Source organism: Amphibacillus marinus, from assembly GCF_900110345.1.
GTDB lineage: Bacteria > Bacillota > Bacilli > Bacillales > Amphibacillaceae > Amphibacillus_D > Amphibacillus_D marinus.
The window spans coordinates 1-57671 of sequence record NZ_FODJ01000012.1; the positions used below are offsets into that span (position 1 = coordinate 1).

The 57671-nt window shown below is 40.9% G+C and carries 55 protein-coding genes (1 of these 55 running past the window's edge); 16 read left to right on the forward strand and 39 right to left on the reverse strand.

From position 1 onward, the window contains the following. Positions 1 to 284: 284 nt before the first annotated feature. Positions 285 to 503 carry a hypothetical protein gene (locus tag BM000_RS13805; RefSeq protein WP_091499570.1) on the reverse strand — a complete coding sequence of 73 codons (219 nt, stop codon included), beginning with the start codon at positions 501 to 503 and terminating at the stop codon, positions 285 to 287. A 159-nt stretch (positions 504 to 662) separates the two neighbouring features. On the opposite strand from BM000_RS13805, the gene pdaB reads away from it, so the two are divergent. Next, complete coding sequence (gene pdaB, locus BM000_RS13810) at positions 663 to 1424, forward strand: polysaccharide deacetylase family sporulation protein PdaB (RefSeq protein ID WP_091499804.1); 762 nt, start codon at positions 663 to 665, stop codon at positions 1422 to 1424. Between the two features lie 75 nt (positions 1425 to 1499). Further along, positions 1500 to 2111 carry a spore germination lipoprotein GerD gene (gene gerD / locus BM000_RS13815; RefSeq protein WP_091499572.1) on the forward strand — a complete coding sequence of 204 codons (612 nt, stop codon included), beginning with the start codon at positions 1500 to 1502 and terminating at the stop codon, positions 2109 to 2111. A 33-nt stretch (positions 2112 to 2144) separates the two neighbouring features. Here gerD and BM000_RS13820 read toward each other — a convergent pair whose 3' ends face one another. The 19 genes from BM000_RS13820 to BM000_RS13910 all read right to left on the reverse strand — a co-directional run bounded on the left by BM000_RS13820 (position 2145) and on the right by BM000_RS13910 (position 22665). Next, positions 2145 to 3188, reverse strand: coding sequence for an Mrp/NBP35 family ATP-binding protein (locus tag BM000_RS13820; protein ID WP_091499573.1), 1044 nt, complete (start codon positions 3186 to 3188; stop codon positions 2145 to 2147). Between the two features lie 68 nt (positions 3189 to 3256). After that, positions 3257 to 3967, reverse strand: coding sequence for an N-acetylmuramoyl-L-alanine amidase CwlD (cwlD, locus tag BM000_RS13825; protein WP_091499575.1), 711 nt, complete (start codon positions 3965 to 3967; stop codon positions 3257 to 3259). A 209-nt stretch (positions 3968 to 4176) separates the two neighbouring features. After that, the gene (locus tag BM000_RS13830) at positions 4177 to 4980 is read right to left on the reverse strand and encodes an HAD family hydrolase (protein ID WP_091499577.1); all 804 of its coding nucleotides are present in this window, start codon (positions 4978 to 4980) and stop codon (positions 4177 to 4179) included. Between the two features lie 14 nt (positions 4981 to 4994). Further along, on the reverse strand, positions 4995 to 5798 hold the full coding sequence (locus BM000_RS13835) for an inositol monophosphatase family protein (protein ID WP_091499805.1): 804 nt from the start codon (positions 5796 to 5798) through the stop codon (positions 4995 to 4997). Positions 5799 to 5880: 82 nt separating this feature from the next. Continuing rightward, positions 5881 to 6684, reverse strand: a complete 804-nt coding sequence (gene phnE, locus BM000_RS13840; RefSeq protein ID WP_091499578.1) for a phosphonate ABC transporter, permease protein PhnE — start codon at positions 6682 to 6684, stop codon at positions 5881 to 5883. Continuing rightward, positions 6684 to 7502, reverse strand: a complete 819-nt coding sequence (gene phnE, locus BM000_RS13845; RefSeq protein WP_091499580.1) for a phosphonate ABC transporter, permease protein PhnE — start codon at positions 7500 to 7502, stop codon at positions 6684 to 6686. Before phnE (BM000_RS13845) ends, phnE (BM000_RS13840) begins: the two co-directional genes overlap by 1 nt. Further along, positions 7502 to 8275, reverse strand: coding sequence for a phosphonate ABC transporter ATP-binding protein (gene phnC / locus BM000_RS13850; RefSeq protein WP_091499581.1), 774 nt, complete (start codon positions 8273 to 8275; stop codon positions 7502 to 7504). The genes phnE (BM000_RS13845) and phnC overlap by 1 nt, the downstream gene beginning before the upstream one ends. Positions 8276 to 8449: 174 nt before the next feature. Continuing rightward, a complete protein-coding gene (locus tag BM000_RS13855) occupies positions 8450 to 9358 on the reverse strand; it encodes a phosphate/phosphite/phosphonate ABC transporter substrate-binding protein (RefSeq protein ID WP_091499583.1) in 909 nt (302 codons plus the stop codon). A 376-nt stretch (positions 9359 to 9734) separates the two neighbouring features. Then, a complete protein-coding gene (locus tag BM000_RS13860; RefSeq protein ID WP_177178308.1) occupies positions 9735 to 11024 on the reverse strand; it encodes a DUF4179 domain-containing protein in 1290 nt (429 codons plus the stop codon). Continuing rightward, positions 11017 to 11538 carry a sigma-70 family RNA polymerase sigma factor gene (locus BM000_RS13865; protein WP_091499634.1) on the reverse strand — a complete coding sequence of 174 codons (522 nt, stop codon included), beginning with the start codon at positions 11536 to 11538 and terminating at the stop codon, positions 11017 to 11019. Before BM000_RS13865 ends, BM000_RS13860 begins: the two co-directional genes overlap by 8 nt. 134 nt (positions 11539 to 11672) lie before the next feature. Continuing rightward, positions 11673 to 12854, reverse strand: coding sequence for a metal-dependent hydrolase family protein (locus BM000_RS13870; RefSeq protein WP_091499636.1), 1182 nt, complete (start codon positions 12852 to 12854; stop codon positions 11673 to 11675). A 20-nt stretch (positions 12855 to 12874) separates the two neighbouring features. Beyond that, positions 12875 to 14494 (reverse strand): ammonium transporter, encoded by a 1620-nt coding sequence (locus BM000_RS13875; protein ID WP_091499638.1) that lies wholly within the window; start codon positions 14492 to 14494, stop codon positions 12875 to 12877. 33 nt (positions 14495 to 14527) lie between these two features. Continuing rightward, positions 14528 to 15490 carry an ABC transporter ATP-binding protein gene (locus BM000_RS13880; protein WP_091499639.1) on the reverse strand — a complete coding sequence of 321 codons (963 nt, stop codon included), beginning with the start codon at positions 15488 to 15490 and terminating at the stop codon, positions 14528 to 14530. Beyond that, on the reverse strand, positions 15483 to 16544 hold the full coding sequence (locus tag BM000_RS13885) for an ABC transporter ATP-binding protein (protein ID WP_281246008.1): 1062 nt from the start codon (positions 16542 to 16544) through the stop codon (positions 15483 to 15485). The genes BM000_RS13880 and BM000_RS13885 overlap by 8 nt, the downstream gene beginning before the upstream one ends. 124 nt (positions 16545 to 16668) lie before the next feature. Then, on the reverse strand, positions 16669 to 18321 hold the full coding sequence (locus BM000_RS13890) for an ABC transporter substrate-binding protein (protein WP_091499642.1): 1653 nt from the start codon (positions 18319 to 18321) through the stop codon (positions 16669 to 16671). A 26-nt stretch (positions 18322 to 18347) separates the two neighbouring features. Then, positions 18348 to 19280 (reverse strand): ABC transporter permease, encoded by a 933-nt coding sequence (locus BM000_RS13895; RefSeq protein WP_091499644.1) that lies wholly within the window; start codon positions 19278 to 19280, stop codon positions 18348 to 18350. Positions 19281 to 19291: 11 nt separating this feature from the next. Then, complete coding sequence (locus BM000_RS13900) at positions 19292 to 20239, reverse strand: ABC transporter permease (RefSeq protein ID WP_091499646.1); 948 nt, start codon at positions 20237 to 20239, stop codon at positions 19292 to 19294. A 39-nt stretch (positions 20240 to 20278) separates the two neighbouring features. Next, positions 20279 to 21463, reverse strand: coding sequence for an amidohydrolase (locus BM000_RS13905; RefSeq protein ID WP_091499647.1), 1185 nt, complete (start codon positions 21461 to 21463; stop codon positions 20279 to 20281). Continuing rightward, a complete protein-coding gene (locus BM000_RS13910) occupies positions 21460 to 22665 on the reverse strand; it encodes a M20 metallopeptidase family protein (protein ID WP_091499649.1) in 1206 nt (401 codons plus the stop codon). Before BM000_RS13910 ends, BM000_RS13905 begins: the two co-directional genes overlap by 4 nt. A gap of 352 nt (positions 22666 to 23017) precedes the next feature. On the opposite strand from BM000_RS13910, the gene BM000_RS13915 reads away from it, so the two are divergent. Then, a complete protein-coding gene (locus BM000_RS13915) occupies positions 23018 to 24448 on the forward strand; it encodes a M20 family metallopeptidase (RefSeq protein WP_091499651.1) in 1431 nt (476 codons plus the stop codon). Positions 24449 to 24515: 67 nt separating this feature from the next. Here the strand turns inward: BM000_RS13915 and BM000_RS13920 are convergent, their stop codons facing one another. The 8 genes from BM000_RS13920 to BM000_RS13955 all read right to left on the reverse strand — a co-directional run bounded on the left by BM000_RS13920 (position 24516) and on the right by BM000_RS13955 (position 35697). Beyond that, complete coding sequence (locus BM000_RS13920; protein WP_091499653.1) at positions 24516 to 25472, reverse strand: glutathione S-transferase family protein; 957 nt, start codon at positions 25470 to 25472, stop codon at positions 24516 to 24518. 372 nt (positions 25473 to 25844) lie between these two features. Beyond that, complete coding sequence (locus BM000_RS13925) at positions 25845 to 27578, reverse strand: ABC transporter ATP-binding protein (RefSeq protein WP_091499654.1); 1734 nt, start codon at positions 27576 to 27578, stop codon at positions 25845 to 25847. Between the two features lie 289 nt (positions 27579 to 27867). After that, positions 27868 to 28545 (reverse strand): hypothetical protein, encoded by a 678-nt coding sequence (locus BM000_RS13930; protein ID WP_091499656.1) that lies wholly within the window; start codon positions 28543 to 28545, stop codon positions 27868 to 27870. Next, positions 28520 to 30649, reverse strand: a complete 2130-nt coding sequence (locus BM000_RS13935; protein ID WP_091499657.1) for a hydantoinase/oxoprolinase family protein — start codon at positions 30647 to 30649, stop codon at positions 28520 to 28522. The genes BM000_RS13930 and BM000_RS13935 overlap by 26 nt, the downstream gene beginning before the upstream one ends. Before the next feature lie 80 nt (positions 30650 to 30729). Then, the gene (locus tag BM000_RS13940; RefSeq protein ID WP_091499659.1) at positions 30730 to 32082 is read right to left on the reverse strand and encodes a citrate transporter; all 1353 of its coding nucleotides are present in this window, start codon (positions 32080 to 32082) and stop codon (positions 30730 to 30732) included. Between the two features lie 375 nt (positions 32083 to 32457). Then, positions 32458 to 33132, reverse strand: coding sequence for a GntR family transcriptional regulator (locus tag BM000_RS13945; protein WP_091499660.1), 675 nt, complete (start codon positions 33130 to 33132; stop codon positions 32458 to 32460). 205 nt (positions 33133 to 33337) lie between these two features. Further along, positions 33338 to 34009: an AroM family protein gene (locus BM000_RS13950; RefSeq protein ID WP_091499662.1), complete on the reverse strand. Its 672-nt coding sequence runs from the start codon at positions 34007 to 34009 to the stop codon at positions 33338 to 33340. Between the two features lie 86 nt (positions 34010 to 34095). Beyond that, entirely contained in the window at positions 34096 to 35697 is a 1602-nt protein-coding gene (locus tag BM000_RS13955) for an ABC transporter substrate-binding protein (protein WP_091499663.1), read from the reverse strand. Between the two features lie 238 nt (positions 35698 to 35935). Here BM000_RS13955 and BM000_RS13960 point away from each other — a divergent pair, with 238 nt between their 5' ends. The 8 genes from BM000_RS13960 to BM000_RS13995 all read left to right on the forward strand — a co-directional run bounded on the left by BM000_RS13960 (position 35936) and on the right by BM000_RS13995 (position 43943). Further along, positions 35936 to 36901, forward strand: a complete 966-nt coding sequence (locus BM000_RS13960; RefSeq protein WP_091499665.1) for an ABC transporter permease — start codon at positions 35936 to 35938, stop codon at positions 36899 to 36901. Then, positions 36901 to 37797, forward strand: coding sequence for an ABC transporter permease (locus tag BM000_RS13965; RefSeq protein WP_091499666.1), 897 nt, complete (start codon positions 36901 to 36903; stop codon positions 37795 to 37797). Before BM000_RS13960 ends, BM000_RS13965 begins: the two co-directional genes overlap by 1 nt. Before the next feature lie 15 nt (positions 37798 to 37812). After that, positions 37813 to 38844: an ABC transporter ATP-binding protein gene (locus tag BM000_RS13970; RefSeq protein WP_091499668.1), complete on the forward strand. Its 1032-nt coding sequence runs from the start codon at positions 37813 to 37815 to the stop codon at positions 38842 to 38844. Then, on the forward strand, positions 38819 to 39790 hold the full coding sequence (locus BM000_RS13975; protein WP_091499669.1) for an ABC transporter ATP-binding protein: 972 nt from the start codon (positions 38819 to 38821) through the stop codon (positions 39788 to 39790). The genes BM000_RS13970 and BM000_RS13975 overlap by 26 nt, the downstream gene beginning before the upstream one ends. A 19-nt stretch (positions 39791 to 39809) precedes the next feature. Further along, a complete protein-coding gene (locus tag BM000_RS13980) occupies positions 39810 to 40745 on the forward strand; it encodes a DUF1177 domain-containing protein (protein ID WP_091499671.1) in 936 nt (311 codons plus the stop codon). Further along, on the forward strand, positions 40745 to 42013 hold the full coding sequence (locus BM000_RS13985) for a M20 family metallopeptidase (RefSeq protein WP_091499673.1): 1269 nt from the start codon (positions 40745 to 40747) through the stop codon (positions 42011 to 42013). The genes BM000_RS13980 and BM000_RS13985 overlap by 1 nt, the downstream gene beginning before the upstream one ends. An 87-nt stretch (positions 42014 to 42100) precedes the next feature. After that, positions 42101 to 42874 (forward strand): IclR family transcriptional regulator, encoded by a 774-nt coding sequence (locus BM000_RS13990; RefSeq protein ID WP_091499674.1) that lies wholly within the window; start codon positions 42101 to 42103, stop codon positions 42872 to 42874. 148 nt (positions 42875 to 43022) lie between these two features. After that, complete coding sequence (locus BM000_RS13995) at positions 43023 to 43943, forward strand: aminopeptidase (protein ID WP_177178309.1); 921 nt, start codon at positions 43023 to 43025, stop codon at positions 43941 to 43943. A 153-nt stretch (positions 43944 to 44096) separates the two neighbouring features. Here the strand turns inward: BM000_RS13995 and BM000_RS14000 are convergent, their stop codons facing one another. Further along, entirely contained in the window at positions 44097 to 45140 is a 1044-nt protein-coding gene (locus BM000_RS14000; RefSeq protein ID WP_091499678.1) for a hypothetical protein, read from the reverse strand. Positions 45141 to 45366: 226 nt separating this feature from the next. Between BM000_RS14000 and BM000_RS14005 the strand changes: the two genes are divergently transcribed. Then, positions 45367 to 45912, forward strand: coding sequence for a TetR/AcrR family transcriptional regulator (locus BM000_RS14005; protein WP_091499679.1), 546 nt, complete (start codon positions 45367 to 45369; stop codon positions 45910 to 45912). Between the two features lie 86 nt (positions 45913 to 45998). Beyond that, positions 45999 to 47120 (forward strand): MFS transporter, encoded by a 1122-nt coding sequence (locus BM000_RS14010; RefSeq protein ID WP_091499681.1) that lies wholly within the window; start codon positions 45999 to 46001, stop codon positions 47118 to 47120. 47 nt (positions 47121 to 47167) lie between these two features. Here BM000_RS14010 and BM000_RS14015 read toward each other — a convergent pair whose 3' ends face one another. Both BM000_RS14015 and BM000_RS14020 read right to left on the reverse strand, forming a co-directional pair. After that, a complete protein-coding gene (locus BM000_RS14015; protein ID WP_091499683.1) occupies positions 47168 to 47644 on the reverse strand; it encodes a GNAT family N-acetyltransferase in 477 nt (158 codons plus the stop codon). A 226-nt stretch (positions 47645 to 47870) separates the two neighbouring features. Continuing rightward, positions 47871 to 48740, reverse strand: a complete 870-nt coding sequence (locus BM000_RS14020) for an SDR family oxidoreductase (protein WP_091499685.1) — start codon at positions 48738 to 48740, stop codon at positions 47871 to 47873. Positions 48741 to 49112: 372 nt separating this feature from the next. Between BM000_RS14020 and BM000_RS14025 the strand changes: the two genes are divergently transcribed. Continuing rightward, entirely contained in the window at positions 49113 to 49889 is a 777-nt protein-coding gene (locus tag BM000_RS14025; RefSeq protein WP_091499686.1) for a hypothetical protein, read from the forward strand. Between the two features lie 65 nt (positions 49890 to 49954). Then, positions 49955 to 50761, forward strand: coding sequence for a hypothetical protein (locus BM000_RS14030; protein WP_091499687.1), 807 nt, complete (start codon positions 49955 to 49957; stop codon positions 50759 to 50761). Positions 50762 to 50868: 107 nt separating this feature from the next. Here BM000_RS14030 and BM000_RS14035 read toward each other — a convergent pair whose 3' ends face one another. Next, positions 50869 to 51831, reverse strand: coding sequence for a tRNA dihydrouridine synthase (locus BM000_RS14035; protein WP_091499689.1), 963 nt, complete (start codon positions 51829 to 51831; stop codon positions 50869 to 50871). Positions 51832 to 51956: 125 nt separating this feature from the next. After that, positions 51957 to 52646: a Crp/Fnr family transcriptional regulator gene (locus BM000_RS14040; protein ID WP_091499690.1), complete on the reverse strand. Its 690-nt coding sequence runs from the start codon at positions 52644 to 52646 to the stop codon at positions 51957 to 51959. Positions 52647 to 52868: 222 nt separating this feature from the next. Here BM000_RS14040 and ric point away from each other — a divergent pair, with 222 nt between their 5' ends. Further along, the gene (gene ric, locus BM000_RS14045; RefSeq protein WP_091499692.1) at positions 52869 to 53573 is read left to right on the forward strand and encodes an iron-sulfur cluster repair di-iron protein; all 705 of its coding nucleotides are present in this window, start codon (positions 52869 to 52871) and stop codon (positions 53571 to 53573) included. Between the two features lie 443 nt (positions 53574 to 54016). Here ric and BM000_RS14050 read toward each other — a convergent pair whose 3' ends face one another. The 6 genes from BM000_RS14050 to BM000_RS14075 all read right to left on the reverse strand — a co-directional run. Continuing rightward, on the reverse strand, positions 54017 to 54352 hold the full coding sequence (locus tag BM000_RS14050) for a hypothetical protein (RefSeq protein ID WP_091499693.1): 336 nt from the start codon (positions 54350 to 54352) through the stop codon (positions 54017 to 54019). 117 nt (positions 54353 to 54469) lie between these two features. Next, positions 54470 to 54916 carry a hypothetical protein gene (locus BM000_RS14055; protein ID WP_091499695.1) on the reverse strand — a complete coding sequence of 149 codons (447 nt, stop codon included), beginning with the start codon at positions 54914 to 54916 and terminating at the stop codon, positions 54470 to 54472. Between the two features lie 247 nt (positions 54917 to 55163). Beyond that, the gene (rpsI, locus tag BM000_RS14060; protein WP_091499697.1) at positions 55164 to 55556 is read right to left on the reverse strand and encodes a 30S ribosomal protein S9; all 393 of its coding nucleotides are present in this window, start codon (positions 55554 to 55556) and stop codon (positions 55164 to 55166) included. 20 nt (positions 55557 to 55576) lie between these two features. Next, positions 55577 to 56014: a 50S ribosomal protein L13 gene (gene rplM, locus BM000_RS14065; protein ID WP_091499699.1), complete on the reverse strand. Its 438-nt coding sequence runs from the start codon at positions 56012 to 56014 to the stop codon at positions 55577 to 55579. Positions 56015 to 56207: 193 nt separating this feature from the next. Continuing rightward, entirely contained in the window at positions 56208 to 56960 is a 753-nt protein-coding gene (truA, locus tag BM000_RS14070) for a tRNA pseudouridine(38-40) synthase TruA (protein ID WP_091499700.1), read from the reverse strand. 23 nt (positions 56961 to 56983) lie between these two features. Beyond that, positions 56984 to 57671, reverse strand: the 3' portion of a protein-coding gene (locus BM000_RS14075) for an energy-coupling factor transporter transmembrane component T family protein (RefSeq protein ID WP_091499702.1). Its footprint extends 107 nt past the window's final position; the window shows 688 of its 795 coding nt (coding positions 108–795); its start codon lies off the right edge, out of view — the gene reads right to left on this strand; its stop codon occupies positions 56984 to 56986.

The following is a 57671-nucleotide window of genomic DNA, read 5'->3' on the forward strand; positions in this document are numbered from 1 at the left end:
TTGAATGCTCTTTGCTCGCTTAAAAGCACTAGCTTTTGTCTTACTTCTTTTCTTAACATACTGGTTGTTTTGTTCAGTTTTCAATGATCAATATTCCGTTGTCGCATTTTAGCGACGAGATATAATATATCATGTGACTTCATTCTCGTCAATACTTTTTTAAAAACAAATCTTTTTTTATTTAAAATCGACTCACTTTTAAAAGCATAGCAAATCTGACAACAAAAAATAATATAGCATATCCAATAGGTTCGTGCAAGACTTTTTTTCAAAAAAAGGTTGGATTAGTATAATTTATCACGAGGTAAATACCTTAGCACATCTTGATGTGACGCGATTCTCCGAAATAACTGATAGAGCACCCGGTAGCGCTGTTGCATGGTATCCTTAACCACAGAATCTATGCGACTATCCTCAATATCAAATAATATTTCTTCTAACTCCCTTTTAATTAAATACTCAATTTCTTTTACCTCTCTCTCACTCACAAGCAAACCTAGCATCCAGCATCCCTCATCTTTCGTGAATTCTTTCAAGATAGCAGTTATAGTCATTTCCGAGATTTGCTAAAGACAAACCTATATTTTTTAGTTAATCACTCATAATTCTCTTAAACCATTGCATAGACTAGATTAATTCATAAAGAAGGTAGGTTGATCCCATTGCTCTTGTTTTACACGATTAAGCTTAAGCAATTGAAAAAATATGCCGTCATTGGTCTTCTTTCTATTATCGCTCTAGTATTTATTACCACTCAAAGTAAACAGTACTTACAAGTCTTCTCTTCCGATGCTGCACCGTTAGCCATATCAAAAGGTGACCAAGAATCAAGTAATGTTAGTCTAACCTTCAATATTACTTGGGGTGACCAGATTGTCGAACCGATTCTTAAGCAGTTAGATGAGCACGATGTTCGCGCAACTTTTTTCTTATTAGGGGAATGGGCTGAGCACCACCCTCATTTAGTTGATAAAATATCCGAAGCCGGTCATGAAATCGGCATGCTTGGCTACCGCTACACAAGCTACCTAGAGATGGATGCAAATGAAGTGACAAGAGACCTTAATTTAGCAAAGACTATATTTGAAAAATTAGGCTATAAAGATTTGAAATTAATTAGAACACCGAGCGGTCACCTAAACGAAGAAGTACTTGCTCTAGTATCTGATCAGGGCTACGACGTGATTCAATGGCGAATTAATACGAATGATTGGAAAGCACCAGGCGTTGAACAAATTATTGATACCGTCTTATCAGAAACGGAAAATGGTGATATTATCCTCATGCACGCATCAGACTCTGCAACGCAAACAGAGGATGCACTAGCTACTGTCTTACCCGGTCTGCAACAAAAAGGCTACCAATTTGTCACTGTATCTGAGCTTATCACTCAGGCCGAGATTGAGACTAAACCAGTAGAATAATGACCTTGTACATAATTCTGCTCAATTCTTCTCATATTATAATTATTCATTTATTAGAGAAGGAGTAGAGTCGAAATGGTCAAACATACGCTATGGTTTTATCTAGCAATCCTCGTCTTTCTAACAGCCTGTACAAATAACAGTAGTAGCGGAAATGGACAAGAGGGTAATTATGATTCAACAAAGAAGATGGTAACAGATATCTTAAAAAGTGAAGACGGAAAGAAAGCAATTGTTGAAGTACTTGGCGACGAATCCACACAACAAATGTATGTCATTAATGATCAGCTTGTACGACAAGCTGTCGAGCAATCCTTAACCGCTGAAGAGGGCAAAGGTTTCTGGAGCAATATGTTCACCGATACCGAGTTTGTCACAGCATTCTCTGAAGCAATGATTGCGCAACATGAAGATGTCTTAACTCGGCTTATGAGTGACTCGGCCTATCAGGAGAAAATGCTTGAGCTTTTTAACAATCCTGAGGTCCATGATCAAATAAGGGGGCAACTAAAAAGCCAACAATTCAAGACACATTTAGAAGAAACGATTCAAGAAACGCTAGCTTCTCCACTTTTTGAAGCGAAGGTATCGGAGATCATTATAAGAAATGCACAAACACTACTGGAGGAGAAAGATACCCAATCTGAGCAAACCGATGGCGGGACTGATGATGAAGAAAATGAATAAACCCTTTCTACCTACAGAAAGGGTTTACTCTTGTTACGTATACTTGATGACATGATCAGCTATTTGTTGATAAATCAAACCAGCTGGCTCTTCTGCTGAATAAATGGAACCTCGCTGCCCTTCGCTACCCTGTGGTTGCCCGAGTGGAAGTTGGCCAATAAGTGGTGCTGAAAGCTCTTCAGCTAGCTTCTCACCACCACCTCGGCCAAAGACATATTCTTTCTCATCAGTGGCTAGGCTCTGGTAGTATGACATATTCTCAACAACACCAATAATTTCGTGGTTGGTATTAATAGCCATTTTCCCAGCACGCGAGGCAACGAATGCTGCTGTTGGGTGTGGCGTTGTGACAATGAGTTCTTTAGATGATGGAATCGTATTATGAACCGCTAATGCCATATCTCCAGTACCTGGTGGTAGATCAAGTAAAAGATAGTCAAGCTCCGCCCAATCCACTTCAACAAAGAAACTTTTTAGCATTTTTCCTAATCTAGGACCCCTCCAAATAACGGGTTCGTTATACTCAACGAAAAAGCCCATCGACATTAACTGAACACCATGTGCCTCAACCGGAATAATTCGATTACCCTTTAAAGTTGGTCGGTTTGTAATGCCCATCATATCCGGAATACTAAAGCCATAAATATCCGCATCAATTATGCCAACTTTTTTTCCAAGACGGGCAAGTGCAACAGCGATATTTACAGTTACAGTTGACTTGCCAACTCCGCCTTTCCCGCTTGCAATAGCAAGAAATTTCGTCTTTATATTCCCATTTAATAGCGATGGCTTTTCATCTTTATTTATTTGAAATTGCCCAAGCACTTCATCTGGTAGCGTTTCAAAGCGCAAGCCAACACTGGTAGCACCCGAGCGTTTAAGCTTGGCTACTAGAGTTTGCTGTAATTCCATTTGTTCCGGCGTATTCATCTTAGCTATCCCAATCTTGACACTCACATGACCTGTTTCGGGCTTAATCATCACCTCACGAATAGCGTCAGTTTCAGCAAATGATTTATTCAAAAATGGATCTTTAACTGGTTTTAGTAAAGCAATTACCTGCTGTTCTGTTAACACACATATTCAACCTCTCTCATTTATCAGCTTCCACTGCCAGTATAGCATAGCTTTTTTAAGAAAAAAATTTACTCGCTCACTTCGGATAGATAACGGAGTATGCCATAATACACACTTGCGGCCATTTGATCCTGGTATGCCGTGTCCTTTAACAACTCACGTTCTTCTGGGTGCGAGAGAAATCCTATTTCAACTAAAGCAGCTGGTCGATTTGCATGCTTGAGCACATAGACACTATTAATTGCTAACGCTTCTCGATTGGTATTATTAAGACTCGTTTTTATTTCAGCCTGAATACTCTCGGCGAGTTGCTTCGAATCTGGACGATTAGGGTGATAGAAAGTCTGAGCACCACGCCATTGGTTAGATGGCAAAGCATTTAAATGAATGGTCAAAAATAAATCTGGATCAATTTCTTCCATAAAGACAACTCGATTTTTAATATCCTCCACTTTACGTTGTGATACCCCTGATGTCCCTTCGGTAGCTAAATCCCTATCCGACTCTCTCGTTAAATAAACCGTTGCCCCCGCCTGCTGTAAATAATCCCGCAAGTAAAAACTAACCGTTAATGCAATGTCCTTCTCCAAGGTGTCATCTGCACCTACCGCCCCACCATCCATTCCACCATGTCCTGGATCGAGCACAATCACTTGATTGGCAAGCGGCAGATTCAACCATTCTGTCGAACGAATTGTTCCTTCATATGGGAAAGTAATGAGGTAGATAAGTAAGCCGAGACCTATTAGCCAAAGCACATATTTAAAAAGCTTCATCATGACTCGTCCCCCATTTCATAGATACTTTACTATATGGAAGAGCTTAGCTAATTAGAACGCCTTAAAGCGACCACGTTTCAACCCACCCCTCCTCTTTCCAGAAGGAATTAATAGCTTCGCTTGTTACAACTATTCATAATCAGCTATCTCAGCACTAAAAAAAGCTACTTAAGAATAATACCCTCCTTAAGTAGCTTGTGTACACTAGCTCATTTATACAGATCTCGAATGCTTGCATATTGTGTTAAATTCTTGTGTCCACCCACTTGGTCATGCCTTGACAAGTATATCCCTTCCATCCCAAGCATAAGCGCAGGGGCGATCTCATTAATAAAATTATCACCAATCGAAATCATTTTTTCAAAAGGTACTTGATAGAAATTCTGAAGGTGATTGAAATACCACATTGTCTTTTCCGGCTTGCGTGCTGATGTGATGATATGATCAAATACACCAACAAGATTCAACTCAGTTAACAGTCGTTCAACATCAGCACGGTCACTATTGGTCATTAGCACAATTCGATCTGTTATTTTTAACGTAAGTAGAAATTGCCGCAGCCCTGCAATTTCATTAAGCTGAAACCGATCGGTAACCATATAAGCCTTGGTCTGATGATAGCTCGGTTGAGTATCGTCAACACCATAGTGTTTGGCGCAGGCAAACGGTAACCACCAGCCATCACCAATTGCAACGAGCGCATTAAAATCAAAGCTCAAGGGTTGTCCCCCGTATAAATCACCTACCTGCTCTACCGCCTTGCCGTCCCAGGTATGAGCAGCAGTTGCTGTTAGGGTAAGTGGGTCAATCGTAACAGTAAGATCGCGTTTTACATCATAGACCTTCCCGATTGAAACAACATGCTCACCTTGTTTCATCGCCAAGTAATCCTCCCAGTAGCACTGTTGATCTTGCTCAGGTACAAGTGCCATTAGTAATTTAGCATAGTAATCAAAGTGATCTGTTTCTTCATAAAGCGTTCCGTCCAAATCAAAGATATATAGTTTAGTCATCCGTTCGTCCTCTCTTAATGCTTCAGTTCAATATAGTTAGCCAGCACCTGTTGATGGAGTTTTTTACTAGCTGTGATCAGCGTTGCGTGACCAAAAGGATAAACCTCTTCTCCTTTAAGGGTTGTACAAGCTATTCCTTGCTCTTTTAGCATCACGTAGGCCGCCCCAAAGTCCCACGCACCTAATCCATTGTAGATTGCACCATCCATTCTTCCCGTTGCCACGTAGGCAAGCTCTAACGCAGCTGAGCCAATACAGCGAAATCCTCTAATCTCCCTGACCATCTGCTGGAGTGGTTGTTCATTTAAATCATCGTTAGGTGCTAACCATAGATGATTTAGGCAGAATAACGCCTCCTCCATTTGCTTATTGGTAGCGACAGCTGGCACTTTTTCTTCGTCAACGTAAAGGCCTTGTCCAGCTAGTACATGGAACATTTCATCCTTGATTGGATCATAGATGACGCCAACAGTCGGCTTGCCCTTTATGTACACAGCGACTGAGATAGAAAAATTACTTTTGGTATGCACAAAGTTAGTCGTTCCATCAATTGGATCGACCAACCAGACAATCTCGTCTTCCGGCTGATAGGTCTGCTGCTGTTGGACACCCTCTTCACCGAGCAAAAAATGCTCTGGATAGTGTGTATTTATTTTATCAAGAAAAAACTGTTCTATTTCTTTATCTTTTTCTGTTACCAAATCTGCTGCTGATGTTTTGTATTCGACAGTTAGCTCACCTTTAACGGCCTGACGTAAAATTTCACCGGCCTCGAAAGCCCATTGCTTAGCATGCTGATAAATCGCTTGCTCTACCATCACTTTATTATCCCCCTTAGCTTTTCAGATATAAAGAGAGAGCGTCTATTTGACAGACCCTCACCCTTTTTTAACCTATTAATTAAACTAGTTTTTTTCTAATCTTACCACTTAAGATATCAATTAAGCTCACAAAGACAATAACAACAATTAGAATAAGCCCAACATCTTCCCAACTTCTCTGATAAGTTGCTAAGATAAGCGGCGCACCAATACCGCCAGCCCCAACAATTCCAAGCACGGTAGAAGACCGAACATCAATCTCAAACCGATAAATCGAGTATGACGAGAACTCTGGTAACACTTGTGGAAGCACACCATACCAAATAGCTTGTAGCCTATTCCCACCACTTGCCCGAATTGCATCAATGGTACTCATATCAATCGACTCAATCACTTCAGCATATAACTTGCCTAGCATACCAACGGAATTAATACTAATTGCTAGCACCCCTGCATAAGGCCCAATTCCGACTGCCGCCACAAAGATAATTGCAAAGATTAATTCTGGAATAGCACGGATCGCATTTAAAATAACCTTGCCAATATAAGAAAATTCTTTCGATATATTACGAGCTGCTAAAAAGGCGATTGGGATGGCTATGAGCGTTGCCACTAGACCACCTGCAAAAGCAATCGCAATTGTCTCCATCATATAGCCAATGTACTCTGGGAATTGAGAAATATAATCCATACTCGTAAACGGTGAAATGAAAATTCGTCTAAGTGTCGTGAATGGCGAAGCTTGCGAGCTCGATATTTTGAATTCCGTTTCTAAAATGGCTACTAAATATAATGCACTCAAGACAAGCAGCGTCAAATAAAATCTAACTTTCCCTTTTTTTGTCTGCGCTTTTCGTAATGCAACTTTGGTTGGTTGACTCATTATTCGAGGTGCCCCCTTAAACGATTACTAATGAAATCAATTAACGAAACCGTTAAGAATGTTAAAAACACAATCGTGGCGACATTATCATAGCGGAACATACGCAATTGTTGCTGCATAATAACTCCAATTCCACCTGCGCCAACAAATCCTAGAATAACAGACGCTTTAACATTGATCTCTAAGACATATAATGCATATGAAGCATACTGTGGTAGAATTTGCGGCATCACCCCGTAGGCAATTACCTGTAGCTTATTGCCCCCCGAAGCACGTATGGCATCTAACGGGCCCGGATCAACAGCTTCAATTGTTTCACTAATTAATTTTGCTAGTATACCTGCCGAAAAAACACTTAATGCTAAAATACCAGATACTGAACCAATCCCAACGGTTGCCACGAATAAGACCGCCAAAATGACCTCGGGAATCGTCCGCATAATATTTAAAAAGTTACGCATGAACTGATAGGCTGTCCGACTTTTAACAATATTCCCTGATGCTAAAAAACTAAGGGGTAGCGCTAAAACAGCGGCAATTGTTGTACTGAATAGTGCCATGTTCCAAGTCTCCAATAAGCGGCGCGCTACTGTATTTAGATAGCTCCAATTAGGTGGAAACAAATCGTCGATAACAAATTTAAAGATAATTTCCATACCATCAATAATTCGATTAGGAAATGCCTCAGTTTGAAAAACAGCTGCAATATATAAACCGATGACAATGACAATGGTGACAACAAGAAAAAGCTTGAATTTCTTCGGCGTGAGGTGATAGCGCTCAAGCTGGTTAAGTGTGGTTGATTTTTCTTGAGCCATTACGCTTCCTCACTTCCAATGAGGTCATCATCTTTGATTGGTCGACCGTAAATTTCTTCAAAGGTTGCTTCAGTTACCTCACTAATCGGCCCATCAAAAACGACCTCACCGTCCCGTAAGCCAATGATCCGATCGGCATATTCCATCGCCATGTCGATAAAATGCAGGTTAACGATTGTGGTTAAGTTGTCCTCTTTACTAACACGACGCAAGTCCTTCATAACCCGGTGGGAAGTAGGCGGATCTAAGCTCGCCACTGGCTCATCAGCTAGAATAACCTTGGGCTGTTGCGTCAACACACGCGCAATACTAACACGTTGCTGCTGACCACCACTTAGCTGATCTGCTCGCACGTATGCTTTTTCTGCAATCCCAACTCGCTTGAGATTATTCATTGCCAGTTGTAAATCCTCCTGAGGAAACAAACCTAACAAGCTGCGAAAGGTATTGGTATGACCCAATCGCCCTGACATCACATTACGCAAAACCGACATTCGTTTCACAAGGTTATAGTTTTGAAAGACCATCCCAACATTTGTGCGGAGCTGACGCAATTTTTTTTCTCTAAAGGCTAACACATTTTCATTGTCAATAAGTAGTTCACCTTCCGTTGGCGTTACCATGCGATTAATACTTCTAATTAATGAAGACTTACCTGCACCTGACATCCCAACAATAACAACAAATTCACCGTCATTAATTTTCAAATTAATATTCTTTAAGCCTTGATGACCATTGGGATACACTAAGGACATGTCCTTTATTTCGATCAAAATCTTTCACCTTCCCGACTTTTCGCATTTTGTGTAAATTCTTATAAATAAGCATAGCATACTTACTTGCTGTTCTATAGTCCGAATACAGAAAACGAGCGCCCGCTTCACCCTTTATCTCAATAAAAGGTGATGACAGACACTCTTTTATAATCTTTTCTTTTTACCTAACAATTATTGTGCTAAATCATCTTCAAACGCAGCAAATACTTCACGAACGATGTCGTAATCAGCAGACTCAGCTACAGCTACACCATCCCAAGTATATATCTCGTGCATAATTTCAAGCATTTCTTCATTTTCATTTAAGCTCATGAATGCATCGGTAATCTGTTGTTTTAGATCATCTGACATCCCACTTCTTACAGAAATTGTATCGTTAGGAATTGCGTCAGTAACACCTAGAACACGAAGGTCATCCATAACAGTTGGAAAATCACTTTCAATTGTTACCCGAGCATCTTGGAATGTAGTAACAAAATCAGCTTGACCATCAATTAGTTGCAGCATCGCATTATCATGAGACCCTACAGTAATCCGTTGGAAGTGCTCATCTAAATCTTCCACACCCATATCCATTAATTGCTTAGCAGGGAATAGGAAACCTGATGTTGATAGATCATCTGCATATGCCCAAACTAACCCTTCAGTTGCTATTAAATCCTCAATTGATTGAAGTGGTGAATCAGCCGGAACTGTGTATTGCGCAACATAATAATCATCGCCATTACGAATTGATTTTAAGATTACTTCCACATCAGCACGATTTTCAGCTTGGACAAAGCCAAACGGATTTAAGAAACCAATGTCTACCTTTTGTGTACGCATTGCTTCTACTAGACCACTGAAATCACTCATAACCTCAGCACGCACCGGAATACCTAATTCTTCTGATAAAAACGCTTCTAAAGGCTCAGCTGTTGTAGCTATATTTGCAGCATCCTGAGATGGTACAAAGCCCATTGTAAGTTCAGTTGGCTCTTCTGTTTCTTCCGAATCTGAATCTGTTCCATTAGTTCCACAAGCAGCAAGCACGAGCATGCTTATAATTGCTAAAGTAATCACACCAAAACGTTTTAACAAAATAAATCCCCCTCAAAGTATCTATTAATTACTACATACTCATTATTATGGACAGGCACGAACAAGTCAATACTATTTACCGAACTTTTACGTTGAAAAACTAATTTTTTTGGATATATTCTTTAACAATGTTAGCTTTTTGGGTTAATAATCATAGATAATTTACTATTTACCCCAATTTAACGACTTGACATCAGCCAAAACACGAACTTTCGGACACCGTAACTTTTTAGGTCGTTCGTGTTTTGTATTTGCTGAAAATATAAGGGATTTTACAGTGCCTTTACATTCATTAGCTACAGGACTTTATCTACTTATCTTCATACTAACTAAATTGCACAGAAGTAAGGAAGATAATAAATTTACCTCCTTAGCCTTAATATAGCTTTAGACGTACTGCTTCTTCTAACCAATGGGGATATGCAGCTAAGTTAAGTTTTACAATTGGTTCATTGGTCTCTACGTCCCATGCCATTCTGTTTTGCTGGTCTCCTTGTATAAAAGAAAACCCGGTAACATTAAGCTCATCCCCTTCTGGCGAGGTGAGTTCATAGCCTAAAAATTCATCAAAACCTTGTTCTTTATCATAGATAATTGATAGCTCTTTGCCATTATAGGTAACCAGTGAGTATTTCCCATAAGGATCATGTAAGATTTTCTCATCATCCAAATCAATCAATAAATAATCAGCATCCTTAGGTACTGCTTGAATTTTACTAAAGAAAAGCGTTAATGACTCAGGTGCTTCAAAATAATTACTTTGCAGGTAGACCTTCATGCCACCATCCTCAAGATCACCAAACCCTACCATACCAGTCATAAGCTTTGTCCAACTGTCCCCCTCTTCATCAATTAATGCAAGATCATCAATACTTAAGACTCGCATCGTATTATTGGGATCAGCAGAGATTTCAACTTCCGCTTTTAACGGAAAGATAGTAACTCCATGAATATAGAAAGTCTGACCAGCTACATTCAGTGTTTCGTTTAAATCGTAGTACTGTTCACCACCCATAACTTGTACCGTTATTGGTATAATGGCTCGTTCGGTAATTATCTTTCCGTTTAGCTGCCCGATAAATTCAACTTCTATTTCAAGTCGTTCAGCTTCAAACGGGTCAACAGTAGATACTGCTATCGTATCAAATATGACTGCATTTTCCTCCTCTCGCTGACCAAAACTAACAGCATATGAATAATCTTCAACGGCAACGCCATTCGCTGTAACATCCTCAATATCAAACGAGAGTCCATCCATCCCCGCTTCACCCTCTAATGTATAAAACAGTACAAGATCACGTGAATCGCGAATAGCCCCTTCAATTGTAAAGATGAATGGCCCAACCTCAGTTACTTGCCCAATTGGCTGGTAGTAATTATGCTCAACTGCCGCTAGTTTCCCACGATCAAATTGAAAAAAATCAACAAATTGCTCCATTCCTGGAACTCGGCCGAGTTGATTAGCAAACGTTGGTGAGACATTAATTAATACTGTTAAACCAAGCCAAAAAGACATAAAAGCTACCAAGCTTAGTTGCTGACGTTTGCGCTTTCTTATTGCAACCTTCGCTTTTGCCATACCCGAGGCAATAGCATTTTCTATTTCCACTACCGGATTATCCTCTTGATTGTAATGCGTTGACCAATTATTAAGCTGGTTAGGCATGTTCCCATCCCCCTTCTTCATCGCCTAGCTGTTGCTTTAATTGCGCTAAAGCACGATACAGGATTGTTTTAATGGTTCCCTCTGGTTTGTTCAGCTGTTCTGCTAGCTCCTTAAAGGTATAGCCATGAAAATACTTTAAATAGATGAGTTCCTGCTCTTTTTTTGCCAATGTCAGAATAGCTTGCTCTAAATAAAGATAGTTTACTTGATCGTAATGACCAGCGTCTGCGTCGATTAGACTGGGAAAAAGCTGTTTGTTCTTCTTAATCATGTCCTGACAATAATTAATCATGATTCGAATCAGCCAGGTTTTTGCATAGCTTAACTCCCTTAGTTGCTTTCTTTTCTTATAGGCACGAAAAGTCACTTCTTGAATGGCTTCAATTGCGTCATTTTTATTTTTTAGAAACGCTAGCGCTGTTCGATATAAATCAGTCTGATACTTTGTTATCATAGCTGTAAATGCCAAATCATCTTTACGAAAATCGGTTGTTCTCTCTGTGTGCTCTGCCAAGCGAACACCACCTCCATTTTCTCTCTATATATTAGACTATTAAATGCCTGTTTAGCTTTCGTTTTCTTAAAAAATATTAAAAAAACATCACCCACTAAAGTGCTAATTGCCTCTAGAAGGTGATGCTCCGGGTATTACTTATATCGTTTTCCTTTTTTATAAACCTGCTTCTCCTTCATAAGTACTTCAATATTATCGAGCGGATTTTCTGCTAATACCAAGAAATCGGCATAGCTGCCGACGATCAGCTTCCCAAAATCTTGTTCAATCCCCATCAGCTCCGCTCCATAGATCGTCGCAGCTTTGAGCGCTTCGCTGGTCGACATACCACAATCAACTAGCAGCTTGAGTTCAAATGGCGTGTGCTTAAAAAAATTAAAAGGTGTGCCAGCATCTGTACCAAGCACAATTTTTACGCCAGCTGTAATTGCCTTCGCTAGACTATGCCGATGAACATCAAGCATCGCCTTTGATTTCTCCACCATATAGCTTGGGATTTGATGCTGCTCCCCCTCCTTGACGATAAAGTAAGGGGCTGCTAACGTCGGGCAAAGATAAGTACCATTCTCTAAAAATAGCTCGATCGCTTCATCATCAAGATAGACTCCGTGTTCAATTGAATCGACGCCTGCCTGAATGGCTAACTTAACACCAGATAAGCCTTGGGCATGAGCAGCTGTATGTATCCCTTTATGCCTCGCTTCGGTTACGGCAGCTTGCATTTCTGCGAAGGAAAGCTGAAGATCATGCGGTGTTTCACCCTTAGTCATAACACCGCCAGTAGCCATTAGTTTAATACAACCAACCCCTTTTTTAAGCAACTGTCGGGTATGCTTGATCACCTCAGCTACTCCGTCGCTTTCAATCCCTAGTTGATAACCATGACCACCTGTCATCACAATGGGTGTACCGGATACGACAGCATCAGGAGCGGTAAGTTCGCCACGATCAATTAGCTTCTTAATTTCGATATCAATATCATATGGTGCCCCTAAGTCTCGAAAGAAAGTCACACCAGCAGTTAAGAGCTCAGCCAAATTATCCAGAGCAATTTTCGTTAAATGTGGAATGGATACCTGCTTTTCCAGCAATAATGGATCATTTGGATTTAGCGTTATGTGGGTATGACAATTAATAAGTCCCGGCATCACATAGCCATTATACATATTGACCTTGTCTGCTCTGTCAGGCAAGCTGCCACCCACACCTCGCTCGACAATCCGACCATTAATAACGACAAACCAAGCCCGTTCTTGAAACACTTCAAATGTATCATTTAGCTGGCGCATATTATAATAGAGTGTTGCTTCTGACATCTTGGACTCACCCTCTCTTGCTATTCATCTTGTGGATAAATTAGGGCATCCTTCCCTGTTGCACCTGTACTAACCCGTACGACATCCTGAATAGCGGAAATAAACACTTTGCCATCACCAATATGACCGGTATAAAGCGCACGTTGAATGGCTTGTAGCATGCGTTTAGTTGAAATCGTACTGACGATCGTTTCCACTTTTATTTTAGGCAAGAAGTGCGATTCAACTTCAATCCCTCGATAAAAGGAGTTATGTCCCTTCTGCACCCCAAACCCTGTCACGTTTGCTACATTCAGACCTGATACACCAATTGCATTTAGCTCCTGAGTGAGCCGCTCTAAGCGATCAGGATTTGTTAAGATTTCAAAGCGTCTAATTACTGCTAACTGCGGGAGAGCGGCTATATCAGCTAGCTCATCTACATTTAGTTCAAGCTGGTCAGGTATCGAAGGAGATGACGCCATGCCTTTAAGCGCCTCTTTCTTAGGAACTTTACCGACACTCATCGACGAGAAGCTACCATAACGATTCGGTAACCGATAAATGCTACTATCCAAACCAAAGGACTCAGCTTCCTCAGAGACGCGCAATCCTAAGGTAATATCGACAACTTTGAGCACTAGTAATGTGACCACTCCCGCCATGGCAGCGATCATCAAACTGGCTAGTAGCTGATTAAAAAATTGTGCATAGGTGGCCGGTAATCCTCCCCGGGGAAACAACACTACCATACTTAAAGCCAAGAAACCGCCCACTCCATGTACAGTAGCAAAACCGAGTGGATCATCAACCTTCAATTTCTTATCAACCCAACTTATCAGATAAACAATCACCGCACCACCGATTAAACCACTGAGCACTGCACCTAATGAAGAAAGTTCAGCGCCAGCACTAGTAGCAATAACAATTCCAATCAATAAACCATTGTATAGAAGTGATATGTCCAAGCGTTTAAAATAAAGATAACAAAATAAAGACGCGCTGATAAAGCTAACAGCCGGAATTAAGAAGAAGCTAAACCCTAATCGATAGAATTGCTGGAGGTCAGTTGTGGGACTTACTAACAATGCGCTTAGCATCACAACTCCCCACCCCAACCAAGCAAACAAAATACCTATTGGCGCTAAAAACAACGATTGACTCGGTAGTGCCTGGACACGACTATGGTTATATTTCCCTAATCTTGGTCCGATAACCCAGGCGCTGATATAAGCGACTACCCCCATTGTTAAATGGATACGACCAAGTCCACTAGGGTCATAAAAGCCAAACTGAGTTAACCAGCCCGTCGAAACTGCCCAACGCTGCAAGAGCGGAAACAAGACCATCCCAACTAATAGACTTAATGTTACATAGGCTAACGGTCTTGCTCGCTCATCAATTGCTGAAGTGGCAATGATCGCTGCAACAATGACTAAACCCACGCTTTCAATAAATAAAGGCGCACCATCAATTATTGCCCTATTATTTCCCGTCATTAAGCCGAAACCGACTATTAAAAACGCTACTGTTACCACAACCATGACCAACAGCTTATGAAAGGCAGAACTCCCACTGTTTTTATCCGTTGTATATGCAATAGTTAGAAAGATGAATGCTAACAGGATGCTGAACATACCCATTATTGACAAGATGGCCAAGCGAATCACTCCTCTCTAAAAATACTTATGGCTTTAGATCATTATCTCCTGCTTTAAACGCTCCGCCTTCTCCTTGTATCCAACAACTTCATCTTTATGACAATAAACAAAATGCTTATCGGTAATTTCAAATAAACCAACGGCAGGATCATCTTGCTCATAGGTGAATTTTGACTCATCATAGGTTGTCCGCTGGCGATTACGCTCAGATTCAGGGTCAGGCTCGGGAATAGCAGAGAGCAGTGATGCCGTGTAGGGATGGAGCGGAACATGATAAATGTCATCCGAGGTGGCAAGCTCTAGTATTTTCCCTCGGTTCATAACTGCAATCCGATCACTAATATATTTCACCATCGAAAGGTCATGCGCAATAAACAGGTATGTCAGGTTTGCCTCTTGCTTAAGCTGGCGCATAAGATTAACAATCTGTGCCTGAATGGATACATCAAGAGCAGAGATTGCTTCATCAGCAATAATAAATTTTGGTTGCAAAGCCAAAGCACGCGCAATACCAATTCGTTGACATTGCCCGCCAGAAAATTCTTTCGGGTAACGATTGGCAAAGCTTTGACTCAGGCCCACTTGTTCTAACAGGCTATAGACGACCTGATCGCGTTCTTTTCGACTAGAAACGAGCCTATGAACCTCCAACGGACCTCCAATAATATCCTTTACCGTCATTTTGGGATTTAACGATGCATAAGGATCTTGAAAAATCATTTGGATGTTCTTCCTGAATGCTAACAAATCGTGGCGGCTTCGTTTATTCTGAATCGATTCACCAAGGAAAATAACTTGACCATCTGTCATGCTCTCCAGTTTCATAAGTAGCTTACCCGTGGTCGATTTTCCACTACCTGATTCACCTACCAAGCCGAACGTCTCACCTTCGTAAATATCAAAACTAATATTATCGACAGCGCGAACTTCATTTGCTTTTCCAGTATTATAGGTCTTTTTTAGATTTTTAATTTGCATAATTGGATTTTTATTCATCGCTGTCCGCTCCTTTTGCAGCCAAAATGCTAACAAACTGCTCATTTCGGCGTTTAATTTCTTCTGGCACTTCTATACTAGGAGCATCTGGATGTAGTAACCACGTCGCAGCATAGTGCGTTTCACTAACTTTAAACATTGGCGGTTCCTCTTGAAAGTCAATTTCTAAAGCATACATGTTTCGAGATGAGAACGGATCACCTGTCGGTACATTTAATAAATTTGGTGGGGAACCAGGTATGGTATACAAATCATCATTATCCATTTTCATTGTTGGCATGGATGCCAGCAACCCCCAAGTATAAGGATGCTTTGGATTATAAAAAATTTCATCGACCGTACCAATTTCAACAATTTTGCCCGCATACATAACCGCCACACGATCGGCAATATTCGCTACTACGCCTAAATCGTGGGTAATGAAAATGGTAGACGTCGCAAATTCCGCTTGTAGCTCCTTTAATAAATCAATAATCTGCGCCTGAATCGTTACATCAAGAGCAGTTGTCGGTTCATCAGCAATGAGGATCTTAGGATGACATGCCAGAGCGATCGCAATCATAACCCGCTGCCTCATCCCACCTGAAAACTGGTGGGGATATTGGTGAAACCGTTGCTCGGCCGCCACTATTCCCACTTTTCTCATCAGTGCGATTGCCTCTACCTTCGCCGCCTGCTTAGTCATGCCACGGTGTTCGATTAGCGGTTCAGCAATCTGTCTGCCCACCGTTAAGGTTGGATTTAGTGAGGTCATTGGATCTTGGAAGATCATCGCAATGTCTTTCCCTCTTATTTTCTTCATTTCCTTACTCGATTTCTTTAATAAATCGTGATCATGGTACCAGATTTCACCTTTCGAAATGGTTGTATGACGTTGCGGCAAGAGTTGCGTAATCGCCTTTGTAGACACACTTTTCCCCGATCCAGATTCACCAACTAAAGCCAGTGTCTCACCCTCTTTCAAGTCAAAAGTAACGCCTCGAACTGCATTTACCTCGCCCTCAAAGGTGTTAAACGAAATGGTTAAGTCCTTAACCGAAAGAATACTGTTTATCGCCATACCGAAACCCCTCCCTCAATATTCACATGTAAACTAGCCCTAATTTCTCATGTAAGCAGATAGCGTTCGGAGTCTGTACTAGATTCCGAACGCGCACAGCTATTCCACGCTTAATCTATTAATCCTTTGTCCACTCGTGCATATCATGTAGACTACCACCCCAAAATTCTTTAATGCCACCATTGAGCTCCTTATTCTGTACCTTATATTGAAAATCACCATACAAACCAACAGAGAAGGCTTGATCTCTCCAGTATTCTTGTAGCTCTGAGTAAATTTCTTGGCGCTCTTCCATGCTCGTTGAGGTACGCCCTTGTTCAAGTAAATCTTCCATTCTCTCATCATTTACCCGACCTAGATTGGTTGTGCCTGATTGGGACCAAAGATAGGTTTGATCGGGGTCTGATGTTAGCGGAATGCCGATCAATCCAATTTGGTAATCTCCTTCCCTAACATTTGCCAGTGCTGTCACAAAATCAAAGGTCACTTGGGTAACATTAAAGCCTGCTTCTGCTAAATTTTGTTGAATTAAGCTCGCCGACTGTTCACGCGCTCTATTACCAGTAGGTACAGTTAATTCAATTTCTTGACTTGTATCAAAGCCCGATTCCTCTAATAGTTCACGCGCCCTGTCGACATCATGGGGAATTGCTTCTACATTTGGATCAAAGTAAACACTTGCCGATGTATAGGTGCTATTAAGAACTTCTGCATTTCCTCGAAACAACTGCTCAACAATTGCTTCTCGATCAATGGCATACATCATCGCTAACCGAACATCTGCGTCAAATTCCTCATTATTGATAAACATAAATTGTGTTGCAAACCCTGGATAGCTTTCAAAATCTAGGTTATCATCAGCAGCTAGGGTATCCACCTCTGAAACAGGTACAACGCCAATCCCGCCGCCAGCAGCCATATCAACACCACCAGATTGTAGCTCTGTAACTAAACTCGTGCCGTTAACAACACGCAAGTAGACATGCTTCAATTGTGCTTCACCTTTATAAAAAGTCGGGTTCGCTTCTAGTTGAACATAGGCATCCGTTTCGTATTGAACAAATTGATAGATACTTCCTGACACACTAGGTGTCGTCGCAAAATCAGAATTTGCTAACTCAGCTGGCTCGTATTGCTCGGCAATATGCTTTGGCACAATATACACATTAAAACCGATCATCTCTTTAATATAATTAGGGTCAACAGGCGTCTTTGTCGTTAAGATTAAAGTCTGTTCATCCACAACTTCAACGCCTGCTACACCCGCAGCTCCATCCTCCCATTTCCCCGTACTTTGCAACCCCTCTAAACTGGAAATGTTTACTCCCCATGTTGTTTCAACATCAGGGTTGGCAATGAGCTCTAATGTATAAGCAACGTCGTCTGCGGTAATCGGTTCACCATCTGACCATTCAGCATCGGGACGTAATGTAATAGTAAAGCTTTGGTTATCTTCTGTTTCAAACGATTCTGCTAAATTCCCGTCGAACACCAATGATTCCGGCTGCTCAAGCAAGGTTGGATAGAGCATGCGAAGAATCCATTGCGCAACCGTATCACTTGCATTTAATGGATTAAAGCCACCAGGCGCATTGGTTAACCCTATATACAAGGTATCCTCCTCTTCACCATCGGAAGTGATGTCTCCAGATGGGTCACCATCGTTGTCACCTGTTGTTTCCGTACCTTCTCCTCCACCACAAGCTACTAGAAAAAATACCATTCCAAACATAATCATGATTAATAATGTTATTTTTTTAAAACTCGCCATTGAAAGTCCCACCCTTTTTTTAATATTTATTTTACTTCGCCATCAATTGCCCGTCTTAACCCGTCACCTAAGAAATTAACGGAAAGAACAGAAATTAACACCATCAGCCCTGCTGGTAACCACCTCCAATACTGATTAGCTAAAACAGTTAATGATTGCGCATTAGACATCATGTTTCCCCAGCTTGCTGTTGGTGGCTGAACACCAACGCCAAGAAAGCTTAACGATGCTTCCGTAATAATTGACGTCGCAATTCCAAACGTCATATTCACTAATATTAGCGTTAGTACATTAGGGAAAATATGCTTAAAAGCAATTTGAAAGGTGTGATAGCCTGATGATATCGCTGCTTGGACATAATCAGCTTGCTTGAGCTTCATCACTTCCCCTCTTACTAAGCGACAAAGCATCGGCCAGCCTAAAACACCAATTACAAACGTAACCGTCCAAATGTTTGGACCAATTAGACTTACAATAACAAGGATTACCATGAAATAGGGAAACGCCATAAATACTTCTGTTAAACGCATGATCGCACTATCCCAAAAGCCACCAAGAAAGCCACTAAGCAGCCCTAACGTTGTCCCAATAACCGCATAGATAGCAACTGATAAGACCCCTACTGTTAATGAAACGCGAGCACCATAAATCAACCGACTTAGCACGTCTCGACCTACCTCATCTGTTCCTAAGAGGAACTCACTTGTTGGAGCAGCCTCAAAGAAGCCAACAGTCTGATTCGGATTATATGGAGCAAGAGCAGGTGCAAATATGGCGACTAGTGTTAGTAATGTGAAAATAATGAGGCTTATTGTCGCTACTTTATCTTTTAAAAACCGTTTGACAATCGTTTTTGTGTAGCTGTCATCATTTTGGCTTATCCCCTGCGCTTGGCTAAGCTGCTCCATTTCAATAATTTTTTTCTGGGGAACCGGATTAAAATTTAACTGCTCCTCCATTTGCACACCTCCTAATAACGAATTCTTGGATCAACTGCTGCATAAAGTAAATCTGCTAGCAAATTAAAGACAAGCACAGACACAGCAGCAACAAGATTAATAGCCATTAGAACCGGATAGTCTCGGGCATTTATAGCTGAGATCATCCATTGACCAATACCTGGCCATTGAAATATTTGTTCTGTTACAATTGCGCCGCCTAACATTTTGGGAATATCGGTACTAATGACTGTAATAATTGGCACCCAGGCATTACGAACACCGTGCCCCCAAAGTATCAGCGTTTCCTTCAACCCTTTTGCGGTGGCGGTTCTCATATAGTTTTCGGCAAAGATATCAATCATACTTGCCCTGACATAACGAATCATATTAGAACAGTAAAAAGCTGCAAGGACAATTGTCGGTAGAATTAAATGCTGCATTCTATCAACTAGACCACCACTTCCACCAAGGGTTTCCATCCCCCCCGTTGGCAGGACACCTAATTGCAATGCGAATATATAAATTAAAGCTAACCCAAAGAAAAAGTTTGGAATAGAAATCCCTAGAAAGGAAACACCGGTAATTAGATTATCAACGAAGCCATTTTGTTTTCTTGCACTAATAATCCCTAGCGGTATTGCCAGTAAATAAGAGACGAGTAGGGTTGAAGCCATTAATGTCACAGTTGCGATTATCTTTGTTGGAAGCACATCAATGACTGGCAAGCGTGACGCAAATGAAAAACCTAAATTACCTTGCACAAGATTCAGTAACCACTTAAAATATTGAATTGGGAAAGGCTGGTCTATCCCTAAACTTGAACGCATCTGGGCAATTTGCTGCTCAGTTGCATTCTCAGAAATGTATAAATCCGTTGGGTCACCAGGTGCTAAATTAACAATAATAAAGCAGAACACGGTTACCATTAATAACACCGGTATGGTAATAAGGATACGCTTTACAATATATTTGCCCATTGAACAGCCTCCATTTTTAAAAATTTTGTCGACCTTTCGCTATAATAAATATTGTGCAACAAGCGCTAAAAACGCTTGACCTGATTGATGTAAACACTCTTCATCTATTTTAAATTTAGGATGGTGATGTGGGTAATTAGCTTCTATTTCAATATTCTCGCCACCTACGCAAAAGAAAGCGCCGGGCTTCTCTGCTAAGAAGTAAGAAAAATCTTCGCCACCCATCATGACAGGAAGTCTGATAATATTGTCTTCCCCAAACTGGTCAGTTATGGTTTTAACAAGTAGGTCAACCTCTGCTGGTGTATTCTTTACTGAAGGATAACCATCGGTATAACGAACAGCTGCTGTCCCACCCTGAATTTCGGCAATGTGTGGGACTAAACGAAGGAGACTGTCTTTCATAAATGATCGTACCTGGGCATCCAAAGTCCGAACTGTCCCACGAATTTTTGCCGTATCGGCAATAATGTTATACGCCGTACCTCCTGCCTCAACAGTCGCAAAGGTGAGTACTGCTGGGTCAGTTGGATCTACTTTGCGACTGACAAGTGTCTGTAAATTAGTAATAATTTGGCTCGCAATGATAATTGAGTCAACTGTTTGTTGTGGTCGTGCAGCATGCCCTCCCTGTCCCTGAATGTTAATTTCAAAGGAATCAGCTGCTGCTGTTGCATAGGATGAGGCATAGCCAATCTTTCCTTTGGGGATATTTGAAGCAACATGAATACCAAATACGTAATCAACACCTGCAAGCGCGCCCGCCTCCACCATACTCTTCGCCCCACCAGGCAATACTTCTTCAGCATTCTGATGAATGAGCACAACATTGCCTTTTAACGAATCACGATGCTGGTGCAGGATTTTTGCAACACTTAATAAAGCAGCCGTATGGACATCATGGCCACACGCATGCATGATTCCGACATTTTTCGACACAAAGGCAACGTCAGTCTCCTCCGTAATTGCCAATGCATCAAAGTCGGCACGCAATGCAAGCGTTGGACCAGGATGAGCACCTGTTATTTTCGCAACAATACCATAGCCATTGCCAACGTTCGTAGCAATATCTGTAATGCCGTAACCTTGTAGCGTTTTTAGAATGAACCCTGCTGTCTCCTTTTCTTGAAAGGATAGTTCAGGATGGGCATGTAAATAGCGCCGATTTTCTGTTGTTTCCGTTTCGTTAGCCTCTAAATCTTTTAACCATTGCGTTAGGCTCATGCTGGTTCACCTACCTTTTTCGCTAAATAGTGATTAATTAATAACGCAAATGCCTTTGCACCAGTGAGCATGCTCCGCTCATCGATGGTAAACTTTCCGTGATGATGGGGGTATAGTTCTTCCTGCTCAACTGATCCCGCGGAAACAAAAAAGAAGGTGCCCGGCTTTTTCTTTAAATAATAAGCAAAATCTTCGCCACCCATCACAACTGGTGATTGATCAACCATTTCTTGGCCAAATTCCCCTTTAAATAACTCCTCTACCAGTGAAGTCTCTTCAGGATAGTTATACACTGATGGATAGCCCCGCTCATATGTTACTTTTCCCGTTGCTTGGTGCGCTTTACAAACATATTCGGTCATCTCCTTAATGCCCTGCTCAATCATATCTTGAACCTCTGGCTTTAAGGTTCTGACTGTCCCACTAATGGTGGCCCCGTCAGCAATAACATTATGGGCACCCTCCCCAGCTTTAAACGTAGCAACTGAGAGAACTGCATGGTCAATGGGATCTTTCCGTCTCGACACAAGTGTTTGAAGCTGCTGAATTAGATGTGCACTAACCACAGCTGGATCAATACTCGTATGAGGTGATGCACCATGTCCGCCTTTACCTTGAATCTCAATGGAAAAGGCATCAGCCGCTGCCATTGCATAGCCTTCACGAATATATATTTTTCCGTTGTAAGGATCATCGCCCCTTACGTGCCAACCATAAACAGCATCAAGTTCATCTAGTAGTCCCGATTCAACAATATCCTTCGCTCCACCGGGTGGGACCTCCTCAGCATGCTGGAATATAAAAATAATCTTTCCGATCAATTCTTCACGAAGAGGTAGCAGAGCCTTAGCCAAGCTTAGCAAGCCAGCCGTATGCGCATCATGCCCGCAAGCATGCATGACACCTTCTTGTGTTGATTGAAAAGAAAGATCTGTTTCCTCTTGTACAGCTAATCCATCAAAGTCAGCTCTAAAACCAATTGTCGGACCTAGATTACCAGAATCCAGAGTAGCAAGAATACCACCCCCGCCAACCTCTTCTTCAATCAAGGTATAACCATAGCTTACTAGCTTGTCCTTAATGAATCTCTTTGTATTCAATTCGTGAAAAGATAGCTCGGGATGCTGGTGAAGATAGCGGCGATTTGTGACCGTGTCTTCGAATTGTGCTTCTAAAGCTGCTACTATTTTTTCGTAAAGCATATGTTCTCCTCACTTTCTTTTTTGCTCTTTTTTTATCATTGCGAGCAACTCGTCATGATGGCAACTCTGTCTCTGTTGCTGCAATTTATAAAGCTAATGATAAGTATTATAAAAAACAATTCTTTAAAACGTCAATAACTTTTTTGAAAATTATAAATATTTAGATAATTAATTATTATAAAAACATATGCATAAAAATGCGTTGTATACCTACTTTAAATCGCTTACTAAAAATTTATTGAAAAGCCATCTAATGGACGAATATCTGACAAAGAGGTTGACTAGACCAGTGAATAAAAATAACATAATCATACATTCACTTTTTCACAACACGATGAGGAGGACCGCTATTTTGGATAAAGCAAAAGTCATAGCGATACTTGAAGCAAAGAAACAAACATTTATTGAGGCATCTGATCAGATCTGGGAGACTCCAGAACTACGTTTTGCTACTAATCAATCTGTTGAACAGCACTATCAGGTGTTGATGTCGGAGGGCTTTCACATCAAAAAAGGCGTAGCCAATATGAAAAACGCCTATGTTGCTAGCTACGGGACAGGAAGCCCGGTCATTGGTATTCTTGGCGAATACGATGCCTTATCTAATCTTAGTCAGGTAGCTGATCTCGCTGAAGAAAAAGCCGTTGAAATTGGCGGAAATGGCCATGCTTGTGGCCACAACTTGCTTGGCATAGGGGCAATTGCGGGCGCAGTCGGGGTGAAGGAATATCTTGAAGAAACAGGGCAGTCTGGCACAATTAAGCTGTATGGCTGTCCAGCTGAAGAAGGTGGCTGTGGGAAATCCTATCTGGCGCGGGCAGGTCTATTTGATGATTTGGATATTGCTTTAAGCTGGCACCCCATGGATAAGACAGCTGCATGGGGGTCAAGTAGTCTGGCGGTCTATCATGTTGACTATCACTTTAAAGGAACTGCCGCTCATGCTGCTGGTGCGCCTGAACTTGGTCGGAGCGCATTAGATGCCGCCGAGCTAATGAACATTGGCGTCCAATATTTACGAGAGCATATCATTGATGAAGCGCGCATCCACTATGCATACAAGGATACTGGTGGGCGTTCACCTAACGTCGTTCAAGCGAGTAGCACGTTGTTTTACTATATTCGCGCACCAAAAATTGAACAGGCTAAAGATATTTTTGAGCGAGTTAATCGAATTGCCGAAGGAGCAGCGTTAATGACTGATACTAAACTCAGCATTCATATTGATTCTGCTTGTTATAACTACATCCCAAATAAAACAGTGACAACTAATTTGCATGAGAATTTAAAGTTATTAACACCCTTATCATTTACCGAAGAGGAGTACGCGTATGAGCAGAAGTACTTTGACACTGTTTCTAACCAAGTAAAAGCAGACATTTTTGATTACGTACATGCAGCATTCCCCGATCTTGATGACGAGCAAATTAACCAATTAGCCAATGAACCGATTAGCTCTCCTTTATACCCATTAACCTTTTCCGGGAAAGCAATTGGTTCCACCGATGTCGGTGATGTTAGCTGGATCGTCCCCACTGGACAGGTATTTATTGCCTGCGAGCCACACGGAACACCTGCACATAGCTGGCAATGGGTAGCTAATGGTAAATCATCAGTTGCGCATAAAGGTTTTATGACTGCGGGTAAAGCGATGGCATTAAGTGCAATTGATTTAATAAATAACCCTGAGCTCATTAAACAGGCAAAGAAAGACCATTTTGAATTTTTACAAGGTAGAAGCTACGTTTGTGCCATTCCAGATGATGTTATGCCTGAAGAATAGTTGGTTAATTAATAAAAGAAGAAACGCCCCTTTAATAGAATGCGTCTCTTCTTTTACTACTTTATCATTATTCAAGACCTAGTGTTGGCCCAACAGGTACAATACCATTTGGGTTAATTTTTTTATGTGTTCGATAATAATGCTCTTTAATATGGCTAAAGTTTATCGTCTCAGCAATTCCGGGAACTTGGTAGAGCGCTTTGGTATACCGCCACAAGTTTTTGTATTCCGCTAGTTTTCTAATATTGCATTTAAAGTGTCCATGATAGACAGAGTCAAATCGAATTAACGTCGTAAATAAGCGCCAATCAGCTTCAGTAATCTGATCACCAACTAAATATGCTTGCTCACCTAAGCGCTGTTCAAGCTGATTAAGTGTGTCAAATAGCTTGTGAACCTCTTCTTCATAAACAGCCTGCTCTGTCGCGAAGCCTACTTTATAAACACCATTGTTAATTGCATGATATATTTCTTCATTAATATTCTCAATCTCTTCAAGCAGTTCATCGGGAACGTAATTCCCTTGCTTGGCACCTAAGTGATTAAAGGCTGCATTTAGCATGCGCATAATGTCTGCCGATTCATTGTTAACAATTTTATCTTGCTTTAGGTCATATAAAACGGGAACCGAGACACGACCACTGTAATTCGGATCAGCTTTTACGTAAATCTCATATAAGTATGTCGCATTCATCACCGGATCAGGAATAACACCATCTGCCTGTTCAAAGGTCCAGCCCTTATTGTCTCGATAGGGATTAACCACTGATACTGAAATCGCATCTTCCAACCCTTTTAAGTTTCGCATAATAAGCGCTCGATTAGCCCATGGACAAGCGTAAGAAACATACAAATGATAGCGATTTGCCTCTGCTTCAAATCCACCTGCTCCGGTCGGACCGGCAGAGCCATCAGCTGTAATCCAATTTCGAAATTGTGATTCCTTCCGAATAAATCTTCCTTCTTCATTTGTAGCTAAGTCTTCTTCACTGTCATACCATTTCCCACCTACTACTAAACCCATCCAATCACCCTTTCCTATCAGATACCTATGCATGTTAAATTCACTATATCGATAGGCTTTAAACCATATTTATAGTAAAAATTCAAAAAATAAAATGAATCATTTGCGGTTACAAACAGTTAATATGCAATAAAAATCGATCTTCCTTATTGACAGACTCCTCTTGTCCACCTTGTTTAAAACAAAGTAATAAGTGAATATTAATCGCTTTCAAGTACCAGCTACCTAGACAAAGTGACTGGGACAAAAGCGTAACTAGCTAAAAAAATCCGAACATTATGTCTGAAAGCATATACGGTTCGGTAAAACTCTTCGCTTAGTCATAATGTTCGGATACCCAGTTTTAAATATTTAATTATGTCTTAACCTCTGCTACTGTTTAAACTGTTGCTCGTATAAATGTGCATAAGCTCCTTCTTGGTTAATTAATCCCTCATGTGTCCCTTCCTCAACTACAGCCCCGTCACTAAGGACGACAATGCGTTGGGCATTTTGAATCGTAGATAAACGGTGAGCAATGACTAAGGTCGTCCGTCCTTTAGCAAGCTTCTCCATGGAAGCTTTCACGATGTATTCACTCTCATTATCTAATGCACTTGTGGCCTCATCTAAAATAAGGATAGGCGGATTTTTCAAGAAAACCCGGGCAATACTGAGGCGCTGTTTTTGCCCGCCAGACAAGCGAACACCACGCTGACCGATATCGGAGTCATAGCCTTTGGGAAGATTTATAATAAAATCGTGAGCATTGGCCTGCTTGGCCGCTTCAATTATTTGTTCATCAGTTGCAGCTGGATTACCATAGCGAATATTATCTTTAACTGAACCCGAAAACAGGTAAACGTCCTGCTGGACAATCCCGATCTGTTGACGAAGAGCGGTCAGGTCAATTTCTCGTACATCACAGCCATCAACCAGAATACAGCCCTCAGTTACATCATAGAAACGTGGAATTAATGCGCTGATTGTCGTTTTACCAGCACCAGAGGCACCAACTAAAGCAACATATTCACCAGGTGAAATTGTTAAATTAAGCTTTTTAAGCACCGCTAAGTCCGTGTTGTTATACTGAAAGGCAACCTGATTAAAGACAATCTCGCCACTTATCTGTAGCTGTTTGGGGTTTTGTGGATTTCTTATCTCTGCTTGGGTACCGATCAGCTCACTAAACCGTTGAAATCCAGTTAGCGCCTCCTGTAGCATGGAGCTAAATAACAGCATGCGCCTAATTGGCGCAACTAGAAATTCAACATAGAGCATAAAGGCAATTAAGTCCGGAAGCTCAAGCGCCTGTTCCATAATCATGTTGGCACCAATTAGCACGACTGCAATGGTTATCGCTTGAATAAAACTTTCAACACCGGTATAGAGTACCGTTTCTGCTTGATAGGTTTCTTTTCTACTTGAAAAAAATTGGTTATTTCGTTGCTTAAATTTATTAATCTCAAGCTGTTCGTTAGCAAAGGATTGCACGACCCTAACACCAGATAAGCTATCTTCGACCTGGGCATGAATCTCAGCAATCTTTTCTTTATTGTCAAGCATCGTCTTATTTAGCTTTTTATTGTAAAGGTATGAAAACCAAGCCATAATCGGTAAAAATGCGATCACAATCAGGGATAGGCGCCAATTCATGATAAACAAAATAGAAAAAGCTCCAATAAAGCGGAAGCCAAACAAAATGATATCCTCAATTCCATGGTGATAAACCTCTGATACAGCATAAAGGTCATGACTAATCCGACTCATTAGCTCACCAGTTTTTGCTTGGTCAAAAAAAGAAAAGGACAAGCGTTGAATATGCTGAAATAAATCACCTCGAAGATCCTTCTCCATCCGCGCGCCTAACAAATGCCCTTTGTAATCAAGAAAACAACGACTTGCCTGCTGCAAAACGGTTATCGCAACCATAAGTAGGCCAACCCAAAACACCTGAGCTTGCGCAACACTTAGATCAGCTGCCAGCATCTCTCCAGTTACATAGCGAACAAGCAATGGAAACATTAAGGCCAGAATAGTTGTCACAAATGCACAGATTAACACAAAACTAAGCTGACTTAAATAAGGACGATAATAAGATAAAAACTGTTTAATTGGAAATTTCATAAATGGATTAATCCCTTTCGTTAACTGGTTTTAAATAACGAAGGGTGATGAACCGTCTATCTGTTTCTAGTTAGCAAGGATCTCCCCTTCGTAAATCATGATGTTGATCATAGTCATTCTTAGCATGTCAATCATTCCTTTCAGTGTGTATTACTTCCTATTATAGAATCTGTGAATTTTTCCAGCAAGATTGATTATGGGATTTTTTTATTATATAAGAAAATACCCACTATCGAAAAAAAGAGCTCCCCGAAATGGCTTCGAGGAACTGTTCGCGATCTTATTAAAATTAAATGACGCCTTTTAGCTTGATCATTTGTTGATAGATGCGCTCGCCGTGTAATGGGTTATAAGCATAGGCTAATAATACATCTAAAACAAATGGTGAAAAATTGAGCTTGTTCATTTGCTGAGCAAAGCTCATGGCAGCAATTTCACTAGCCGCTCTAACCTGGCTACGATGCTTATAAAAAAGAAAGCGCCACAGGACAACTTGCTCCATTTGTGTGTAGACCTCTGCCTCTTCACACTCAATATGATGATAGAGCTCATGCGCTAAAATAATATCAGTTAATTGACTTGGCGAGACATGCAAGCACTCACCGAGCAGTTTACTTACCTTTGCAATCGGTTCGGTCATTAGCTCTATGCCTTTCGGTGGTGTATACAGCGCATAGCCAATTCGATTCGCCAGAGGTGCTGTATGATTAGCTTCAATCTGTAAACCATAAGACGCCACTAGCTGCGTAATTGAATAGTCTCCATGTATTTCCCTAACTGTTTCAGCCCACTGGTAGCCACAAGCTATAGAAGCAATAATGATCCTGTGCTTCTCCTTTGTGGTGAACTTATTCTTTAGCAGATCCTGTTCAAACGCATACAGGCCCCAACACTGATCAGATACTTGACTAAGCTCTGCGATAAGCTCGGGTAAGGACTGGTTAGGTTTGTTTAATATTTGCGGCAATAATCATCACCTCTTGAGACGGTTCTAGCGTAGAAACCTCTAATTCTGTTAACAGCTTTAGCTGATCAAACTCAGTCGCGGTAAAGTCAGTTACTTTAGCGCCTAAACAGAGATAGAAGTCAGGTCGAGCAATGAGCTCGGTTTGATAAACCGCCATCTCCTCCCACAGCCTTTCTAGTTCGACTAAATAGTTTTCAGCGGTTGTGAGCGTACACATCGCATGACCACGCTGAACCTTAATAAAGCCTTTCTTATCAATAATTCGAATCGCCCCAGCACCTTTTTCATTTACATCCGCACCATACACGTAAAAGAATTTAGTTGAAGCAAGTAGCTTTGTTTCTTGCTCCGAGACGCGTAGATCCTCGGCTGCGATTTCTCTGGCTTCATTCGTGTCAACCTCTTTTGTTAAATCTGTTGCTTTCACTTCAGTTGAGCCCGTGGCTATTGCCGTTACCTTTGACGTTTGGGGGTCAATCTCGACATGGACCTCTACTGACTCTGGTGTCGCACCCGATTCGATTGCCTTATTAGCGGCCTCATTTTTAATAAACCGGATATCATCGGTACTTGGCGATGGCATAATGCGTTCCACAACATCTCTGACCATAGCCAAAGCTACACCGATCGATGAAACGACCTCAGCATTTTCTGGAATCGAATACTTTACACCCATTTTTCCACTAAAATAGACAATTAAAGAAGCAGCCCCACCACCTACTCCAACTAAAGAAATCTGATCTTTTTCCAGCTTATATTTATCAGCTAACTCTAAAATAATCGGCGCGATCTTTGCATAGGCCTTCTCCATAATCTGCTTAGCAATATCCTCAACAGTCGTCTCACAGTAGTCTGCTAATACCTGCATCGCACATCTGGCTGATTCAACATTCCCATAAGAGAAGTGGTCTGGACTTACTAAGCCAAGGACATTGGCGGCACAAGAGTTGGTAATGGTCACTTCCTCACCATCCGCCAACACAACTTTGACATAATCAGCTGGATCACCCTCCTTAGGAGAGAAAAATAACAGCTGTGGCTGTTTCATTTTATCAGTTTCAGTAAACACAGCATAATCAAGTCCAGCAATATGAGCAGAGCGAGGACCGACATCAACGATTCCTGACTTATCTGCACGAACCATTGATCCCCCGGCAACACCTAACACCCGCACATCAAGCGAGGAGATATAGGTAGCGTGTCCGCCCACTATTGAATAATCAATCGCTGGACGCCCATTCTTAATGACTCCGATATTAGTAGTCGTCCCACCTACCTCAAAATAAACACCATTAGATGCTCTTAAGTACATGAGCGACCCCATTACCGAGGCTGCTGGGCCAGAAAGCATCGTAAGAACAGGGCGTTTCTTCATTTCATTAATTTCCATGACACCACCGTCACCACGCATAATCATCAGCGGCACATGCACACCTGCCTCACGTACCGATGACTCTGTTGAGGTGGCTGTGTCAAGCATCTTCGGTAAAATAGAGGCATTAATAACGGCTGTTCGTGTCCGTCTCGTTAAACCATAAAGCTTTGTCATATCAGAAGCCATTGTTGTTGGCATTCCCTGATTTGCTGCAGCTTGATAAACAAGCTGCTCAGGCGTACCGTCATCTACACCAAAGGCCATTGAGGATACGAGCACCTTTGCCTGCTCACCCTTCAGTTGTTCAATCGTCTCTTCCACTTTGTTTGCCGATAAGCTTTTTAAAGGAAGGAACGAATTCGCAACATGAATATGCTTCTGATTCCCTAGATCAATATCCGAAATGCGTAGCTGGCGTTTAGCAAGAAAGCCCTCAACCCCTCCCTTGGACATACCAATAACGCCAACCTTAGCCACATCACCTTCAATAAGGGCATTGGTCGCTTGTGTTGTAGAGTGAGCCACAAAGACAACATCCTCAGGACTGATCTGATTTTCTACCAAGCAATTCTGAAAGGATTGTACGACACCGGCGGCTACTCCTCTGCAATCGTCATGCGTTGTTTTTACAGAAGACTTCCCAATGATTTCGTGAGTAGCATTATCAATTGCGACCGCCTTCGTATGTGTTCCACCTACGTCTATTCCCATTCTTACTGACCGTTTCATAAAATTGTCTCCTTACTTACTCGTTTAGTTACACGCCCTATTTTTTTATAATTATTTCCGAATGTGCAAAAATGACTGAATTAGTTTGTTACGCCTGATATATATAAGATGTAAACAATAACACACATAATAACGCCAATAATCCAACCAGCTGGAATGGATCGCTTCATAAAGTCACGCGAGGAAACCTTTGAATAACTTAGGCCCCAAGCAACCCAGGATTGGGTAATGTCTAAATGCTGAGGTCCAATTGTTGTAATAGCAAATAACGGGTACAGGAATTGCACCGGTAAAGCTGGATTGGCTGCGACGATAACGGCTAAAATAGCTGAACCACTTCCAACTAAATTCATTGGGCCCCGGAAGAATCCAAGTGGTGTAAGAACCGCAAAGACAATAGCTAGCGCAAGAATGCTCGTCGGTATAATATTCCCAATGATGGCAGTGAAATAAGGCGCAGCATAGCCAGCAGCATTATTGAACATGGATAAGGTTAAAAGAAACCCAACCATTGGCGCAACATCAATCGCTCCATCGGTAAACAGCTTGGCAAATCTTCGACAAACCTCTTTATAGCCACCACTAATCTTCCCAGTCGTCACCATTGCAAAAACGCCTGCTATAATAAACCCTAAAATAATTGGAACATCTAATACAACAACACCAATGACAGGGAGCAGGACTGAAATCCAAGAAATAGCAGGTGCATTTTCTGTCGCAGTTGTTTCATGCATATTAACTGCCCAGGCATAGGCTTTCTTTTTATTCATTGATAAATTAGCTATAACTAGAACCACAACTAAGCTGACAACCATTCCAGTAATTCCAACAAGGAAATAATCATTGTATGTGTAATTTTCGGCAGCAGGGTTAAAGCCTGCATATATTGTTTGATATTGAATGAAATTAACGATGTTAGCAAAGATCCCGGCCATAATTGAACCCATAAAGCTAAAGAGGGCTATTGGTCCAGGTATACCTAACGATAGTAGGATTGGTAGCACAATAACGGCAATTGAAATAACAGGTCCAATCCCAGTCATCGACATAAAGATAATTGCAGTAATCACGCAAAGAAGCCCCATTGTAATACGTGGTTTATCTCCGCCTAACTCAACTACTTTTCTAATTAGGGTAGCGGCAATACCTGTCTCGACTAATATCCGACCAAAGAAAGCCCCAAAGAAGACATTGACCAGAATAGCACGCGCATAATCACCCGGTCCATTAGCAAAAACGGTAGTCAGCACGTCAATTAACGACTGCCCCTCCATTGATGGTGTTGGCGCCAGCCAATTACCTATTAATGCAAGTACAACCCAAATTGTTGCCATGATTGCAAAGCCAACCATTAGATTAAAGCCTTTAACACAATACCAAACCATTAAGAAAAAAGATGCAATAAGTAAAATACCAATAATAATTTCAACCAATTTAAACCCTCCATTTTTAAAAAGCTCTGATCGAAACAGTTAAATTTTGTGCGTAAATTCACATACATAATAAAAGTGATTTGCTATTCTTGTCAGTTAAAGCTAATCAGATCACCACCTAGTAGAACTGTTAAATTATTGATAAACTGATATATCAGTTTGCCCCTTAAGTATAGCGCTTACATTTTAAAAATCAAGGTTTTTTTTGTAAAATATTTTTTCTTTTTTTACAAACACCATACATGTTTTTATAAACGTTGCATAGCGCTGCTGTTAGCTATTGAGCTTACAGGCATAAGCGTAAAGGTAATCAGACTGTATCAGTATATAAAAAACCCTAATCTATAGCGTGCTTAGATTAAGGTTAACTGTTTGTTATAGGTTTCCATCTGAGAAATAGGACGGGTAGTGATCGAGTAGACTTTGTTTTTCTTCTGTCATCTCATGCAAGTGAAGGGATAGTAAAAAGGAGCTTTCTTCTAGGTTCTGCTCAATAATTGAATTTAAGATTGCGCGATGCTGGTCAATGATCTGCTCCCACTCTATTGACTTCAGGTTAAGACGTAGCCATCGGAAGCGATCTAAATGAACATTATTTACTTCGAGCCATTCCCAGACCTCTTCTTTACCAGCAATCTTAAAAAACATTTTATGAAAAACATTATCAAGCTCAAAAAATTTATGTTTGTCTTGTTCACGCATCGCCTGCTCTTGTGCTAACAATATTGCCTCTAAGCTATCCTTGTCATCCTTGGAAAAGCCAGCACAGCATTCCATTGCAATTAAACGCTCAATATTTTCTCTGACAAACCGCGCATTGGCGGCTGACTTTAAATTAATTTTTGAAATATACGTTCCACTCTGGGGAACGGCATAGATCAACCCATCTTTCCGAAGCTGAATTAGTGCTTCACGAATTGGGGTCCGACCAATCTGCATTTGCTGCTCCAACTGCTTCCAGGATACTTTAGTTCCTGGCTTTAAGACATCAAACAGAATCTGTTGTCTAATTTCACTATAGGCTTGTTCAAATAGGCTTTTATCCTCCATATTAGTAGCCTTTCCTTTCTTTTCACACGTTTTTAATAATCGGTAACTATAATACGATCTCTTCTTATCGTAATTACACGCTTACATCGGTTCCAAACTAAATGAATTCTGTATTAATAAGTTTAAACTAATATATCAGGTTTTGCTACACTAAAATGACGCAAGCGTTATTTATAGCCTGCGCCTCTGTAAAAATGCAGCTTTATTAGACAATTTCAGCTGCATTCTGAAATACGATATTTCTTGATAAAATGACTGGCTTGCTGGTATGCTGACTTACTAGCTCTTTCATTGCTTTGGTATAACCGATACAGTCAAGTACAATTGCTTGAACGTTGGTCTGCTCTAACAGACTAACAGCCTTAATTAAAGCTTGTTCTGAGAAGTCATAAGGGGAGCAGTTGGCACAGATAGCCTCAAATCCAGCCTGTGACCATTTTTGTTTAATCGATTCTTCTTGATCCTTTAGTGGAATAATGACCCCCATCACCCCTTTGTTGCGAAACAGTCCTTGAGCAGCGTGATTTAACAGGTAATCTGGATAAATAATCGGTGCTTGTGACTGAAATGGTTTAAACGCACCTGTACACGCTAACACAATTAAATCAATATTTTCTTCATTTAATTGGCTGATTATTTGCTGGACAATCGGGGTAATTTTTTCTTTCGCCATGACCGCAGAGGTGCCATCGCGCAATTTAGATACTAAGGTTGTCTCATGCGCTTCTGGCTTTAAACGTGCTAAGTCAGCCTGATCGATGTCATCAAGCACACCACGCTGAATAAACGTCACATCATGTGAGAAAAACCGCTCAACCTCAGGAAATAGGTCCGTTCTTGGTGCTTGTCCGATGGTAATAATACCTACCTTTTTCATCTTAATTAATCTCCTTTCGAATTAGATGCACTAATTAGTATTAAAGTTAAAAGAAGCAGGTATAATACCCGCTTCCCTTAGCTCAGCTATTCAGTTATGGAAATATTAACACCGTTTGGACTAACGACATAGATTGAACCATCCGGTGAGAGATTAAAGCCATTAACCTTTGGATTAATACCTGTTGCAATTTCAAGGTTATCAAATTCAATCGTTGCGTAGTCATTCATAATCTCAGTAACAGCCTCTTGATAGAGCTCAGCCCGTTCAGCTTGTTCAACTGTTTCGGTAAGCGCACGATCTAATAGTTCGTCTACTACATCACTTTGATACCCTTTACCATTACCATTAGAACCGTGTTGATCACTGTGGAATCTTGGATTCAGGAAGAAATACGGATCAGGGTACCAGGACCAACCCCCAATATTCAGTGGCGCATTATTACTAGAAACCGTTTCAGTTAACGTACCCCATTCAGAAACTTGAATGTTAACATCAATATTTAAATTTTCTTTCATTTGATTTTGGAAGATCGTTGCATAGTTTGTCCGTGTCTCGAGCACATACAAATCAATTGCAAATCCACCAGCATAATCTGTTTCATCTAGTATTTGCTTAGCCTCTTCTGGATCATAAGTAGCCTTCAACGACTCAAAGGAATCATCATAGCCCCATGATCCTTGAGGAAGGGGACCATTTGCCACAACGGCACCACCCCATTGGTGAACACCTTGAACGATCTCTTCAACATTGGTAGCTTTAAAAATTGCTTCCCTTACCTTAGGGTCAGCCGTTGGGCCTTGCTGACTGTTCATATCGAGATACGTGATCGAGAGACCAGGAGTTGAAAGTAATTCAAAATTGTCATCCTGACTAATCACTTCTCGGTTTTGCCCTCTAATATCCGTTGCAATATCAACATCTCCAGAGCGGAGAGCGTTGGTCATCATCGCTTGATCTGTAATGAATTTATAGCTCACACCATCAAGGTGCGGTTCTTCACCCCAATAATTATCATGTTTAACCAAGTCAACCTGTTGGTCTGTTTGCCAGTTGTCTAAGATAAAGGGACCTGTACCGATTAAATGTGAACCAAACTGATCACCCCAGCCCTCTACTTCCTCTTCTGGCACAATAATGTTACCCTGATCCGTTAGCATTGCAAGTAGGGCAGAGTTAGGTTCTTCTAAATGAATAACAACTTCATATTCACCTGTGACCTCGACACTTTCGACACCTGCTAAACGATTCTGCGCTGACGTTTCAGCAGAACGTTCTAAGCTATATTTGACATCTTCAGCAGTCATGAGTCGACCGTCTTGGTACTCACCTGGCTGAAAGTAGACATTTTCCCTAATTGAGAATGTATAAGACATCATATCATCAGCAGCTTCCCAATCAGTCGCTAATGAAGGAACGAAGCTCTGCAAATCTTGATCATAAACAATGAGTGTGTCTGCAATTGATCGCATAATTTGCGATTCATACACACCGGTATAAAGCGTTGGATCTAAGGTAGCTGCGTTGGAGGATAGGCCAATGATTAAGTTTCCACCTGATGTTGGTGTTTCTTGATTTGGTTCCTCTTCAGTCCCTTCCTCAGTACTGTCCTCATTTGTTCCACATGCTACTAACACTGTTACGAGTACTAAAAACAAAACCAAAAGCCGACTTTTAAATATACTCATAAAAACCTCTCCTTCATTTTGTTTCATATAGTGGTACACTAGTTCAAATAATGAATATATATACGTTACCACAGTTAATTTATGCTTGTAAATATAATTTTGAGAAAATTTAAAAAAATCGAAAATTTTTACTCTTACTTCTGACAAAGTCATTTACATCGAAAAAAAACAATGGTAACATCTTAATAATTCATATAATAAAACACTAGTTCACATAATGAATCAAGGAGGGGTGGTTTTGAGAACATTTCTATTAAAGAGAAGCTTACAGCTCATACCTACTTTGTTTGTTGTAGCCGTTATTGTTTTCTTCATTACACGTATGCTACCTGGTAATCCGGCTGCTGTCATGCTCGGACCACAAGCAAGTGCCGAGGACATCGCCGCTTATGCCGAGCGATTAGGTTTAAATGATCCTATTTATCAACAATTTTTTGATTATTTAATCAATTTAGTTAAATTCGATTTTGGTAACTCATTAAGCTATAACCAACCAATTGTCAATTTAATTATGGAACGGTTCCCTAATACAGTGATTTTGGCTGTCAGTGCCCTGCTCATTGCCATTATTGTCGGTGTTCCTGCTGGAATTCTTGCCGCTAAGAAGCAAAATACCATTATTGATTACCTCGTCACAACACTTTCGCTGGTGGGTGTGTCAATGCCTATCTTTTGGTTAGGGGTCATGCTTGTCCTTGCCTTCAGTGTTAACCTAGGCTGGCTACCATCAACCGGAATGGGCTCACTAGATAATGGATTATGGGCCTTTATTAGGCATCTTATTTTGCCAAGTTTAGCTCTGGCTACTATTCCAACTGCTCAATTTGCTCGGGTTATCCGCTCAAGTATGCTTGAGACTCTTTCAAATGATTACATTAAAGCAGCCCGCTCAAAGGGATTAAAAGAAACATTTGTTATTTATAAGCATGCGCTAAAAAATGCGCTCACCCCACTCTTAACCGTGATTGGTTTACAGTTCTCAAATTTGTTAGGTGGGGCTGTCCTTACTGAAACAATTTTCAGCTGGCCAGGAATGGGCTTACTGATTGTCAACGCAATTGATAAGCGTGATTTCGTCGTCGTTCAAGGCTCGGTTATCTTTATTGCCATCATCTATGTCGTGATTAACTTAATTGTCGATGTTCTCTATAAGGTGGTAAATCCGAAAGTAAACTTAGATGGTGGAAGCGGGGGTGCAAACTAATGGTAGAAGTCGCTAACGAATTAGAGCAAACAAGGGAGCTTCAATACGCTAAAGCTCGGAAGGAACAGGCGTTTACCCGGAAATTGCTACGTAACCGGTTTGCCGCGCTAGGTCTAGGGATTATTTTTTTATTAATCGTGACAGCAATATTTGCACCTTTGATCGCTACGCATCCCCCAAATCAAATGGATGTAACCAAGAGCCTTCTTGGACCAGGTAGTGAAGGGCATCTCCTTGGCACCGATAGTTATGGCCGTGACACCTTTAGCCGAATTGTTTATGGCTCACGTATTTCACTTATTGTCGGGATATCAGCCGTTTTATTCGGCGCTTTCTTCGGCTCTATGCTTGGGCTAATATCCGGCTATGTCGGTGGTCGTACCGACGCCATTATTATGCGCATCATCGATGGGATGATGGCCTTCCCGTTTATTTTGTTAGCCATCGTTTTAATGTCTGTTTTAGGACAAGGCTTGGTTAATGTCGTGATTGCGATTGGTGTTTCTAACATTCCCGGATTTGCTCGTGTCATCAGAGGACAGGTCTTAACGATTAAGGAGTCAGAGTATATTGAGGTTACCCGCTCACTTGGGGCAAGACATGGCAGAATTCTCTTCTATCATATTGTACCAAACAGTATGGCCCCTTTGATCGTTTATGCCACCATGAGTGTCGCAGGAGCAATTATCTCAGAAGCCTCATTAAGCTTCTTGGGGTTAGGCGTCCAGCCTCCCACCGCTTCGTGGGGCAGTATGCTGCAGGAAGGTAAAGATTTCTTAGTACTAAGTCCTGAATTAGCAACAATTTCTGGTTTAGCAATTTTAATTACGGTTCTCGGTATTAATTTATTTGGTGATGGTTTACGAGATGCACTTGATCCAAAAATGAAGGTCTAACAAGGAGGTGAGCATATGTCAGATCAATTATTAACGGTAAATAATCTCAGTGTTGCCTTTCAATCAGGCTCAATTACGACTAAGGCTGTCAACGGCGTCAGCTTTTCGTTAAATAAACAAGAAAGCATTGGCATTGTCGGTGAATCTGGTTCCGGTAAGAGTGTGACCGCAACCTCGATTCTTCGGCTCATTCCTAGATCCTTTGCCAAAATAACCTCAGGTGAGATCATTTTTCAAGGCCGAGATCTGATCAAATTATCAGCGGGTCAGATGCGTAAGGTACGTGGTAACGATATTTCCATGATCTTTCAAGACCCGTCTACGAGTCTTAATCCCGTCTTTACAGTTGGCAATCAACTGGTTGAGACGATACGTGCTCACAGGAAAATTTCAAAAAAAGCCGCTAAACAAAGAGCACTTGAATTACTTGACCTTGTCGGAATACCCGCTCCAGATAAAAGAATAACTATGTACCCACATGAGTTTTCGGGTGGGATGCGGCAACGCGTCATGATCGCCATTGCACTAGCATGTGATCCACAACTCTTAATTGCCGATGAACCGACAACCGCCCTTGATGTTACCGTTCAAGCCCAAATTCTTAATTTAATGAAGGATTTGCAGGAGCAGCTCGGGATGGCCATTATCATGATCACGCATGATTTAGGTGTTGTCTGGGAAACGTGCGAGCAGGTTTTAGTCATGTATGCTGGAAGGATTGTTGAATCTGCAACTGTTAAGGAGCTCTATCAACGCCCATTGCACCCTTATACTTGGGGCTTGCTCGACTCCCAAATAACTGAGTCACAAGATAGTGATGCACCATTGTCATCTATCCCTGGTAGCCCTCCAGATTTAAGCTACGAGGTAACAGGCTGTCCCTTTGTCGAACGCTGTCCATATGCAGAGGCAATTTGTCATCAAGAGACACCCCCGTTACAGCAATTGGCAGATGGTCATGCGGTTGCCTGCCATTTTCAAACCGGTAGTAACACTTTAGAGCGAAAGGAGCACGCATACCGTGAGGGAACCTTTACTAGAAGTTGAAGGATTAAAAAAACACTTTCCCGTTTCTAGCCCAATCCCTTTTAAGAAGTCAGACCAACGCGTAAAGGCCGTCGACGGTCTAAGCTTTAAGGTATACAAAGGGGAAACATTGGGAGTGGTTGGCGAATCAGGCTGTGGTAAGTCAACGATGGCCCGGCTTGTTAATCAATTGATTAAACCAAGTGATGGTGTCGTTAATTTTAAAGAAGCAAACCTTGTTGATATGGACGCTGAAAGGCTTCGTTTGACCCGGCAGAAGATTCAGATGGTTTTTCAGGATCCCTACGCTTCCTTAGATCCACGTCTACAAGTTGGGCAACTAATCGCTGAGCCACTTGTTATTCATAAAGTTGGTACCACCGCGACGCGAAAAAAGCGGGTCGAGGAGTTACTTGAAACAGTTGGGCTTAATAAACGCTATGCTGATCGATTTCCACACGAATTCTCTGGTGGGCAAAGACAACGGATTAATATTGCCAGGGCACTTAGCTTAAATCCGGAATTAATCATCTGTGATGAACCGGTCTCAGCTCTAGATGTTTCCGTTCAAGCACAGGTTATTAATCTATTAAAAAAACTACAGGCTGAGTTTAAGCTAACTTATATCTTTATTTCGCACGATTTAAATGTTGTCCGCTATATGTGTGACCGCATCGCCGTTATGTATTTAGGACGAATTGTTGAAATTGGTACATACGAGGAGATTTATAAAAATCCTCAGCACCCCTATACCAAAGCGCTGTTTTCAGCAATCCCTAAAGAAAACCCGTTCGCTGACAAGGAGCATATTATCTTAAAGGGAACTGTGCCTAGCCCACTAAATCCACCAACTGGCTGTCATTTTCACGAAAGATGCCCAGTAGCAATGGATATTTGCAAAACGAAAGAACCGAACATGATTACAAGTAAAGATACCCATCAAGCATCCTGTCACCTAATCAACTAATTACTTGGAGGAATAAACAATGTCACTAAAACATGTCATGGAAATATACGAATTAATGGATGATATCCACGTTACCGGGGAAACAATTAAAGCTTACTTAGCAAAAATAAACAAAACTGCTGAAATTGAGGTAAAGACCATCGCTGGTGAAGAAGGGTCTACTGACTTTATTAGAGTCCGTATTCCTGGAAAAAATGAACATGCCAAAGCACTCGGCATTATCGGCAGACTTGGTGGAATTGGCGCTCGCCCTGAAATGATTGGATTTGTTTCGGATGGGGACGGGGCGTTAGCAAGTATGGCAATTGCGGCTAAGCTATTAGACATGACAAACAAAGGCGATCAATTAGAGGGCGACGTTATCATCACAACGCATATCTGTCCAACAGCCCCAACTCAGCCGCATGATCCAGTACCATTCATGAGCTCACCTGTCGACATTGCGACAATGAATCGCTATGAGGTGGACCCAGCAATGGAAGCCATTCTATCAATTGATACAACCAAGGGGAATCAAATTATTAACCACCGGGGCTTCGCGTTAACCCCAACGGTCAAAGAAGGCTATATTCTTAAAGTGAGTGATGATCTTCTTCATGTGTATACGCAATCTGTTGGTAAACTCCCTGTCACGATGCCAATTACAACACAGGACATTACCCCTTATGGCAATGATGTTTATCATATAAATAGTATCCTCCAGCCAGCAGTCGCAACTGATAAACCTGTTGTTGGTGTGGCGATCACAACCGAAACCGCTGTGGCTGGCTGTGGCACTGGTGCTAGTCATGTTACCGATATTGAAGAGGTTGTTCGCTATTGTATTGAAGTAGCCAAGGTCTACGGACAAGGAAAATGTGATTTTTACAACACGCGTGAATTTAACCATCTAGAAAGCCTTTATGGTAAGCTTACCCACTTGCAAACGATCCCGACTAAGGAGGAAGCCATTTAATGATTAATAAGCAGACACTAAAGGACCAGCTGATACACGAGATTGAGCAACGAAAAGATGATTTAGTAGACTTATGTAGTCAATTAATCAGAATTCCTAGTGAGAATCCGCCCGGCGATTCAACCCATATCACCACGTTTATTGATGATTATTTAAAACAGGTCGGAACAGTCAACCATTGGTATGAATCAACAGATAAAATGTACAACCTCGTGTCTACAATTGGGAATACAGACGGGAAACATCTTATCTTTTGCGGGCATTCTGATGTTGTCCCCGCAGGTGACCGCTCTAAATGGGATTTTGACCCCAACTCTGGTGAGGTTGTTGATGGCTGGTTGCTTGGTCGAGGAGCAAGTGATATGAAGGCTGGCTTAGGCGGCTTAATTTTTACTTTTGCTTTACTGAAAGAGTTAGAGATTGATTTACCTGGTCAGTTGACGTTAGCTGTCGTTCCAGATGAAGAAACGGGCGGAGAATTTGGGGTTCCATGGCTCCTCGAGAATGGTCTAATTATGGGCGATGGCAGCTTAATTGCTGAACCCTCATCTCGCTATAACCCAACGATTGGTCAGAAGGGTTCATTCTGGTTTAAGCTTAAAGTCTTTGGTCAGCCTGGGCATGGCAGTCTTTCTCCTCTAGCAGGTAATAATGCGATTACTAGCATGATTGATGCAATTAATGAAATCCGGAAACTGTGGGATTTACCAGTAACCATACCAGATCATATTCAACCACTAATCGATAAATCAAAGAAATACATGCGCGAGGTCGAGAAGGATCGGGAGCCCTTTCAAGATGTGATGGACCATATTACCGTTAACATCGGTACGATAAACGGTGGCACGAAATCTAATATTATTCCCGAAAGCTGTGAGGTTGAAGTTGATTGTCGCTTACCATTCGGCATCACCCAAGATGAAGTATCCGATTATCTGCATGAAAAGCTTGATAAACTCGGTATTGAGTATGAGATAAGCCGCTTTGGCTTCCGTAGTAATGCCAATCATACAAGTGCGGATGACCCAGTTTGCAAGGCCATTATTGATAATATCAGCTATGTGACTGACCATGAATCCTATGGGGTCATGCAATGGGCAAGTAGTGATGCCCGCCACTTTAGGGACTACAACATCCCTGTTTTGCAATACGGGCCAGCCTTTTTACCTAGCATCCATGGGTATAATGAGAAGGTTAAAGTTGAAGATATCGTAAGGTGTTGTAAGGTTTATATAGCGGCTGTCATTGATTACCTTTATGATAATTAGCAAATATTGCATTGCTTTATCCAGGTGCATATATTAGCATTAAGGGATATATGCACCACTCAAGCTGCTAGAGGGGGAATTGCACAGATGTTAAAAACACTGAGTTTATCATTGGACATTTTAAAAATGTTCACCAAAAAGAAGCCAACCTGGGGTGGCAGAGAACTAGCCGCTAAATTAAATCAGAATCATACAAAAATATATCGGATTCTCGAAACGCTTGAAAGACACAAATACCTGATTAAAAATAAAGAGACAAAGAAGTACTCGTTGGGCTTTGCTATCTGGGAGCTTGGTCACACCATTTCTGAGAATCTTCATATTAATGAAATGATTCACCCGATCCTCGAAAAGCTATGTGAAAAAACGAATGAGTCTGCTTTCTTAACGATACTTGATGAAGATGAAGGGCTCACGCTCGATGCAGTTGAATCACAATCGACTATTCGTTATGCTGTATCGATCGGCAGCAGAACACCCCTCTATGCAGGGGCATCCTATCGAGCCATTCTCGCGCATTTGCCTAATGACTTTATTGACGCATACTTAAGCAAGGAACGAATTAAATATACAGCCAACACCATGGTCGACATAGAAGCATTAACAGCGGATTTACAGTTAATACAACAACGGGGTTATGCCATTAGCGAAGGCGAATATACCGCTGATGTCATTGCTGTCGCTATCCCCATTTTTCATAATAATCATATTTTCGGTTCTTTAACCATCTCAGGTCCTCACTTTCGCATTGAGGAGAATGACATTGAATTATTTATTAAAGAACTAGTTAAGGCAAGGCACGAGGTTGAAAATGTTTTTGAAAAATACGGCGTTCATTTTGGCCTGTCAGCTGCACTATAACGTGAACTTTAATCAGCCAGTTTTCTTTGAATAAATTGGACTTTTACTGACTGTGACAAGCCGCCGCTTAACATACTGAAATTCTTCCTCTATCTTTGAAGTGGGGCTCTTAAAGTCAGTTAACCTGCAATAAAGGGGGCTTATGCCTATGGAATTAATTGAACAAGCAAAGTCGGTACTAACACAAAATTTAACACTTAAATCACACGAATCTGCTCTGATTGTCACAGATGACAACAAACAGGATATTGCTGAGCTTTTTTATCAAGCTGGGCAAACAATTACAACAAACATTGCCATCATTAAAATGGCGACACTATCTAAATCTGGTGAGGAGCCACCAAAGATTGTAAGTACGTCTATGAAACAAGCAGATGTAGTGCTCTGTGTGACCGAACACTCCCTTACCCATACACAAGCACGAAAGCAAGCTTCAGCTCAAGGCGCACGTGTGGCAACCATGCCAGGGGTAACACTGGACATGCTCGAGCACGGTGCTATCTCAGCTGATTATACTGAAGTACAAGCACTGACAAAGGAATACTGTGACATCCTTGAACAAGGGGAAATTGTTGAGATAAAGAAAGAGCAAACCTATTTAACTTTTTCCATTCATGATCGCCCAAGCATCAGTAGCACAGGTGTGTTTACTGAAAAGGGCCAATCGGGCAACGTCCCCTCAGGAGAAAGCTACATTGCCCCAATTGAAGACTCTGCCAACGGTCAAGTCATGATTGACGGCTCGATTAGCAATATTGGGGTCCTAACTGAACCCGTTCTTCTTACTATTAAAGACGGTCGTCTCACAGACGCTACCGGGGAACAAGGCAAGCAGTTACTCGCTTTATTGGGTGATGGACCTGGACGCACGATTGCCGAATTCGGTATTGGTACCAATAAGAAAGCACGGCTAACTGGGAACGTCTTAGAAGATGAAAAAGTCTACGGTACTGTTCATATCGCCTTTGGCAGCAACAAATCCTTTGGCGGGGTGACAGAGGCTGGTGTTCACATTGATTGTGTAATTAAATCACCTGACGTGTGGATTGATCAGAAGAAGATCTTTTAGTAAACGCAATAAATAAGTAAGCGTCTCTCATTATCTAGAGGGACGCTTTAGTTTTGTCGGTACCGACAGCATAGTTTTTTTTAAAAAAAGAGACGTTAATTCACGTACCTTACCTAACTGACTTTACCTAAATATAAAATAACGACAAGCAACTTAGTTGATCGGCGGTAAAATAGCGACTTTTTGTTTCTCACCCTGCTCTCTAACCAACGGCATGATTAAATGCCCTTGTGAATCAAAGCTTACAATATCAATAACCTCATCACTAACAAAGTCTAAATCAATAGCAACCCACTCTTCGTCAATATATTCCTGATAATGAAGCGTATTTCGATTATCTAACACGACGAGTTGGTTTCCATAGGTGGCGAAGTAGTTAATATAATCACCGAATATTAGCTGATGGAACGCTCCACTTTCAATATCGTAATAGCCAAAATTCTGCACAGTCCAGTTCTGGTCTTCATTAAGGTTTAAACTGAAAATGCGTCCATTACTAAGAGTGGCGTATCCCCCTTCATATTGAAACGGTGACTCATACGATTCCGTCGTCTCTGTTTCTATATCGTATAAAAAGTAATAACCTTTTTCACCTCGCGTATCTGTCCAGAGCAACACGCCATCCTCAAAATGAAGCTTAGCATTCATCATCGTATAGGATTCCATAACGGCAATTGTAGCTGTCTGATTGTCGACAAGGTTATGAAGCTTGACCTCAACCTTCATCTTTTCTTCATTTAACTCCGTCCATGCAACATAGTCTTCATATAAAATCGGTGATAGTATGGTCAAATACTCTGGGTTCGTTTCTGATAATGTTCTTATTTCGTTTGTTTCCAGCGACATCACATGAATTTTCTCTTCATACCCATCCATGGTTGAATCAATCCAGGTTAACCACTTTTGATTGACTGACGTTCCCTGCATAGCAGATACATCATATACGGATTCAAATAATAGCTCCTGTTCACCTGTGTCTAAATCATATTTTATCAAGGTGTCTACATCAAAGTAATCCGGCGAGTCTGTATTTATATTGACATACATCTCATTACCAATTATGGACGGATGGTTGTATCCCTTAACAGGTAATTCGATAATTGACCCGTCAGGCTGAATAACGAGATCAGTTTGATCATCGCAGCCTGCGATAACAAAGCTAACTATTAGGCTGATTAAAACTATGTACACTCTCAATCATCCCCCCCTCTTCTCACACTCTCACTCTAAAAATCAGCGCATTTCCTTTCAAATGTCTTTATCTTATACTCCTCTATGTTATTTTTCTAGTTATTTCGTTCTCCAAATACTGCTTCCTTTCGACAAAATCACGGTCTTCTATTATTTATCTTCCAAGTTAATTTGTCACTGAGCTTTTAATATGTTAATATTTATAACGAACGTTCTATCTGGGGGTCTTAACTTGAAGCAATCACAAAAGAAAGTAGCAATTATGCAGACAGCGGAAAAATTATTTTACCAACATGGCTTTCATGCTATTGGTGTGAAGAAGATTTTAGAGCAGGCTGACGTCGCAACCATGACCATGTACTATCACTTTAATTCCAAGGAAGCGCTGATCAAGGACATATTATTGCAAAGAGAACAGCGTTATTTTCAATTTCTAGCTAAGAGCATTAATCAAGATGACGATGTAAAGAATTATCTAGAATCACTCGTACAGGCTCATCTTAACTGGATTGAGACTCACGGCGCTAACGGGTGCCTGTTTCTAAGAGCACAACAAGAATATGCGGGGATTAACGAAGAGATTACCACGCTAGTAAGTGACCACAAGGGAAAATTGTTAGCCAAAATTGACCATGATTTGCAATCATTTAATACTTCAGCAGATTGTGCTTTACAACTAACCGTTATCTTAGAAGGCGCGACTGCGTTGGCACAAACGATTGAGCTTAATAGCGTAACAGAGACAGCATTTGCTTTACTTAGAAGTATACTTAAATAGGGAAAACGTCAGCACGCAATGCGCTATTTCTTTATTTTTTTGTATTTTATTATAATGAACGTTATATATAATTTGAGGTGATTTGATTGCATGCAAAAAAACTAATTACTGCTGGCTTACCCATGATTGCTGTAACATACGGATTAGCTCGCTTTAGCTATGGCCTGATGCTCCCCTATCTCATTGAAACATTAGCTTTGACCCCGGCAACTAGCGGCTTTATCTCAGCATTATCTTATCTGGCTTATTGCGTGGCAATCATTATTGCAATGATCTGTTCTGACCGTCTTCCACCACGAGCCTTTCTTATCTTAGCTGGATTGGCTGCTACTGTTGGTCTAAGCATCATTGCTATGTCTAATCATGCGATTATGCTTGGCTCAGGCTTGTTTATCGCCGGATTAAGTACAGGATTTGCCTCCCCACCCTATGCCAGTATTGTCAGCACGCAGATAGAAGTTAATCTCCAAAACCAAACAAATGCCTGGATTAATAGTGGCACGAGCATTGGTACAGCTGTTACTGGTGCCATTGCTTTAATAATGTCAAGTAATTGGCGCGGTACGTATGTAATCTTTACCGGCATTGCTCTCCTTGTTCTAATTGTGAACCATCAGCTATTACCAAAACAGGCTACACAATCTAAAAAAAGAGCACGATTAACTAAAAATGAATGGAGCAAATCGCTACCCTTAATTAGTGCTGCCTTTCTTATCGGGGTATCTTGCTCCGCGTATTGGACCTTTTCCAGAGACTTCTTGCTAAACCTAGCCAACATCCCCTTATTTTTAGCCGATTGGTTTTGGGTAATAATTGGGCTAGCTGGTTTACTTGGTGGACTAGCGGGATCCTTTATCAATAAGTACGGCGTTCGTGCTGCTTATACGCTTTCGACCTTGATTCTTTCGGCTTCTTCTCTTATTATCGGCCTTTATTCAGCTCAAACGTTAACATGGCTTATTTCACCATTCATGTTTGGGAGCGCCTATATTTTTATGACAGGCGTCTTAATTGTATGGGGCATTTCCGTATGTAGGAACAATGTCGCACTTGGCCTCGGCCTGCCATTCCTAATGCTTGCCTTAGGACAAGCAATTGGGGCTGCCCTCTCTGGGATCATTGCCGGCTTTTCAAGCTTTAGCACACTTTTTATCGTTTCGGCAATCATTGGTTGCTTAACGTTAATTTTCGCTCCCCGCTCAGCATAAAAAATGCTGCCCGGGGTTGGCGGTTGTGATTAGTGATGAATGAGCGCTTATGTTAATGTCTTCACCATTGTCAGATCAGTTACGGTATAACCTAATTTCTCATATAAATGTACAGCCCCTTTGTTATGAGCAAAAACATGAAGCCCTACTTCATAGACATTCATTTCCCTTGCTAATTGATCAAGGCATTCTAGCGCCGCTGTCCCATAACCTTGATTTTGATAGGCATCATAAATAATAAAGTCATAAATGAATAGCTTCGGTTCTTTCCCAGCTGAATTAAGCTGGAACCAAAGATAACCCACCTGTTTACCTAATGATGCGTCAATAATTGTAAACAGAAATTCTCCTTCTGTCTCTTTTCCATTAGGCAATAATCTAGTAAAGCTTGCTTGGGCTAGCTTTACAGCATCCTCAACAGCCCATGTTCCAGCCGTTACTTTTTCTTTAGCATAATCATCAACAGCAAATGATAAATAGTTATTAAAGTCTGCATCTGTCATTTTCTCAAACGTTACGATCATGATCGTTCCCCCTTTTTTGTTATGTAGCGTCACCAATAAGTATACCTGAACTACGCAAAAGTCAGCCATTCTTTATAAACAGGCAATTATACCTCACAAAATCTTGCCCTTAAAATAAAGAAAGAGTGTTAGTAAGAAAAATTGGGTGACCAACTCGCAGTCACAGCAATTCCTCTCGCTAACACCCACTATTTTTAAAAATAAACTCGTCGTTCACTTACATCGATTACGTATGGACAAAGTCACCACCATTAACGTGAATGGTTTGCCCCGTCATGTAGGATGCATCATTGGAAGCAAGCAACACATAGGCACCGACTAGTTCTACTGGTTGGCCTGGTCGGCCCATCGCATTATCCTGGCCAAATTGTTCGACCTTGTCGCCAGAGAATGAAGACGGAATCAGCGGTGTCCAGATCGGACCGGGAGCGACACCGTTGACACGAATACCATCTGCAACAAGGGACTTAGACATCGAACGGGTAAAGGCATTGATTGCCCCCTTTGTGCTGGTATAATCAATTAACGTTGGATTCCCTCGATAAGGGTTAATTGAAGTCGTATTAATAATACTACTTCCTGGTTTTAAGTAATCCAAAGCAGCCTTGGTAACATACACATAGGAATAGAAATTGGTTGCGAACGTACGATGAAGCTGCTCAGCTGATAGCTCTTTAAGGCTATCCACCGGGTGCTGCTCTGCGGCATTGTTCACTAGAATATCAAGACCGCCTAGTTCTTTGACTGTCCGTTCAACCGCCTCGATACAAAAGCGTTCCTCCGCTATATCTCCAGCAATTGTTAGACAGCGCACTCCTTCCTGCTCAACACGTTTCTTCGTTGCCTCGGCATCCTCATGCTCATCAAGGTACACAATTGCCAAATCTGCTCCCTCTTTCGCATAGCCAACAGCAACCGCACGCCCAATTCCTGAATCTCCTCCCGTAATAAGCGCAACCTTTCCTTTCAACTTGTCTGATCCCTTGTACTGATCATCCTCATATATCGGCAGAGGATCCATCTTATGCTCAGCACCGGGCTGCTTGTCCTGCACCTGTCTTGGAATACCGTTCGTTAAGTGATGACTTAAATCCATTACATCTGCCTCCTAAGTTTTGATTTCTTATATAATCTTCCCAAGTGACTGAACAATTTAAACATGAAAAGTAAAATAATTCCCAAATAGTCGTACGTTTGAAATTAAGAGGTTGGATCGAAGAATTTCAAGGCAGGGCAGATAGAGCTTTAAAATACGGAAACCTCATTGGTCAACGTACTTATCAGGGCGTGGTTAGTATTTTACAAAAGTTACAATCATAAATTGGATAGAAAGTCGTAGTTTCGTCTAAAGAACATGAAACTACGACTTTTTTAATTTTGTTGCATTTTTTAACAATTACAGCTAGCAAAATTATGCTTGTACAGTATACTTATATTGGATATATCTTCTAAAGAATGAGGTGAGCAAATGTTAGATGATAAAGGCGTTAAGGCTGACCAAACCATTACGCAATATTTTGAGGGTAATTTAAAGATTAAAGAAGAACGGGGTCTTTATAATCATTCTATTATTGAAACACGTTATTATCAATACGACGTCAACGGGATATTAGAACAGATTAATGTCTTTATAGGAAGAAAGAATCCTGATAACACCCTATTAGAGAGTAGCTATATTTATTGCTATACACCTGATTACGGGAATAACCCCAATGGACCAACTGATCAGTGGAAGATGGAACATATACGCGCACTAGATGATGACTTACAAATAGAGCAAGCATATTATCAGAATAACTTAAGAATTAAAGACGTGCGCTATAGCGATCATATTTGTCACTATAAGTACGATCGCAATAATAAGATCATCCGCGAAGAAGTTTGGAACAAGCATGAAAATGAACAAGGAAAGATAGAAGAAGGTCGTCTTGCTCATTATTATGACTATGTCCAAAATAAAGATGGGGACTATTTATTAATGTTTATAAACCCAGCTAACGGTCGGTATAAGTGGCGAATTGAAGGAAGCGAAGACAAAACATGCTGTCAGGTGGCTATATTGGAGTTTTTTTCAAACATGGAGATGTATGATGAGATTATCAGCTATGTAAAAGAACAATACCAAGAGGTAGCTACCATCTGCTTTACCACAGCTGTTGCTGAATTTAGATTTACCAAAGCGGAACAAGAACAATTAAACAACGGAGACTATGAAAAGAAATATGGGATAAAAATTGTCCCTTAATTTAATTGACTAACCTTTCGTTAAGCATGCTAACTAAAATTTTCTGTTGTATGAGGTGAATATCGATGTCAGATGACAAGAATTTATCAGAAGGGAAGGTAACACCTAAAGAAACCTTTACCCAATACCTTGAGAATAACTTAAAAATAAAAGAAGAACGTTATTTGTTTGATACAGCTATTATTGAAAAACGTTACTATCAATATGATCGTGAAGGTGGGCTTACAGAAGAGAATATTTTTATTGGTAGAAAAAATTATAACGACACGATGCTGGAGAGCGTCTTTATCTATGGTTATGAACCTGATTATAAAGACTACCCTAACCATATAGAGAATAGCTGGAAAATGGCACGAATCCTAAGCACTGTTGATTATCAATCCTTACTTGTGCGTACTTATTATGACAATGCATTAAAACAAAAAGAATTCCGTTATCTTTCCAAGCAAATCTCGCATTACAAGTATGATGTAAATGGGGTTATAATCCGCGAAGAAGTGTGGCACGGAATAGAAGACGCACAAAGAAATATAGTAGAAGGCCGCTTAGCTCATTACTATGACTACGCGCAGAACGAGAATGGGGATTATCTGTTAACGTTTGTAAACCCGGCCGGCGGTCATTATAAGTGGCTAATTGAACAAGATTATGAAAAAGATTGCTGTACGGCTACTATTTTAGAAACATTTTCATGTATGGACATGTATGATGAGATCATGACTTACATAACAAACCACTATAACGAAGTTACCTGGGTTCTCTTTGTAGAGCATCTTACTGTCGAAGATGCTAGGTTTACCGATGAAGAACATGAACAATTACACGATGGGACGTTTGAGAAAAAATATGGTGTTCATGTCACTTTTAATTAGCTTCCTATTTATTTCTAAAGCCTGCTTTCATTTCGAAAGCAGGCTTCATTAGCTAATTTAATCATTACGAAAATCGCCGATAAAAGCTACATTGATTAACACTCTTATTACTTTTCTCTCTCAAATTCGGCTAAAAGCTCTCGCACCTCATTCGTCGATTTCGTATTCATTAATTTAACACGCAGATCACTAGCACCTGGAAACCCTTTAACATAAATTTTAAAGAACCGATGCAAGCCGGCAATGGGGCGTGGCACTAATTCCGCATACTGATCCTGTAAATCGAGCTGTAACCGCAATAAGCCGAGCAGGTCTTCAGCCGTATGTTCCCTCGGCTCCTTTTCAAACGCATACGGGTTTTTAAAAATACCGCGTCCAATCATAATGCCATCAACACCGTATTGTTCGGCGAGCTGCAAGCCTCTTTGACGATCAGGAATATCGCCATTAATCGTAATTAGTGTCTGCGGCGCTAGCCGATCTCTTAGCTCAATAATTTGCGGGATCAGTTCCCAATGGGCGTCGACTTTGCTCATCTCTTCGCGCGTGCGCAAATGAATTGACAGATTGGCAATATCCTGCTTAAGCAGGTGGGTAAGCCAGCCTTCAAGCTCTTCAAGCTTAGCATAACCAAGACGTGTTTTGACACTAACCGGTAAGCCCCCCGCTTTGGCAGCTTCAATCAACTCCGCGGCAACCTCTGGCCGCAAAATAAGACCACTGCCTTTACCGTTAGTAGCCACATTGGGAACCGGACAACCCATGTTAATATCAATACCCTTAAAGCCCATCTCGGCCATACCAAGACTCATTTCGCGAAAGAATTCAGGCTTATCTCCCCAGATATGCGCCACGATCGGTTGCTCATCTTCAGTGAATACTAAGCGCCCACGCACACTTTGCCTGCCGTCTGGATGACAGTAACTGTCCGAATTCGTAAATTCAGTAAAAAAGACGTCTGGAGATCCCGCTTCTTTGACGACATGACGAAAGACGACATCTGTCACATCCTCCATTGGTGCTAATATAAAAAAGGGCTTCGGTAACTCGGCCCAAAAATTTGTTGTCATTGTCTAATCCTCATTTCATTACAGCTTGTTCCTTTTCTTAAAAATCATAGTTATTATACTAGGAATGTTGGAAAGAAGCAAAAAAGCATGCCTAAACCAATCGGCATTTGCCATGCTCAATCTATTTAAAGAATTTCCTTCGCCAATTCATCCCCATCAATCAGAAAGTACCCTGATTCATCTTGTTTAATTAAGCCTTTTTTTCTCAATTGATTTACGGTCCGATTGACCGTTTCTCTGGTTGTGCCAATCATATTAGCTAATTCTTGATTGGTAAATTGAGAGTTTAGTCGATAGTGTTCCTGCATCTTAATGCCATTCGTTTGTGTTAAACGAAGCAGAAGCATCACAATTTGTTCGTAGGTATTGCGGAGAATTTTTTCCTCTAGTCTACTCTGGAGCTCCAGTACTTTCTCCCCTAGCACCCTAAACATCTTAATACACAGAGCAGGATTTTCTAATAAAATCTCCTCGAACTTTTGCACTGAAATAACAATTAATTCTGCAGCTGTTAACATCTCCGCATGCGCCGGAAAATTGCCGTTTCTGAAAAAACCAGCATGGGGGAACATATCCCCAGCTTCTAACACGGAGACGATTTGTTCTTTACCTGACAAATCTGATTTATGAATTTTCACTTTACCAGAGCAAATGAAAAAAACGCGATCAAGCGGCTCCCCTTGCATAAAGGCAAAGGCCCCCGCTTGGTAAGTCCTTATTTGCGAGATACCAACAATCGGGCCCAGCTCTGCTTCCGACAGCTCCTTAAAAAGAGACACGGCTTGTAAATGTTTTTTGATAATCAATGCGTTCATCGCTAAACTCCTTAATGGGAAATCATCTATGACTTTTTATATGTATTTATATGCTTCACATGCTCGAAAATTATTTACTAGTATAATGAGCTATTTTAGCAGAAATCCATATAAAAAGCATAGTCAAATAGATATTCCCTGTGATACAAATCACCATTTTAACACCTTAAAGATGCTATCCTACTCGTGTACTTTAAAATTAACATTACTGGAGGTATTATTTTGTCAAATACATTTACTGAAACAGCTATTATAGGTGAGATCGTAACAAAGTTCCCGAAGGCAAGCGATGTTTTTAAATCTTATCAAATCGACTTTTGCTGTGGGGGAAATCGCCCACTAATCGATGCAATTAATGAAAAAAACTTATCAGCTGATGAGGTCTTAGACAAGCTAAACACATTGTATGATAAAGCAATTGCATTAAATGAAACCAAAATCGATTGGGAGAATGCTTCTTATCGTGAACTGATTGATCATATTATCAACAAGCATCACAGCTATCTTAATGAAGAATTACCAAACTTGACGCCTTATGTTACGCGACTGTTGCGTGTTCATGGGGCAGGACAGCCACATTTGGCTCAAATTCACCGCCTGTTCAATGAGCTAAAGGTAGCGCTTGAACAACACTTAATTCAGGAAGAAACAGAAGATTTCCCACTTATTTTAGCAATAGAACAAAATCGCACAGCCGAAAATGTCGCAAAACTAGAAAAGGTTGTAGACAATTTAGAGAAAGAGCACAGCCATGCGGGCGATCTTTTAAAAGAAATCCGTGAAGTGACCGACAACTTCACACCACCAGCACATGCTTGTGGAACTTATCGCTTGGTCTATCAACGTCTTGAAGAGCTCGAATCAAACATGTTCGAACACATTCATTTAGAAAACAATATCTTGTTCCCACGTGCGGTGACTCAGTAATAACTACAATTGAGATTTTTTAAAGAACAATGGCTTTTATGAGCATTGTACTTTTGGGCTGATCTAATAATACTAAGTCTTTAGCACAGTTTCCATTTACTCTATATTTTCTTACTTTATGCTTTTGTTAACATTTTATCTGTACTGAATATTTATTTAGTACGTAAAGAGGTTATCGTGCTCAACATGGTTGCTAGACAGGATAAGGGAAGAATTAGATCAATCGCAATACCCTAAACAAAAGATTAGAGTAAGCTATTGTAGCTGTTGTCGATAAAGAGATAATTAAATGACATCATTAAGCATCAGCTCAGTAAATTCTTTAACGACATTCATGCAAGTGTTATTAAACCTTACTATACAAAAGTAACCCGAATGTTAGATTTCACTCTAACATTCGGGTCACAGTACCATTAGGGCAAGATTTTATTTATCCTTAACTGCTATAGTTTACCTTGATATAAATGACCATTTTCATTAACGAAACCTAGCCTATATGCTTTTTCAATATAACTCATCGTTTTTGACTCCATGTCATAATTATTATGGGTTTTTAAATGCGCCTTACTATGATCTCTTACCCATTGATCTACCTCTCTTGCTAATGATTTATTAACAACTTCCTCTTTTTCAAGGATTTCTTCGAAATCCTTGAAACTAACCTTATTATTAGTATAGTTCCTATTACCTTCACTTTGCCCTTTTACATGAGCAACAACTGTTAATCTAGAATAGGCTTGAAAAGAACTTAATTGGTTTGAGCTGAAATTACTAATCATGAATATCAATCCCTTTCAAATTATTACTGATATCTATATCTGATTGCATAGGCACAGTGTTTTTGGTTGTATAACTTGTAGGCCAATCAATATTAAAGCTTCGAGTTATTGAACGTGTTACATCAATGGGGCGATGAATATCCCTTGCAAAGAGTCTGACTTCCCTATATTTTCATTTTCAAAGTAGCTTAACGGAATGGCTTTATAATAAATGAAACCTGTGACAAGATTTCCTGGTCCAAGTATATCTTCTCTAGGTAAAGGCTCATAAATTTCATTTGTAATATCAACATCATCTACAAATACTCTAAGTGAATTTCTTAAAATAAAGCCCTCTATATAAATAGCTAATATTACTTCATTTCCACTTGCAGTATAACCAGTATTTAAAAACTCTGATTCAGGATAATGCCATTGATAGTTATCACCGTCAGAAGTAATTGCGGCAATATTAAGATATGTTAAAGGCGGTGCTTCTTGAGCAAATGTGACATTAGGCAAAATAAATAAGGTGGCTACTAGTCCAATTAAAACAGAAATAACGGATATCTTTTTCGTTCTCATAAAAAAACTCCATTTTTTAGTTGTTTTAATTGTGACAAATATGGTAATTAAGTCAACCGTTATTATTTAATTTGTAAAAAAATATAATATAATAGCGTTATACTTGTTAAACTATTGATTAAGCGTGGGCTCTACTTGTTTTTGAGTTGTGCATTACTTAAATAATGGTATAAGAATATAATACTGCGAAAAACCCTCCCTGCTCCATAAGAGCAAAGAGGGCAATCCCTTGTGAATATATAGTTGATTAACGTTTTGAGAACTGAGGAGCTCTACGTGCGCCTTTAAGACCGTATTTTTTACGTTCCTTCATACGTGCGTCACGCGTTAAGAATCCAGCGCGTTTTAATGTTGCGCGGTATTCTGGATCTGCTTCTAACAATGCACGTGCTACTCCGTGACGGATTGCACCCGCTTGTCCAGTGAAGCCACCACCATGTACGTTTACTAATACATCGTAGCTGCCTTCTGTTTCAGTTGAAACTAAAGGTTGTTTGATAATTGTACGTAAAGTTTCGTATGGGAAGTAGTCTTCCGCATCGCGAGTATTTACAGTGATACGTCCAGTTCCTGGTACTAAACGTACACGAGCTGTTGAGCTTTTACGGCGTCCGGTACCGTAGTATTGTACTTGTGCCACTATTCGTTACCTCCTTTAAATTATCCGCGAAGTTCGTAAACTTCTGGTTTTTGAGCTTGATGTGTGTGTTCTGCGCCACGGAATACGTGTAATTTTTTCGCCATTTTACGACCAAGGCTACCTTTTGGAAGCATACCTTTTATCGTTGTTTCTAGCATTGTTTCTGAATATTTCTCACGCATTTCACCAGCTGTACGTCCTTTAAGACCACCTGGGTGATGTGAGTGACGATAATAGATCTTATCGCTTAATTTCTTACCTGTTAATTCAATTTTTTCTGCATTAATAATGATAACATAGTCACCAGTATCAACATGTGGTGTAAAAGTCGGTTTATGCTTGCCACGTAGGATGGCAGCCACTTCACTTGATAAGCGTCCAAGTGTTTGACCTTCAGCATCAACTACTAGCCATTTGCGTTCAATGTTAGCTTCATTTGCCATGAAAGTTGTGCGCATGTTTATTACCCTCCTGTATTGAAAAATCCTTAATGTTTTGTTCATTTAAATTTGGTTTGATCTTATATTCTACACAATTAACTTTCCGGGGCTAATCGTGGTATAGAAATAAAATGCCATAGACCATCTTATAACAAATAGCGCCTAAAGTCAACAGCTGTTCACCCGGTTGCGTTGTTTTTTTGAAAAAAATTTAAACTTTATCACCTGGATAGCCAACTTTTTCTAAATAGAGCCCGTGCGCAGGGGCTGTTTTGCCAAGATCCGATCGCTTTAAGTGCTCAAAGCTTGTTAAGATTGTCTCTGGCTTCCGTTCTGCTAGTCCAACTTCAACTAAGGTTCCGACCATAATGCGCACCATATTATACAGAAAGCCACTGCCAGTAAAGGTGAAAACAACATAATCGCCTTGTTGCTCACATTTCGCCTGATAAATCGTCCGTACCTTACTTCCTTTGACCTGACTGTTTGCCGCACAGTAAGCAGTAAAGTCGTGCTGACCCTCAAGCAAGTGACAGCCGTTAGCGATTAAGGCTAGATCAAGTGGCCGGCGAATGTGATAGCTGTAATGACGCTCAAATGGATTGGCATCAGCGCCATTCCAAATAACATACTTGTACGTTTTCTCGATAACATCGTATCGCGCATGGAAATCTTCACTGACCTGCTTGATCTCAACAATAACAATATCGTCCGGCAGTAGCGCGTTGAGAGCCAACTTCCATTTGCTATTTGCAATTGCTAAGCTTGAATTAAAATGAAACGTTTGCCCGTTGGCATGCACGCCTGCATCTGTTCGCCCTGATGCGGTGATCTTAACAGCTGCTCCTTTATGAAGCTGTTGTAAGGCCGCTTCAATGGTTGATTGGATCGTCATCTGATTGGGCTGAACCTGATAGCCAGCATACCTAGTGCCATCATATTTAACAGTAGCTAAATACCGCATTGTTGTAACTCCTTTTACCTTATCTAATATCTAAAAAAGAATAGGCCTGCAATAACCAAGGCAAATGCAAGCATGGCCAACCAATCGCGCTTCACAATAACAAGCTCTCGTAATCGTGTTCGGCCCTCTCCGCCTTGATAGCCCCTTGCCTCCATCGCCATTGCTAACTCTTCCGCTCGCTTAAAGGCGCTAACGAATAAGGGCACGAGCAGTGGTACAACAGCTTGAATACGATCCTTTAAAGGACCTGTCCGAAAATCGACCCCTCTTGAAGCCTGTGCCTTTGAGATCTTTTCGGTTTCCTGCATGAGCGTGGGAATGAACCGTAAAGAAATTGACATCATCAAGGCCAGCTCATGAACGGGAAACTTGATTTTTTTTAATGGATTTAATAATGTCTCAATTGCATCAGTAATCTCGATCGGGGTTGTCGTCAAGGTTAGCAGTGATGTAAATAAAATCAGCAAAAAGAACCGTAAAGAAATAGCGACACCTTGAATTAACGCGCCCGAATAAATCTGAAACCCAAATAGTTCAACTAGAACGGTCCCTTCATTGGTCACAAACAAATGCAGGATAAAGGTAAAGATAATTAAAAACCAAACTGGCGATAAGCCTTTGGCAATAAACCTTAAGGGAATTTGCGTAAGGAGCGCACTTGCGACGGCAAATACCGTTAACCAGGCATAGCTTAAGGTATTGTTAGCAAAA

Coding starts and splice junctions, on each gene's coding strand:
- BM000_RS13805 (WP_091499570.1), bottom strand. CDS start 503: ATGCTAGGTTTGCTTGTGAGTGAGAGAGAGGTAAAAGAAATTGAGTAT.
- gerD (WP_091499572.1), top strand. CDS start 1,500: ATGGTCAAACATACGCTATGGTTTTATCTAGCAATCCTCGTCTTTCTA.
- cwlD (WP_091499575.1), bottom strand. CDS start 3,967: ATGATGAAGCTTTTTAAATATGTGCTTTGGCTAATAGGTCTCGGCTTA.
- BM000_RS13830 (WP_091499577.1), bottom strand. CDS start 4,980: ATGACTAAACTATATATCTTTGATTTGGACGGAACGCTTTATGAAGAA.
- BM000_RS13835 (WP_091499805.1), bottom strand. CDS start 5,798: ATGGTAGAGCAAGCGATTTATCAGCATGCTAAGCAATGGGCTTTCGAG.
- phnE (WP_091499578.1), bottom strand. CDS start 6,684: ATGAGTCAACCAACCAAAGTTGCATTACGAAAAGCGCAGACAAAAAAA.
- phnE (WP_091499580.1), bottom strand. CDS start 7,502: ATGGCTCAAGAAAAATCAACCACACTTAACCAGCTTGAGCGCTATCAC.
- BM000_RS13860 (WP_177178308.1), bottom strand. CDS start 11,024: ATGCCTAACCAGCTTAATAATTGGTCAACGCATTACAATCAAGAGGAT.
- BM000_RS13870 (WP_091499636.1), bottom strand. CDS start 12,854: ATGTCAGAAGCAACACTCTATTATAATATGCGCCAGCTAAATGATACA.
- BM000_RS13880 (WP_091499639.1), bottom strand. CDS start 15,490: ATGAATAAAAATCCAATTATGCAAATTAAAAATCTAAAAAAGACCTAT.
- BM000_RS13890 (WP_091499642.1), bottom strand. CDS start 18,321: ATGGCGAGTTTTAAAAAAATAACATTATTAATCATGATTATGTTTGGA.
- BM000_RS13895 (WP_091499644.1), bottom strand. CDS start 19,280: ATGGAGGAGCAGTTAAATTTTAATCCGGTTCCCCAGAAAAAAATTATT.
- BM000_RS13900 (WP_091499646.1), bottom strand. CDS start 20,239: ATGGGCAAATATATTGTAAAGCGTATCCTTATTACCATACCGGTGTTA.
- BM000_RS13905 (WP_091499647.1), bottom strand. CDS start 21,463: ATGAGCCTAACGCAATGGTTAAAAGATTTAGAGGCTAACGAAACGGAA.
- BM000_RS13910 (WP_091499649.1), bottom strand. CDS start 22,665: ATGCTTTACGAAAAAATAGTAGCAGCTTTAGAAGCACAATTCGAAGAC.
- BM000_RS13920 (WP_091499653.1), bottom strand. CDS start 25,472: ATGGGTTTAGTAGTAGGTGGGAAATGGTATGACAGTGAAGAAGACTTA.
- BM000_RS13925 (WP_091499654.1), bottom strand. CDS start 27,578: ATGAAATTTCCAATTAAACAGTTTTTATCTTATTATCGTCCTTATTTA.
- BM000_RS13935 (WP_091499657.1), bottom strand. CDS start 30,649: ATGAAACGGTCAGTAAGAATGGGAATAGACGTAGGTGGAACACATACG.
- BM000_RS13945 (WP_091499660.1), bottom strand. CDS start 33,132: ATGGAGGATAAAAGCCTATTTGAACAAGCCTATAGTGAAATTAGACAA.
- BM000_RS13950 (WP_091499662.1), bottom strand. CDS start 34,009: ATGAAAAAGGTAGGTATTATTACCATCGGACAAGCACCAAGAACGGAC.
- BM000_RS13955 (WP_091499663.1), bottom strand. CDS start 35,697: ATGAGTATATTTAAAAGTCGGCTTTTGGTTTTGTTTTTAGTACTCGTA.
- BM000_RS13965 (WP_091499666.1), top strand. CDS start 36,901: ATGGTAGAAGTCGCTAACGAATTAGAGCAAACAAGGGAGCTTCAATAC.
- BM000_RS13970 (WP_091499668.1), top strand. CDS start 37,813: ATGTCAGATCAATTATTAACGGTAAATAATCTCAGTGTTGCCTTTCAA.
- BM000_RS13980 (WP_091499671.1), top strand. CDS start 39,810: ATGTCACTAAAACATGTCATGGAAATATACGAATTAATGGATGATATC.
- BM000_RS13985 (WP_091499673.1), top strand. CDS start 40,745: ATGATTAATAAGCAGACACTAAAGGACCAGCTGATACACGAGATTGAG.
- BM000_RS13990 (WP_091499674.1), top strand. CDS start 42,101: ATGTTAAAAACACTGAGTTTATCATTGGACATTTTAAAAATGTTCACC.
- BM000_RS13995 (WP_177178309.1), top strand. CDS start 43,023: ATGGAATTAATTGAACAAGCAAAGTCGGTACTAACACAAAATTTAACA.
- BM000_RS14015 (WP_091499683.1), bottom strand. CDS start 47,644: ATGATCGTAACGTTTGAGAAAATGACAGATGCAGACTTTAATAACTAT.
- BM000_RS14020 (WP_091499685.1), bottom strand. CDS start 48,740: ATGGATTTAAGTCATCACTTAACGAACGGTATTCCAAGACAGGTGCAG.
- BM000_RS14025 (WP_091499686.1), top strand. CDS start 49,113: ATGTTAGATGATAAAGGCGTTAAGGCTGACCAAACCATTACGCAATAT.
- BM000_RS14030 (WP_091499687.1), top strand. CDS start 49,955: ATGTCAGATGACAAGAATTTATCAGAAGGGAAGGTAACACCTAAAGAA.
- BM000_RS14035 (WP_091499689.1), bottom strand. CDS start 51,831: ATGACAACAAATTTTTGGGCCGAGTTACCGAAGCCCTTTTTTATATTA.
- BM000_RS14040 (WP_091499690.1), bottom strand. CDS start 52,646: ATGAACGCATTGATTATCAAAAAACATTTACAAGCCGTGTCTCTTTTT.
- BM000_RS14050 (WP_091499693.1), bottom strand. CDS start 54,352: ATGATTAGTAATTTCAGCTCAAACCAATTAAGTTCTTTTCAAGCCTAT.
- BM000_RS14055 (WP_091499695.1), bottom strand. CDS start 54,916: ATGAGAACGAAAAAGATATCCGTTATTTCTGTTTTAATTGGACTAGTA.
- rplM (WP_091499699.1), bottom strand. CDS start 56,014: ATGCGCACAACTTTCATGGCAAATGAAGCTAACATTGAACGCAAATGG.
- truA (WP_091499700.1), bottom strand. CDS start 56,960: ATGCGGTATTTAGCTACTGTTAAATATGATGGCACTAGGTATGCTGGC.